This window comes from Streptomyces sp. NPDC060031, assembly GCF_042736805.1.
GTDB lineage: Bacteria > Actinomycetota > Actinomycetes > Streptomycetales > Streptomycetaceae > Streptomyces.
Map to the genome: position 1 here is coordinate 55,251 of NZ_JBHWVM010000016.1, position 48,147 is coordinate 103,397.

At 72.8% G+C, this 48,147-nt stretch carries 44 protein-coding genes (1 of these 44 cut by a window edge); 17 read left to right on the forward strand and 27 right to left on the reverse strand.

Features of this window, described 5'->3' with window-relative positions:
* Both ACFWB8_RS10060 and ACFWB8_RS10065 read right to left on the reverse strand, forming a co-directional pair.
* Positions 1-337 carry the 5' end (the start) of an amidohydrolase gene (locus ACFWB8_RS10060; RefSeq protein ID WP_385224114.1) on the reverse strand. It extends 1,319 nt beyond the left edge of the window, so the window shows 337 of its 1,656 coding nt (coding positions 1-337); the start codon lies at positions 335-337; its stop codon lies beyond the left edge, outside the window.
* 41 nt (positions 338-378) lie between these two features.
* On the reverse strand, positions 379-1,785 hold the full coding sequence (locus ACFWB8_RS10065; RefSeq protein ID WP_385224116.1) for a purine-cytosine permease family protein: 1,407 nt from the start codon (positions 1,783-1,785) through the stop codon (positions 379-381).
* A 138-nt stretch (positions 1,786-1,923) separates the two neighbouring features.
* Here ACFWB8_RS10065 and ACFWB8_RS10070 point away from each other — a divergent pair, with 138 nt between their 5' ends.
* The 9 genes from ACFWB8_RS10070 to ACFWB8_RS10110 all read left to right on the forward strand — a co-directional run bounded on the left by ACFWB8_RS10070 (position 1,924) and on the right by ACFWB8_RS10110 (position 14,093).
* Complete coding sequence (locus ACFWB8_RS10070; protein ID WP_385224118.1) at positions 1,924-2,526, forward strand: TetR/AcrR family transcriptional regulator; 603 nt, start codon at positions 1,924-1,926, stop codon at positions 2,524-2,526.
* A gap of 318 nt (positions 2,527-2,844) precedes the next feature.
* The gene (locus ACFWB8_RS10075) at positions 2,845-3,111 is read left to right on the forward strand and encodes a hypothetical protein (RefSeq protein WP_385224120.1); all 267 of its coding nucleotides are present in this window, start codon (positions 2,845-2,847) and stop codon (positions 3,109-3,111) included.
* Between the two features lie 146 nt (positions 3,112-3,257).
* Positions 3,258-4,160, forward strand: a complete 903-nt coding sequence (locus ACFWB8_RS10080; protein WP_385224122.1) for an alpha/beta fold hydrolase — start codon at positions 3,258-3,260, stop codon at positions 4,158-4,160.
* Positions 4,161-4,385: 225 nt separating this feature from the next.
* Complete coding sequence (fxsA, locus tag ACFWB8_RS10085) at positions 4,386-4,550, forward strand: FxSxx-COOH cyclophane-containing RiPP peptide (protein WP_385224124.1); 165 nt, start codon at positions 4,386-4,388, stop codon at positions 4,548-4,550.
* 29 nt (positions 4,551-4,579) lie between these two features.
* The gene (fxsBH, locus tag ACFWB8_RS10090; RefSeq protein ID WP_385224126.1) at positions 4,580-6,844 is read left to right on the forward strand and encodes a radical SAM/SPASM protein FxsBH, inactivated beta-hydroxylase extension form; all 2,265 of its coding nucleotides are present in this window, start codon (positions 4,580-4,582) and stop codon (positions 6,842-6,844) included.
* A 119-nt stretch (positions 6,845-6,963) separates the two neighbouring features.
* Positions 6,964-7,698: an aminoglycoside N(3)-acetyltransferase gene (locus ACFWB8_RS10095; RefSeq protein WP_385224128.1), complete on the forward strand. Its 735-nt coding sequence runs from the start codon at positions 6,964-6,966 to the stop codon at positions 7,696-7,698.
* A 43-nt stretch (positions 7,699-7,741) separates the two neighbouring features.
* Positions 7,742-9,118 carry a TIR-like protein FxsC gene (locus ACFWB8_RS10100; RefSeq protein WP_385224204.1) on the forward strand — a complete coding sequence of 459 codons (1,377 nt, stop codon included), beginning with the start codon at positions 7,742-7,744 and terminating at the stop codon, positions 9,116-9,118.
* Positions 9,102-13,094: an FxSxx-COOH system tetratricopeptide repeat protein gene (fxsT, locus tag ACFWB8_RS10105; protein ID WP_385224130.1), complete on the forward strand. Its 3,993-nt coding sequence runs from the start codon at positions 9,102-9,104 to the stop codon at positions 13,092-13,094. Before ACFWB8_RS10100 ends, fxsT begins: the two co-directional genes overlap by 17 nt.
* A gap of 102 nt (positions 13,095-13,196) precedes the next feature.
* Entirely contained in the window at positions 13,197-14,093 is an 897-nt protein-coding gene (locus ACFWB8_RS10110) for a DUF4231 domain-containing protein (RefSeq protein WP_385224132.1), read from the forward strand.
* 30 nt (positions 14,094-14,123) lie between these two features.
* On the opposite strand, the gene ACFWB8_RS10115 is transcribed toward ACFWB8_RS10110, so the two are convergent.
* The 4 genes from ACFWB8_RS10115 to ACFWB8_RS10130 all read right to left on the reverse strand — a co-directional run bounded on the left by ACFWB8_RS10115 (position 14,124) and on the right by ACFWB8_RS10130 (position 17,946).
* On the reverse strand, positions 14,124-14,603 hold the full coding sequence (locus ACFWB8_RS10115; RefSeq protein ID WP_385224134.1) for a hypothetical protein: 480 nt from the start codon (positions 14,601-14,603) through the stop codon (positions 14,124-14,126).
* 102 nt (positions 14,604-14,705) lie between these two features.
* Positions 14,706-15,551: a S1 family peptidase gene (locus ACFWB8_RS10120; protein WP_385224206.1), complete on the reverse strand. Its 846-nt coding sequence runs from the start codon at positions 15,549-15,551 to the stop codon at positions 14,706-14,708.
* Positions 15,552-15,746: 195 nt separating this feature from the next.
* Positions 15,747-16,598 (reverse strand): DUF1684 domain-containing protein, encoded by an 852-nt coding sequence (locus ACFWB8_RS10125; RefSeq protein WP_385224136.1) that lies wholly within the window; start codon positions 16,596-16,598, stop codon positions 15,747-15,749.
* A 79-nt stretch (positions 16,599-16,677) separates the two neighbouring features.
* Complete coding sequence (locus ACFWB8_RS10130; RefSeq protein ID WP_385224208.1) at positions 16,678-17,946, reverse strand: DUF5685 family protein; 1,269 nt, start codon at positions 17,944-17,946, stop codon at positions 16,678-16,680.
* 283 nt (positions 17,947-18,229) lie between these two features.
* On the opposite strand from ACFWB8_RS10130, the gene ACFWB8_RS10135 reads away from it, so the two are divergent.
* A complete protein-coding gene (locus tag ACFWB8_RS10135) occupies positions 18,230-18,682 on the forward strand; it encodes a cell division protein SepF (protein ID WP_385224138.1) in 453 nt (150 codons plus the stop codon).
* Between the two features lie 37 nt (positions 18,683-18,719).
* Here the strand turns inward: ACFWB8_RS10135 and ACFWB8_RS10140 are convergent, their stop codons facing one another.
* The gene (locus tag ACFWB8_RS10140; protein ID WP_385224140.1) at positions 18,720-19,889 is read right to left on the reverse strand and encodes an acyl-CoA dehydrogenase family protein; all 1,170 of its coding nucleotides are present in this window, start codon (positions 19,887-19,889) and stop codon (positions 18,720-18,722) included.
* Positions 19,890-20,021: 132 nt separating this feature from the next.
* Positions 20,022-21,650: an MFS transporter gene (locus ACFWB8_RS10145; RefSeq protein WP_385224142.1), complete on the reverse strand. Its 1,629-nt coding sequence runs from the start codon at positions 21,648-21,650 to the stop codon at positions 20,022-20,024.
* 302 nt (positions 21,651-21,952) lie between these two features.
* Between ACFWB8_RS10145 and ACFWB8_RS10150 the strand changes: the two genes are divergently transcribed.
* The gene (locus ACFWB8_RS10150; protein WP_385224144.1) at positions 21,953-23,062 is read left to right on the forward strand and encodes a hypothetical protein; all 1,110 of its coding nucleotides are present in this window, start codon (positions 21,953-21,955) and stop codon (positions 23,060-23,062) included.
* 196 nt (positions 23,063-23,258) lie between these two features.
* Positions 23,259-24,317: a phosphatase PAP2 family protein gene (locus tag ACFWB8_RS10155; RefSeq protein WP_385224146.1), complete on the forward strand. Its 1,059-nt coding sequence runs from the start codon at positions 23,259-23,261 to the stop codon at positions 24,315-24,317.
* A 281-nt stretch (positions 24,318-24,598) separates the two neighbouring features.
* Here ACFWB8_RS10155 and ACFWB8_RS10160 read toward each other — a convergent pair whose 3' ends face one another.
* Both ACFWB8_RS10160 and ACFWB8_RS10165 read right to left on the reverse strand, forming a co-directional pair.
* Positions 24,599-25,579 carry a helix-turn-helix transcriptional regulator gene (locus ACFWB8_RS10160; protein WP_385224148.1) on the reverse strand — a complete coding sequence of 327 codons (981 nt, stop codon included), beginning with the start codon at positions 25,577-25,579 and terminating at the stop codon, positions 24,599-24,601.
* A gap of 113 nt (positions 25,580-25,692) precedes the next feature.
* Positions 25,693-26,349, reverse strand: coding sequence for a transglycosylase family protein (locus ACFWB8_RS10165; RefSeq protein WP_385224150.1), 657 nt, complete (start codon positions 26,347-26,349; stop codon positions 25,693-25,695).
* 296 nt (positions 26,350-26,645) lie between these two features.
* Here ACFWB8_RS10165 and ACFWB8_RS10170 point away from each other — a divergent pair, with 296 nt between their 5' ends.
* Positions 26,646-27,452 carry a hypothetical protein gene (locus tag ACFWB8_RS10170; RefSeq protein WP_385224152.1) on the forward strand — a complete coding sequence of 269 codons (807 nt, stop codon included), beginning with the start codon at positions 26,646-26,648 and terminating at the stop codon, positions 27,450-27,452.
* Positions 27,453-27,661: 209 nt separating this feature from the next.
* Entirely contained in the window at positions 27,662-28,006 is a 345-nt protein-coding gene (locus ACFWB8_RS10175) for a hypothetical protein (RefSeq protein WP_385224154.1), read from the forward strand.
* A gap of 28 nt (positions 28,007-28,034) precedes the next feature.
* Here the strand turns inward: ACFWB8_RS10175 and der are convergent, their stop codons facing one another.
* From der to ACFWB8_RS10200, 5 genes are all read right to left on the reverse strand, one after another.
* Entirely contained in the window at positions 28,035-29,492 is a 1,458-nt protein-coding gene (gene der / locus ACFWB8_RS10180) for a ribosome biogenesis GTPase Der (protein ID WP_385224156.1), read from the reverse strand.
* Between the two features lie 76 nt (positions 29,493-29,568).
* A complete protein-coding gene (locus ACFWB8_RS10185; protein WP_385224210.1) occupies positions 29,569-30,156 on the reverse strand; it encodes a lysophospholipid acyltransferase family protein in 588 nt (195 codons plus the stop codon).
* 56 nt (positions 30,157-30,212) lie between these two features.
* Positions 30,213-30,911: a (d)CMP kinase gene (gene cmk / locus ACFWB8_RS10190; RefSeq protein WP_385224158.1), complete on the reverse strand. Its 699-nt coding sequence runs from the start codon at positions 30,909-30,911 to the stop codon at positions 30,213-30,215.
* A 168-nt stretch (positions 30,912-31,079) separates the two neighbouring features.
* Entirely contained in the window at positions 31,080-32,168 is a 1,089-nt protein-coding gene (locus tag ACFWB8_RS10195) for a prephenate dehydrogenase (RefSeq protein WP_385224160.1), read from the reverse strand.
* Positions 32,169-32,311: 143 nt separating this feature from the next.
* Positions 32,312-32,773 carry a YidB family protein gene (locus ACFWB8_RS10200; protein ID WP_385224162.1) on the reverse strand — a complete coding sequence of 154 codons (462 nt, stop codon included), beginning with the start codon at positions 32,771-32,773 and terminating at the stop codon, positions 32,312-32,314.
* Positions 32,774-32,913: 140 nt separating this feature from the next.
* Here ACFWB8_RS10200 and ACFWB8_RS10205 point away from each other — a divergent pair, with 140 nt between their 5' ends.
* The 3 genes from ACFWB8_RS10205 (at position 32,914) to ACFWB8_RS10215 (ending at position 34,614) form a co-directional block, all read left to right on the forward strand.
* The gene (locus tag ACFWB8_RS10205; protein WP_385224164.1) at positions 32,914-33,258 is read left to right on the forward strand and encodes a DUF952 domain-containing protein; all 345 of its coding nucleotides are present in this window, start codon (positions 32,914-32,916) and stop codon (positions 33,256-33,258) included.
* An 83-nt stretch (positions 33,259-33,341) separates the two neighbouring features.
* Positions 33,342-33,833 (forward strand): Rieske (2Fe-2S) protein, encoded by a 492-nt coding sequence (locus ACFWB8_RS10210; protein WP_385224166.1) that lies wholly within the window; start codon positions 33,342-33,344, stop codon positions 33,831-33,833.
* A gap of 139 nt (positions 33,834-33,972) precedes the next feature.
* Positions 33,973-34,614: a DNA polymerase beta superfamily protein gene (locus tag ACFWB8_RS10215; RefSeq protein ID WP_385224212.1), complete on the forward strand. Its 642-nt coding sequence runs from the start codon at positions 33,973-33,975 to the stop codon at positions 34,612-34,614.
* Here the strand turns inward: ACFWB8_RS10215 and ACFWB8_RS10220 are convergent.
* From ACFWB8_RS10220 to ACFWB8_RS10275, 12 genes are all read right to left on the reverse strand, one after another.
* Positions 34,611-35,366 carry a DNA polymerase beta superfamily protein gene (locus ACFWB8_RS10220; protein WP_385224168.1) on the reverse strand — a complete coding sequence of 252 codons (756 nt, stop codon included), beginning with the start codon at positions 35,364-35,366 and terminating at the stop codon, positions 34,611-34,613. The two genes, ACFWB8_RS10215 and ACFWB8_RS10220, sit on opposite strands and share 4 nt — an antisense overlap.
* A gap of 3 nt (positions 35,367-35,369) precedes the next feature.
* The gene (locus tag ACFWB8_RS10225; protein WP_385224170.1) at positions 35,370-36,389 is read right to left on the reverse strand and encodes an ADP-ribosylglycohydrolase family protein; all 1,020 of its coding nucleotides are present in this window, start codon (positions 36,387-36,389) and stop codon (positions 35,370-35,372) included.
* 2 nt (positions 36,390-36,391) lie between these two features.
* Positions 36,392-37,117 (reverse strand): NUDIX domain-containing protein, encoded by a 726-nt coding sequence (locus ACFWB8_RS10230; protein WP_385224172.1) that lies wholly within the window; start codon positions 37,115-37,117, stop codon positions 36,392-36,394.
* Complete coding sequence (locus ACFWB8_RS10235) at positions 37,114-38,211, reverse strand: AAA family ATPase (protein WP_385224174.1); 1,098 nt, start codon at positions 38,209-38,211, stop codon at positions 37,114-37,116. Before ACFWB8_RS10235 ends, ACFWB8_RS10230 begins: the two co-directional genes overlap by 4 nt.
* Positions 38,208-38,816, reverse strand: coding sequence for a nicotinamide riboside transporter PnuC (pnuC, locus tag ACFWB8_RS10240; RefSeq protein WP_385224176.1), 609 nt, complete (start codon positions 38,814-38,816; stop codon positions 38,208-38,210). Before pnuC ends, ACFWB8_RS10235 begins: the two co-directional genes overlap by 4 nt.
* A 126-nt stretch (positions 38,817-38,942) precedes the next feature.
* Positions 38,943-40,373 carry a pseudouridine synthase gene (locus ACFWB8_RS10245; RefSeq protein ID WP_385224178.1) on the reverse strand — a complete coding sequence of 477 codons (1,431 nt, stop codon included), beginning with the start codon at positions 40,371-40,373 and terminating at the stop codon, positions 38,943-38,945.
* Entirely contained in the window at positions 40,373-41,002 is a 630-nt protein-coding gene (gene scpB, locus ACFWB8_RS10250; RefSeq protein ID WP_385224180.1) for an SMC-Scp complex subunit ScpB, read from the reverse strand. The genes ACFWB8_RS10245 and scpB overlap by 1 nt, the downstream gene beginning before the upstream one ends.
* Positions 40,999-42,243 (reverse strand): segregation/condensation protein A, encoded by a 1,245-nt coding sequence (locus tag ACFWB8_RS10255; protein ID WP_385224182.1) that lies wholly within the window; start codon positions 42,241-42,243, stop codon positions 40,999-41,001. The genes scpB and ACFWB8_RS10255 overlap by 4 nt, the downstream gene beginning before the upstream one ends.
* 498 nt (positions 42,244-42,741) lie before the next feature.
* Complete coding sequence (locus ACFWB8_RS10260; RefSeq protein WP_385224184.1) at positions 42,742-43,239, reverse strand: hypothetical protein; 498 nt, start codon at positions 43,237-43,239, stop codon at positions 42,742-42,744.
* A complete protein-coding gene (locus tag ACFWB8_RS10265) occupies positions 43,224-44,384 on the reverse strand; it encodes a ParA family protein (RefSeq protein WP_385224186.1) in 1,161 nt (386 codons plus the stop codon). Before ACFWB8_RS10265 ends, ACFWB8_RS10260 begins: the two co-directional genes overlap by 16 nt.
* Before the next feature lie 326 nt (positions 44,385-44,710).
* Positions 44,711-45,826, reverse strand: a complete 1,116-nt coding sequence (gene ald / locus ACFWB8_RS10270; protein WP_385224188.1) for an alanine dehydrogenase — start codon at positions 45,824-45,826, stop codon at positions 44,711-44,713.
* A gap of 152 nt (positions 45,827-45,978) precedes the next feature.
* Positions 45,979-47,943 (reverse strand): AAA family ATPase, encoded by a 1,965-nt coding sequence (locus ACFWB8_RS10275; protein WP_385224190.1) that lies wholly within the window; start codon positions 47,941-47,943, stop codon positions 45,979-45,981.
* Positions 47,944-48,147 lie beyond the last annotated feature (204 nt).

Sequence of the window (48,147 nt, forward strand, 5' to 3'; positions counted from 1 at the left end):
CGATCCACTCGGCGTCGGGGTTGGCCTGCCGCCAGGCCAGGATCCGCTCGTGGATGCCCTCCAGGGTGCGCACCCCGGCGAGCTGTACGCAGGCGTCGTCGGAGCCGAGCCGGACGTGGTTGTGCGCGTCGATGAAGCCGGGCAGGACCAGCTTGCCGCCCGCGTCGATCCGCTCGGTGTCCGGTCCGGCCCAGGCGGCGGCCTCGGCGTCCGGGCCGAGCCAGACGATCGTTCCGTCGTGGACGGCGAGGGCCTCGGCCTCGGGCAGGTGCGGGTCCACGGTGTGGATCCGGGCTCCGGTGAGCAGCAGGTCGGCGGGGAAGGGGCGGCGTGCCATGTGAGGGTGCTCCATTGCGGCGGGGGAGGTGGTCGGGTCGGTCAGGCGGCGGGGGCAGCGGCGGCGGGGGTGTACGAGGGGACCCGGCCGCGGGTGAGCGCCCAGTAGGCGAGGCCGGAGACGACGGAGCCGAGCAGGGTGAGGTCGGCGCCGCCGAGCGGGGCCACCAGCGGCCCGGTCCACAGCTCGGAGTCGCAGGTCAGGGCGGCGAAGGCCAGGCCGGCGAGCAGGGCGGCCATCCCGGCCGGGTGGTAGCCGGCGCGGTACCAGTAGGCGCCCGCGCTCCCGGCGTGCAGCGCGTCGGAGTCGTAGCGGCAGCGGCGCAGCAGCATGTCGGCGAGGAAGACCCCGCCCCAGGGCGCGAACACGATGATCAGGAGGGAGAGGAAGGAGAGCAGGGAGGTGGTGAAGTCGGTGAGGAAGAGCGCGGCGAGCGAGCCGACCGCGGTGACGGCGGCGCTGATCACGATGGCCCGGGCGCGGCTCCACGGGATGCCGAGGACCTGGAGGTTCAGGCTGGAGGAGTAGAGCGTGATGATCGAGTTGGTGACCGAGCCGCCGAGCACGAGGGCCAGGAACAGCGGCTGGAACCAGCCGGGCAGCAGGCTCTCGGCCCCCGCGACCGCGTCGGTCATGTCGGTCTGGGTGGCGGCGGCGACGCCCGCGACGCCCAGGGCCACGGAGGAGACGAAGCCGCCGAGGGCGCCCATCCAGGTGATCGACTTCAGGGAGGTGGTCCGGGGCAGGTAACGGGTGTAGTCGGCGGGCATCGGCAGGTACGAGAACGGCCCGGCGAGCATGACGACGAAGGCCAGGCTCCAGCCGGACAGCCCGGGGGCGGCGGCGGGGGCGGAGGTGTCGGCGCCGGGCAGGACGAAGACGAGCAGCGCGCCGAAGCCGACGGCGAGGACGTAGGCCATCCAGCGCTCGGCGAACTGCACGGTGGCGTGACCCCACATGGCGACGGCGAAGGTGAGCGCGAGGGTGATGCCGAGCGCGAGGCCCCGCGCCAGGTGGCCGCTCCCCAGGCCGACCTCGGCGAAGAAGACCTCCAGTGCGAGCGTCCCGACCACGGTGTTGACGATGGTGTAGCCGATGCTCACCACCCAGTTGAGGACGCCGGCCGGGAAGTTGCCGCGGACGCCGAAGGCGGCGCGGGAGATGACCAGGGTGGCGGTGCCGGTGCGGATGCCGCTGAGCCCGGCGGCGCTGACGGCGAAGAACGACAGCCCGCTGATCACGACGACGGCGGTGGCCTGCAGGAAGGAGAGCCCGAACGCCACGGCCAGGGCGCCGTTGATCACGTAGGTGAAGGTGAGGTTGGAGCCGAACCAGAGCCAGAAGAGGTCCTTGGCGCCGCCGTGGCGTTCCGCGTCGGGGATGGGGTCGATGCCGTGGGTCTCGACCCGGAACACCTCGTCCACGTCGGCTGTCTCCTGCTGTCCCATGACGGACCCCTGACCTTGAGCGATCTTGAATGACGTTCTAAGTTCTTGAATGGCATTCAAGATGCGGGCTGGACCGGGACCCCGTCAAGACCCTGTCCGGGATAAGGTCGGGCCACGAAGATCCGGAGGGCGGGAGCGGTGGCGGGAGCAACACGGCGGCGCGACGGGCGGATCGCCCAGGAGCGGATGCTGGAGGAGGCCATGGCGGCCATCGCCGAGAACGGGCTCGCGGCGCTCACCATGTCCGCGCTGGCCGAGCGCCTCGGCACCAGCGGCGGCCACATCCTGTACTACTTCGGCAGCAAGGACCGGCTCCTGCTGGAGGCCCTGCGCTGGAGCGAGGAACTGCTCACCGGCGAGCGCCGGGCCCTGCTCGGCCGCAGGGTGACGGCCGCCCGCAAGCTCGACCAGTTCCTGGAGCTCTACCTCCCCGAGGGGCCGCGCGACCCGCGCTGGACCCTGTGGATCGAGCTGTGGGCCCGTACGGCCTCCAACGAACCGCTGAAGGCGGCCCAGGAGGAGATCGACGAGAGCTGGCAGCGGGACCTGGAGGCGCTGCTGGCCAAGGGCGTGGACCAGGCCCGCTTCGCCCCCATGGACGTCCCCGCCCGGGCCTCGGAACTGCTCGCGCTGCTGGACGGGCTGAGCACCCGGGTGGTGCTGGGCCAGCGCGGCGCGGACCGCACCCGGGCCCTGGTCCAGGCCCGCTCGGCGGCGGCGCTCCTCGTTCCGCACGCGTAGCCCACGCGCCTTTTCGCGCTCCTTCTTCCGGAGGGGGACCTACGCGGCCGGCGCGCCCTCGGCGTTGCCGCAGTACGCCCGGAGCATCAGCTGCTTCATGTCGTCGGTCATCGGCATCCGCGGGTTGGCGGGGGCGCACTGGTCGGCGCGAGCGCGGCGTAGGCGCGGCGTAGGACTCGACGCCCTCGGCCGGGGTGGCGGCCGGCAGGCCCCGCATCTTCGCGATCTCCTGGAAGCACTCCGGCGCCCGGTAGACCTCGGCCTTCGGCCACGCGCGTCGGCGCGGCCGTGGGCGACGTGGAAGGTGTTGCCCAGGGTGTGCGCAACGCCGACGGGTTCGGCGATCCCGGTGATGCCGTCCTCGACGGCGAGCCCGGCCGGCTCGCCGTGGCGGCCCAGGGCCGCCAGCGAGGCCTTCTTGACGATGTGGTAGAGGAACTCCTTCCTATCGAACTCGACCCCAACCGTTTTCCCGATGGCTCAATTCGACACCCAAAAGCGGAATCCGCCGTGCCGAAAAAGCCCTTTTCCGGCAGGCCGAAGGGCCGTTCCCGACCGTTCGCACGTTCCGGATCACGCACCTGACCTGCATGGACACCAAAGAACCAAGGACCCGCGCGCATGTGTGAAACCTTTCACAAGAATTGTTGACGAAGTGCGCCCTACCGCACTCCTCCCTCAGCGAGCACAATCAGCCTGACGAGTCGCGTCAACCGTGAGGGAGGGAGCGCGTGCGCAGTCAGGTGCGCGTCGCGGACGGACGGAATCTGACGGTGGAGCGCTGGGGCGACCCGGACGGCAAACCGGTATTCCTGCTCCACGGCATGCCCGGCAGCAGGCTGGGCCCGGCCCCCCGGGGCATGGTGCTCTACCAGCGGCGGATGCAGCTCATCGCCTACGACCGACCCGGCTACGGCGGCTCCGACCGCCACCCGGGCCGCAGCGTGACCGACGTGGCCCAGGAGGTGGCGGCCATCGCCGACTCCCTCGGGCTGGACACCTTCGCCGTGGCGGGCCGCTCCGGCGGCGCCCCCGGCGCCTTGGCCTGCGCGGCCCTGCTCCCGGAGCGCGTCACCCGTACGGCGGCCCTGGTCCCCCTCGCCCCCCGGGACGCCAAGGACCTGGACTGGTTCGCCGGAATGGCCGCATCGAACGTACGGGAGTACACCACCGCCTCCGACGACCCCGAGGAGTTGGAGGCCCGGCTGATCCCGCGCGCCGCCGGCATCGCGCGGGACCCCCGTCGGCTGCTGGACGAGCTGCGCCGCGAGCTGACCGACAGCGACCGCATGATCGTCGCGGACTCGGGCCTGCGGGAGATGCTGCTGCGCAACTACCGCGAGGGGGTGCGCGCCTCCGCGTACGGCTGGATCGACGACATCCTCGCCTTCAGCCGCCCCTGGGGCTTCGACCCCGCCGACATCCGCTGCCCGGTGCTGATCTGGCACGGGGAGCTGGACGTGTTCTCCCCCGTGGGCCACTCGCGCTGGCTGGCCCGCCGCATCCCCGGGGCGACCGCGACCATCGACCCGGCCGCCGCGCACTTCGCGGCGCTGCGCGCGCTGCCCGCCGTACTGACGTGGCTGCTCAGGGAGCTGCCCGCCCCACCCATGGGTGAACAGCAGCCCGCTTAGGAGGCGTTCGGAACCGGGCCGGAACAGGAAAAGGATCTTGCGCTGCGGCAAACGGCGCAATGCGACATGGCGAGAAATCCGTCACGCTTTCCATAGAACGCTTGACCATGCGTCATGTCTCGGTTGCCAATGGAGTGTGGCCGAGTAAAGTCCACGCTTGACACCAGCATGTCGCTGGTGTCAATCCCCATGCCCATTCCACATGGCTTCCCCGAGGACGGTGTCGTGAACACTTCCGCAACCCCCCCGACCAGCACGGTCAAGGACCGCCGCGTCCCGCTCGCCCAGATCGACGTCCGCAGCGCGTCCGCGGCCTCGGCTCTCGACCGCGTGCTGCCGACGGAATCCGCTCGTCGCGTTCAGGCACCGATCTTCAACTCTGCGCTCTGACAGAGAAGTACGCGCTCTAGACTGGTGGAATGACCGGCCTGATCGCATTTCGCGAGATCGTCCTGAAAGTTCACAGCAGATGCGATCTTGCTTGTGATCATTGCTATGTCTACGAACACGCAGATCAGAGCTGGCGAGCCCGGCCGAAGGTGATCTCCCCCGAGGCGATTTCCCAGACCGCGTCGCGGCTCGCCGAACATGCCCGTGACCATGAACTCCCCTCCGTCACGGTGATTCTTCACGGAGGGGAACCCCTGTTGGCGGGCACCGCCCGGCTCCGGCTCGTGTGCGAGGCCCTCACCCGGGAAATCTCCGGGACCACCGCCCTCGACCTGCGGATCCACACCAACGGGCTCCAGCTCAGCCCCCGGTACCTCGACCTCTTCGACGAGTTCGGCGTCCGGGTGGGCATCTCCCTCGACGGGGACCGCGCCGCCAACGACCGGCACCGCCGCTTCGCGGACGGGCGCACCAGCCACCCCCTGGTCCTGGCCGCCGTCGACCTGCTGCGCTCCGAGCCGTACCGCCACCTCTACCAGGGTCTGCTCTGCACCGTGGACGTGGCCAACGACCCGATCGCCGTCCTGGACGCCCTCGTCGAACTCGACCCCCCGCGGGTGGACTTCCTGCTCCCGCACGCCACCTGGCAGACCCCACCGGTCCGCCCCGACGGCGCCCCCGACGCCTACGCGCGCTGGCTGCTGCGGATCTTCGACCACTGGGAGCGCCGCGAGCGCCCGGTCCCCGTACGGCTCTTCGAGTCCCTGCTCTCCACCCTGAGCGGCGGGCCCAGCCTCACCGAGTCCCTCGGCCTCGCGCCCACCGATCTCGTCGTCGTCGAGACCGACGGGACGCTGGAGCAGGTGGACTCCCTCAAGAGCGCTTTCGAGGGAGCCGCGGCCACCGGATACAACGTCTTCGACCACGCGTTCGACGAGGTCGCGGCCCACCCCGGGGTGCGCGCCCGGCAGCTGGGCCTGGCGGGCGTCAGCGACGAGTGCCGCCGCTGCCCCGTCGTACGTTCGTGCGGGGGCGGGCTCTACACGCACCGCTACAAGGCCGACGGCGGCACGGGGGCGGGCTTCGACAACCCGTCCGTCTACTGCACCGACCTGCGTGAACTCGTCGACGGCGTCGAGGGGCGTACGTCGGCCCGCGCGACCGCGCCGGAGCTGTCCGACCCCGCCGCCCTCGCCCGCTCCCAGGAGGAGCTGACCCGGGTCCTGCTCGCCCGGCTGAACGCCGACCGGACGGGTGATCCCGACTGGGCGCGGGCCTGGGAGCTGCTCGGGGCGGTGGAGGAGGCCGGCCAGACGGGCACGGACGCGCTGGACGCCGTACTGGACCACCCGTTCACCCGTACCTGGGTGCTGGCGGCCCTGGACCGGCCCGGCGAGGGCCCGCGCGACGCCGCGGAGGCGGCCCGCCGGCTCACGGCGCTGGCCGCGGCCGCCGTGCTGCGCGGCGGGCTGGACCTGCCGGCCGAGGTGGCCTACCGGGACGGCGAGGTCTACCTGCCGACGCTCGGGCTGCTGCGCCTGGGCGAGCCCGGTACGCAGGGGCGGGCCGCGCTGCGCGCCACGGACGAGGGGTACGCCGTACGGGACGGCCGCGCCGAGCACCGCTTCGGCCCGGCGGCGGGGGACGCGCGCTGGCTGCCCGTACGGACCTGGTCGCCCGGGCCGGACGCGGCGCCGGTGGCGCTGGAGGACCTCGACCCGTACCGCAACTGCTTCGCCCGCCCCCCGAGGCTGCGCCTGGGCACCGGGGAGGCCGAGGAGTGGCGGCTGCGGCTGTCCGGGGCCTGGACGCTGCTGCACTCCACGGTGCCCGGGTTCGCCCGGGCGGCGGCCGCCGGGCTGACCACGCTGACCCCGCTCGCGGGCGGGCCGCGGGCCGGCGGCTGGGGCGAGGCCGGGCGGCACGGGCCGGGCGCGCTCGGGGTGCCGTACGCGGCGGGGGTGCGGGAGACCGCGCTCGCGCTGCTCACCGGGCGCAGGCGGGCGCGGCTGCGGGCCCTGACCGAGGTGGCCGACCTGTACGCGCTGGACGGGGAGTGGCAGCACCCCTCGCCGTGGCGGGAGCGCCCGGTCCCGGTGTCCCGGCTGCTGGCCGACGTACACGAGCGGGTGGCGGTGGAGGCGTACCGGCGGGCGACGGCGTCCCCGGAGCCGGGGGGCGCGGACCGCATCCACCGGGCCCTGGACCGGCTGTCGGAGGCGGCCGAGCTGACGAGCACCGGCAAGCGGCTGGTGGCGGAGCTGCGCTGGGAGCTGAAGGCGGTCGACGCGTGAGCGGCCCGGGCGGCGACGGCCCCCCAGCCGCGGCGGCCCCACCCGCCCAGCCCCCACCCGCACAGCCCGGGATGCTCTCCCTCGCCGTCGGGTTGCGCCTGCTCGGCGTACGCCCGGGCATGCGCGTGCTCGCCCATGCCTCCCTCGGCGGCACCGGGCTGCGCGCCGAGGCGCTGCGGGACGCGCTGCTCGGCCTCGTCGGGCCGCGCGGGACCCTGGTGGTCCCGGCGTTCACCCCGGCGAACTCGCGTACGTCCACCGCCCACCAGAAGCGGATCGCGGGCCTCGACGAGGCGCAGGTGGCGGCCTTCCGTGACCGGATGCCCGCCTTCGACCGGGAGCGCACCCCGAGCGAGGGCATGGGCGCGCTGGCCGAGGCCGTGCGTACCGCTCCGGGCGCGGCGCGCAGTGCGCACCCGCAGACGTCCTTCGCCGCGCTCGGCAAGGACGCGGACGCGTTGTGCGCAGGTCATCGCCTCGAAAGCCATCTGGGTGAGGAGACACCCCTGGGAAAGATGTGCTGGGAGGGCGGGCAGGTGCTCATGATCAATGTGGGCTTTTCGGTCTGCACCGCTTTCCATCTCGCGGAGTATCGAATTCCGAAGCCCCCCTTGCGCATGTACGAGTGTGTGGTGAAGGTGAACCTTCCGGGAGGGCAGCCCGGGCGGCAGGGGGAAAGGTGGACCGCGTACGAGGACGTCGCGCTGGATGACAGCGATTTCGCCGAGATCGGCATGTCGTTCCCGGAATCCCGGGTGCGCAGGGGGCGGGTGGGAGGGGTACCGGCCATGCTCTTCTCGGTCCCGGATGCCGTCGATCACGCGCGTGAGTGGATGACCGAAAACAGACGCTGATTGACTGAACGATGAGGGGATGTAGCGAAGCAGCTCCGGAATGATGTTTCTTCGCTCGCATCTTCGGGACGGGGGGCGTGTGCCCGCATCAGTGCAGCCGTACTTTTTTCTCAGTTATGCGCATACACCGAGATTCGGGGCCGGGGGGCCCGATCCCGACATGTGGGTGGAGCGCCTGTTCCGTGATCTCTGCAGCCATGTCATGGCGCTGACGGATCTGCCCGCCGGATCCGATGCCGGGTTCATGGACCGGGAGATACGCAGCGGCGAGGGCTGGTCGGAACGGCTCGGGGCGGCGCTCGCCACCTGCCGCGTCTTCGTCCCCCTGTTCTCGCCGCGGTACTTCGCCAGTGAGATGTGCGGGAAGGAGTGGTACGCCTTCGCGCAGCGCGCCATCCAGCACGGCGCCGTCAGCAACCGGCCGGCCGAGGCCATCGTGCCCGCCCTGTGGGTTCCGGTACCTCCGTCCCAACTCCCCGGCCCGGCGGAGCGGTTGCAGTTCAACCACAACACCTTCGGCGAGCGCTACGTCACCGACGGGCTGTACGGTCTGATCAAGCTGCGCGGCTACGCGGAGCAGTACGAACGCGCCGTGTACGAACTCGCCAAACGGATCGTCCGGGTCGCCGAGACCGTCCGGCTCGACCCCGTCCGCCCGGTGGACTACCGGGTGGTGCCGAGCGCCTTCGGCACCCCGAGCAGCGCCGCCCGCACCCTGCACGTCACCGTGGCGGCCGCCTCCCGGCACGACCTGCCGGAGGGCCGCAGCCCCGAGTACTACGGGGACAGCGCGCTGGAGTGGAATCCGTACCATCCGGTGGCCCAGCGGCCCATCGCCTACGTGGCGGAGGACCTGGTCCGCAGCCTCAACTACCAGACCACCATGGGCTCCTTCGACGACGAGGCCGGTCACTTCGACAGCAAGCAGCCGCCGACCCGGCCGGAGATCCTGATCGTCGACCGGTGGGCCGTGGAGGACGAGCAGCGCCGCCAGCGGCTGGCCGCCTTCGACCAGGCCCCCCGCCCGTGGATCAACGTGGTCGTGCCGTGGAACCGCTACGACCACCAGAGCCGGGCGAAGGAGAGCGAGTTGGCCGACCGGCTGGAGGACACCATGCCCGTCAAGATGAGCCAGGGCCGGGCCGCCTGCCGGGCCGCCGCCAACGGCGTGGCCAACATGGAGACGCTCGGACAGATCCTGCCGCAGGTGGTCGAGGCGGCCGCCCAGCAGTTCCTGAGACACGCCCAGGTGTATCCGCCGACCGGCACCGCCACCGAACGACGGCGGCTGCTCGGCCCGATGGGAATGAACGAGCCGCCCGACCGGCCGGCCGCCCCCTTCCCGCCCGGCGCATCCAACGATGGACACAGTGAAAGCAACGACAACGACCGGGGGGACGCGGATGACAGCGAGTCGTGACAGCCGGGAAAGCCGTGACGGACGCATCGTCACCTTCTACTCGTACAAGGGCGGCACGGGCCGCACCATGGCGCTGGCCAACACCGCCTGGATCCTCGCCGCCAACGGCAAGCGGGTCCTCGCCTTGGACTGGGACCTGGAGGCCCCGGGCCTGCACCGCTTCTTCCACCCGTTCCTGGACCCCTCCACCCTCGGGGCCACGACCGGGGTCATCGACCTGATCAGCGAGTACGCCTGGGCGGCGACCAGTCCGGTGCAGCGCGCCGACGACTGGCACAAGGACTACGCGCGGATACAGCCGCACGCCGTCTCGCTCACCCCCGAGACCCTCGGCTGGGAGTTCCCCGCCGGCGGCACCCTCGACTTCGTCTCGGCGGGCAAGCAGAACCGCGAGTACTCGGCGACCGTGTCCACCTTCGACTGGGACAACTTCTACGACCGGCTCGGCGGCGGGCTCTTCTTCGACGCCTTACGGGCGGACATGAAGCAGAACTACGACTACGTCCTGATCGACAGCCGCACGGGGCTCTCCGACATCGCGGACATCTGCACCGTCCACCTCCCGGACGTCCTGGTCGACTGTTTCACCCTCTCCGACCAGTCCATCGACGGCGCCGCCTCCGTCGCCCGGCAGATCGACGAGCGCTTCAACGACCGCGGCATCAAGATCTACCCGGTCCCGATGCGCATCGACGAGGGCGAGAAGGAGAAGGCCGACGCGGGCCGCGCCCTGGCCCGCATCAAGTTCGACCGCTTCCCCAACGGCCTCATCGGGGACGACCTCACCTCCTACTGGGGCGCGGTGGAGATCCCGTACCGGCCCTACTACGCCTACGAGGAGACCCTGGCCACCTTCGGCGACGAGGCCGGGCTCACCAACTCCCTGCTCTCCGCCTTCGAACGGCTCACGGCCGTGGTCACCGAGGGCGACGTCACCTCCATGCCCGCGATCGGCGAGGAGGTCCGCCTGCGGATCCGGGACGCCTTCACCCGGCGCCGCCCGGCGCTGCCCGCCGACCTGTTCCTCTCCTACGTCGCCGAGAACCGCATGTGGGCCGACTGGATCGAGTCGGTGCTCACCCGGGCCGGCTTCCGGGTCGTCCCCAAGGACGTCTCCGCCGAACGGGTACCGGCCGCGCTCGGCGCCGGGGACACCCTGGGCGGCGGGACGGGCATCAGCATCGACACCGCCGCCCGGACCGTGGTGCTGCTCTCCAGCGCCTACCTCAAGTCCGCCCGGGCCGTGGACGTGTGGGAGCGTGCGGCCGCCGAGGACCCGACCGGCGGGCGGCGCCAGCTGGTGCCGCTGCGGGTGGGCGACGTACGCCTGTCCACGCCCTACATCGACCGCAACCCGGTGGACCTGTTCCGGCTCGACGAGGTGCACGCCACCACCGCCCTGCTGCGCGCGGTGGAGCGGCCCATGGCGCTCCCGGACAGCGTCGCCAGCACCTCGCAGCCCGGCCCCCGGTTCCCCGGGACGGTCCCGAAGATCTGGAACGCGCCGCCGCGCAATCCCGGGTTCACCGGGCGCTCCATCGTGCTGGAGCGGATGCGCGACCAGCTCGGCGGCGGCATGGCCGTGGTGCTGCCGCAGCCGCAGACCCTGTACGGGCTCGGCGGCGTGGGCAAGACCCAGGTGGCGCTGGAGTACGTGCACCGGTTCATGGCCGACTACGACCTGGTGTGGTGGATCTCCTCGGAGCAGACCGACGACGTGGTGGCCGCCCTCGCGGAGCTGGCCGTACGCCTCGGCGCGCAGACCGGCGAGGACATGTCGGCCGCCTCCCAGGAGGCGATCGACCTGCTGCGGCGCGGGGTGCCCTCCTCGCGCTGGCTGCTGGTCTTCGACAACGCCGACGATCCCGAGACGCTCAAGCGGTTCTTCCCGCCGGGCGGCCCGGGGCACGTGCTCGTGACCTCCCGCAACCAGTCCTGGTCCCAGTACGGGGACGCGCTGCCGGTCGACGTGTTCCTGCGCGAGGAGTCCATCGAACACCTCCAGCGCCGGGCCCCCGGACTCAGCAAGGACGACGCCGAGCAGGTGGCCGTCGCGGTGGGCGACCTGCCCCTCGCGGTCGAGCAGGCCGGCGCCTGGATCGCGGAGACCGCGACGCCGGTGTCCGCGTACATCGAGCAACTGGCCCAGCAGGCCGCCCGGGTGCTGGCGCTGAACCAGCCGCCCGGATACCCGGAGCCGGTGGCCGCCACCTGGAACGTGTCCATAGAGCGGCTCCAGTCCCGCTCGCCCGCTGCCGTGCGGCTGCTGCAGCTGTGCGCCTTCTTCGCACCCGAGCCGATCTCCGCGAACCTCCTCTACAGCAAGGAGATGATCGACGCGCTCAAGCCGTACGACTCCTCGCTCCAGGAGAAGCTGGTGCTCGGCCGCGTGATCCGGGAGATCGGCCGGTTCGCCCTGGCCAAGGTCGACCAGGTCAGCAACAGCATCCAGGTGCACCGCCTCGTGCAGGCGGTGATCCGGGCGCAGCTGTCCGAGGAGGAGCAGCGCGAGGCCCGGCACGCGGTGCACCGGATCCTCGCGGGCGCCCGGCCGGACGACGACGAGCCGATAGACAACCCGGAGACCTGGCCGCGGTTCAACACCATCTGGCCGCACCTGACGCCTTCCGAGGCGCGGTTCTGCAAGGAGCCGGAGACCCGCCGGCTCCTGATCGACCGCGTCCGGTACCTGTGGAAGCGCGGTGACTTCAAGGCCGCCTACCAGCTGGGCGAGGAGCTGCGCGAGACCTGGCGGGAGACCCTGGGCGGCGACGACCTCCAGTACCTCTACCTGCGCTTCCACCTCTCCAACATCCTGCGTTCGCAGGGCCGGTTCGTGGAGGCGATGGAGCTGGACGAGGGCACGCTGGAGCGGCAGCGGGACGCGCTGGGCCCCTCGCACCCGCACACGTACATGACCACCAGCGGCCTGGCGATGGACCTGGGCGCCCTCGGCCGGTACGGCGAGGCGATGGAGCTGGCCACGGCCGCGCACGAGGGCTTCGGGCAGATCTTCCACGAGGCGCACCCGCGCACCCTGGCCGCCGCGAACAACCTGGCGCTGAACCTGCGCATGGTCGGGCAGTACGCGCGGGCCAGGGAGATCGACCAGGAGGTCTTCGACCGGCGCACCGAGGTACTGGGAACGGACCACCCGTACACCCTTTCCTCGGCACAGAACCTGGCGCGCGACCTGCGCGAGGTCGGCCGGTACGACGACTCGGTGCAACTGCTGAGCCGGACGTACGAGATCTACAAGCGGACGCTGGGCCGGGCCTTCCCGGGCACCCTGTCGGCGGCGAAGAACCTGGCGGTGTCGCTGCGCCGGGCGGGCGTCACGGAGGACGCGCTGCGGCTGACGACGGCGACCCGCAACCGCTACCGGGCGAAGTACACCTCGGTCAACCCGGACGTGCTGGCCTGCGAACTGAACCTGGCGGCGGACCTGTTCGCGACCGGGGACCCGGGCGGGGCGCGGGACCTGGCGCAGGAGGTGGTGGACGAGTACATGAAGGTGCCGGGCGAGCGGCACCCGTACACCCTGGCCGCGGTCAACAACCTCGCGGTCTTCCACTGGGGCACGGGCGCGGCGGAGACGGCGGAGCCGATGCTGCGCCAGACCATCCGCTACATGCGCGAGGTGCTGGGCGACAACCACCCGCACACGGTCTTCGCGCACCTCAACCTGGCCAACGCCCGGGCCGACCTGGGTGATCCGGAGGGCGCCCTGGAGCTGGAGCGCCTCGCCGTGATGCGGCTGCGCGAGGCGCTGGGGGCGCACCACCCGGAGACCCTGGCGAGCGCCTCCAACATGGCGGTCAGCCTGGACTCGATGGGCCGCAAGGAGGAGGCGACCCGGGTACGGGCCGAGGCCGTCGCCGAACTGTCGCGGCTGCTCGGCGAGGACCACGGCCTGACCCGCTACGCGCGCGACGAGCGACGGGTCCACCGCGACCTGGAGCCCCTCGCCGTGTGATCCCGACCGGCGGGCGCCGGGGAACGCACCAGGTCCCCGGCCGCCCGCCACCATGACGGCAGACTGCCCGACAGCAGACTGGGGGGCGCTGTGACCGACAGCATGACCTTTCGAAACGAGGACCTGCCCGTCCTCTTCCACCACACCGACCAGGCGGCGATCTCCCGGCAGCGGGAGTCCACCCAGGCCACGCGCGCCCAGCTGATGCTGCTCGTCGCGGCCGCGGCGGCCGCCGCCCTGCCCTCGGGGCCCAAGCTGGGGTCCATGTACCTGTTCGGGCTGCTGAGCGTGCTCGCGTACGCCGGGGTGCTGGCCGTGGGCATACGGGCGACCCGGCGCCGGGCCCGCCCGCAGTGGCAGCTCAACCGCAGCGCGGCGGAGTTCATCAAGTCCCTGGCCTGGCGGTACGCCGTGCACGGGGCGCCGTTCGGCAGCGATGTGGCCGGGGCGGAGGGGGCGTACCGCGCCCGGCTGGAGGCGGGTCTGGACGAGCTGAAGAAGATGGGCTGGGAGGATCCGCGCGGCTCCGGGACGGTGCCGGAGGGCGGGGAGATCACCGGGGCGATGCACCGGCTGCGCGGGCTGAACTACCAGGTGCGGCGGGAGACTTACGTCCGGGACCGGCTGATCGAGCAGCGCAACTGGTACCAGCGCAAGACGGAGGTGTCGCGGCGGGCGACCGCCCTGTGGTCGTGGACGATCGTGCTCCTGACCTGTCTGGCCCTGCTGTTCGCGCTGATCGGGGCCTTCGGTTCGGGACCGGCGCCGAAGCTGACGGGACTGCTGAGCGCGGCGGCGGCGGCCGGGATCGCGTGGAACGAGGTGCGGCGCCACCATCCGCTGATCGAGGCGCACACCCTGATCGAGCAGGACCTGGCGGCGATGATGGTCGTGATGCAGACGACCATCACCGAGTCCCAGTGGCCCTCGTCGGTGTACGAGACCGAGCGGTACGTGTCCCCGCAGCACACGGACTGGCTGGCCAGACACAGCAGTTGAGGCCCCGGCCGGTCGGGGCGGGGGCGCGGCTCAGTCCCGGGTCACGCCCTCGCGCCAGATCACGGTGACGGGTTTGCCGAGCCGGCGTGCGTAGGCGACGATCTCGGCGGTTCCGCCGTGCCCGCGGGCGGGCTGTCCGTCCCAGACGGCGACGAGCCGGTCACAGGAGTCGGCGATGTAGGTGCCGGCGGCGTAGTAGGCCTCGTCGGTGGAGCGCTCGAAGGCCATCCGGACCTCTTGGGTGGCCCGGCGCTTGAGCCCGAGGTAGCCGGCGAGCGCCCCGGCGCCCTCGAAGGCGTCCTCGTAGTCCCCGCTGGGGATCACCACGGTGAGGTCCGCGCCGCATTCCAGGGCAATGGCGGCGAACAGCTGGTCCGCTCCCTCCGCGAGGCTGGAGAGCGCCTCCAACGGCCTTTCTTGGCCCTCCAGTACGGCCCGCAGGCCTGCTTCCACATGGCCGAGCGCCTCGTCGGGAATCGATCGGTGCCCGGTCACGCCGATACGTTTCATGCGAAAACCTGCTCCCCCCGCAGACACGGACGCCCTGGACATCCTCCCAGAAGGCGGGAGGACGTCCAGGGGTGCAGCGGGGGCGCAGCGCCCGGGACAGGTCTAGTACACGCTGACTCCGTACGCGCTGAGCGCTTCGACGACGGGCTGGAAGAAGGTGGTCCCGCCCGAAGAGCAGTTGCCGCTGCCCCCGGAGGTGAGGCCCACAGCGCGGGTGCCGGAGTAGAGCGGGCCGCCGCTGTCGCCGGGCTCGGCGCAGACGTTGGTCCGGATCATGCCGTAGACGACGTCGCCGCCGCCGTAGTTGACGGTGGCGTTGAGGCCGGTCACAGAGCCGCCGTGGATGCCGGTAGTGGAGCCGCGGCGGGTCACGGACATGCCGTTGGTGGCGTTGACGGCGCTGGTGATGTCCTGGCTGCCGACGGTGCCTGGAGGCACGGGCGAGTTGCTGGCGTACTTGATCAGGCCGTAGTCGTTGGTCGGGAAGCTGGATCCGACGGTGGTGCCGATGGTGCTGGTGTGGGAGGAGTTGGTCCACCAGGTGCCCGCACCGTCGGTGCAGTGGCCGGCGGTGAGGACGTAGTAGGTGCTGCCGCTGCGGACGTTGAAGCCGAGCGAACAGCGCCAGCTCGACGCGTAGATGGCGTCGCCGCCGGAGAGCAGTTTGGTGAGCTTGCCCGGGGTGCGCTCGATGCGCAGGGCCCCGGCGTCCGCTCCGGCCTCGCGGCGGATTCTCGCGATGTCGGTGGCGGAGACGGTGGAATCGGCGGTGACCACCAGGGTTCCGGTGGCCGGGTCGGTGTGCCAGGCGGTGCCCGCGACGTCGGCGCGCAGGACCGACGCCCCGGCCGAGGCGAGGCGGGCGGCGCTGAAGCCCGTGTCCTTGACGTCGCTGCCCGCGTCGGCCTGCGCCGCCGTGGGGATGGCCAGGGCGGCCACGGCGGCCATGCCGGTGGCCACCGCGAAGAGCCTGGTATGGATGATGCGGTTGATCCTCACGTCTCGTCCTCCCGGAGGGGATCGGGGGCCCGGCGGTCGTGGGGGTGCCGTGACCCGTGGGGGGCGGCCGGGGCACGGCGGGCGCATGGCCGTTCGTCGTGCTCCTGACAAGCCCCGAGAGGTGCTGTCGGGAGTGTCCTGTCGTCAGATACCGGTCGCAAGGGCGGCTTTCAGCCGACGCTCGCCCGCGGCGACTTCGAACGGCAGGGTGTTCCCCGGCGGCGGGAACGGACAGATGAAGTGATCCGCGAAGGCGCAGGGCGGCAGCTGGACCCGGTTGAGGTCCACGACGATCGGGGCTCCCCCTGACTCCGTCCCGGGTGACCCCCAGGCCGGCACACCGGGCCTGAGGAAGCGGAAGCGATAGCTGGAGCGGCCGCCCGTGGCATCGCCGATGACCGCCCAGAGGCTGCCGTCGTCCTCGTCCACGGCCACCTGGAGCCGGTGCGTCGCCCCGTCGAAATCGAAGCTCAGCTCGCCGCCGAGACCGAGCCCGCGGGCCCGCCCGTCGGCGTTCTCCACCTGGACGGTCCGGTCCTGCGCGTACGGCTGGAAGCGCCCCGGCAGGACGAAGGCCGGATCGTACGGGGTCGCCTCGATGCCCGCGAAGGCGGCGCGGGCCCCGGAGGCGGGGTCGAAGACGCGCACCGCCCACTCCCCCTCCCGCCGGATCACGACGAGCCGTACGTCCCCGGCCGCGATGCGGGAGTGCGAGGGCGGGCTCCCGTCCGCGGCGAGCACGACGTCACCGGTGAAGGGCTCGCCGTCCAGACTGATGCCGTCCTCGGCGGCCGCGGCCAGGGTCACTCCCGCCCCGGTGGTGCGCCAGCGCCCCGGAACGGCCGGAATTCGACCTTCCGGGTAGTCGGCGAGCCAGTGGGTGCCGATCAGCGCGAGGGGGCCGTAGGGGGCGGACACGGCGGCCACCCGGTGTTCGTGCCACTGTTTCCACGCCACGTCGGGATCGGGGTCGATGTCATGTGCGTCAGCGCTCATGCCGCTCAGCCCTTCCCCCGCAGGCTGGCACGGGAACCTCCCGGTACGCCGTCCGGGCCTGCGGCCTTCTGACCGATGCTCAGCAGTCGCAGGGACAGCAGCAGTCGCACCCGTCACAGCCGCAGTCGCAGTTCCCGCAGCCGGGGTCGCAGTCGCAGGCGTCACACCACGGATCGCGCTTCTTGCGGGACCACGGACCCTCGTGGTCGCTACAGCACAGCTGGCAGGTGCAGAACAGCCCGAGGGCCACCGCGCAGCCCGCGAGCAGCCCGCGGCGCGGCTTCTGCGGGGGTATCCCGCCGCCACCGCCACCACCGCCGCCCGGCCCCATGGGCGGCGGCGGCATCCCGGGCCCGCCGGGGGCGTACGGATTGCCGGTGCCGTACGGATCGGCGGTCCCGTACGCAGGGCCCGCGCCCGGGGCCCCGTATCCCTGCGGCGGCGGCCCGAAGCCCCCCGCCGAGGCGGAGCCGTCGTGGCGGTGCGCGCAGCCGCTCGTCCCGAAGGCCCGGTCCACGGAGGTGCGCAGCTCGTGCACCAGCAGCCGGTGGGCGAGCCCGGCGTCCGCGAACTCCACCTCGCGCAGCGCGAGCCGGATCCCCTCCAGGGCGTCGTCGCAGAGCCGCCGGGCCTCGGTGAGCGGGGTACCGGTGGCGGTCAGCGGGTTCCAGGCTCCGGCCGCGCGGTCCGCGGCCTGGTCCTCGACCGCGTCCAGCAGGTGCGCGAGGCGCCCGAAGTACCGGCCCGCCTCGGCGAGCGCGGGCGCGTTGCCTGGCCGTCCGGCGAGGGTCGCGGTATGCGCGAAGGCGGCGGCCGTCGCGGTCTCGGTGGGCTCGGTGACCACGAGCACCGGAGTCCCCGGGCCGGCCAGGATCTCGATGCCCGGCTGCCGGTCCACGGCGTCGACGAGCACGGCCGTGTCGAAGCCGAGCGAGGCCCCGGTGCGGGCGCCCGCGCGGTCCCAGCCCCGGGCCACCCGACGGGCGGCGGCGGCGATCGGGGCGCGGGCCAACAGCCCGTCCCGGTCGGCCACGTGGTCGCGCACCTTCGCGGAGGCCAGCACGAGCGAGACGGCGGCCGCGAGCCGCGCCCCCTCGCCGTTCGCCACCGCGGCGGTGCGCATGCCGCGCAGGGGACAGGGGCCCGCGGTGCGGCGGGCGCCGGGTGCGGGGCCGGACTGAGCCTCCGTCAGAACAGAGACGAGCAAACCGTCGTAGTTCGTGACGATCCGGGCGAACTGCCCGTGGTCCCCTCTAAGTGCCAGGCACAGCCCGCACAGATGGGCCATCCACTCCGACTTGAACCGCTCCCCCAGCCGGTGCGTGCAAGGTCTGACGATGCCGAACAATCCGCTTCCCCCGTGTGTCATACGCGTACCCGACGCGCATCGTATCGAGCCGCGTCCTTCACCCGTACGTCCCCGTCGGTCACCCGCACGGCAGCAGTGGTCGTATTTTCACTCAGTCAGCAGTGGTACCGGCCGGGATCCTTGACGGTGCAACGGATGTTCTGCACCAGTACCGTCACGAAAAGCCTGCGCGGCGACTATCCACTTGGCGCGTTGTCAGCATCATGGACGACCATAGGGGCAGCGGAGAGAAGACAACTGACCGCGGTGAGAGGAGGCGTCCATGGGTTCGGTGCGCAAGGCGAGTGCCTGGCTGGGTCTCGTGGAAGACAGCGACGACGAGCGTTACTACGACGACGACTACGCGGAGGCCGGCCAGGGTGGCTCGGTGTCCGGCCCGGGCGACCAGTGGGTCACCGACCCGCGCGTCAAGGTGGCGTCGGAGTCGGCCGTCGGGCAGGGCCGTCGGATCGCGACGGTCACCCCGGACGGCTTCCGTGACGCGCGGGGCATCGGCGAGCTGTTCCGCGAGGGCGTCCCGGTGATCGTGAACCTGTCGTCCATGGACCCGGGCGACGCGAAGCGCGTCGTCGACTTCGCGGCCGGACTGACCTTCGGGCTGCGCGGTTCGATCGAGCGGGTGGCGACCAGGGTCTTCCTGCTGACCCCGGCCGACACCCAGATCGTGAGCGGCGAGCCCGGCGGCCGCTCGCGCGACTTCTTCAACCAGAGCTGAGCAGGGCTCTCACGGGCTCCCTCCGGTCCTCCCGGGCCTAACGGAAGGCGTCGAGCCCGGTGAGCGCCTTGCCCAGCACCAACTGGTGCATCTCGACGGTGCCCTCGTAGGTGAGGACCGACTCCAGGTTGGTGGCGTGGCGCATGACGGGGTATTCCAGCGAGATCCCGTTGGCGCCGAGGATGGTCCGCGCGGTGCGGCAGATGTCGATGGCCTCGCGGACGTTGTTGAGCTTGCCGAAACTGATCTGCTCCGGCCGCAAGGTGCCCGCGTCCATCCGCCGGCCCAGGTGGTGGGCGAGCAGGATGCCCTTGTGGAGCTCCAGCGCCATGTCCGCGAGCTTGGCCTGGGTGAGCTGGAAGCCGCCGATGGGCCTGCCGAACTGCTCGCGCGTCTTCGCGTAGCCGAGCGCGGCCTCGAAGCTGGCGCGCGCCGCGCCCATGGAACCCCAGATGATCCCGTACCGCGCGTGGCTGAGGCAGCCGAGCGGTCCCTTGAGCCCGGTGACGCCCGGGAGCACGGCGTCGGCCGGCAGGCGTACGTCGTCCATCACGAGCTCGCTGGTGACGCTGGCCCGCAGCGACCACTTGTGCTTGATCTCCGGAGCCGAGAAACCGGCGGTGCCGGTCGGGACGGCGAAGCCGCGGATCCCCTCGTCGGTCTGCGCCCACACGACGGCGACGGAGGCCACCGACCCGTTGGTGATCCACATCTTGCGCCCGTTCAGCACCCAGTCGGTGCCGTCGCGCTTGGCGTGGGTCCGCATCGCGGCGGGGTCCGATCCGACATCGGGCTCGGTGAGCCCGAAGCAGCCGATCAGCTCACCGGCCGCCATGCCGGGCAGCCAGCGCTGCTTCTGTTCCTCGGAGCCGTACTTCCAGATCGCGTACATCGCGAGGGATCCCTGGACGGAGACGAGGGAGCGGATCCCGGAGTCGGCGGCCTCCAGCTCCAGGCAGGCCAGGCCGTACTGCACGGCGCTGGCGCCGGCGCAGCCGTACCCGGTGAGGGACATCCCGAGCGCCCCGATCGCCCCGAGCTCCCGGGCCAGCTCCCGGATCCCGGGCAGCTCGCCGCTCTCGTACCACTCGGCGATGTGCGGCAGCACGCGGTCGGCGGCCCAGTCGCGGACGGTGTCGCGTACGGCGAGGTCCTCGGGGCTGAGGAGCTCGTCGAGCCCGAGCGGATCGGTGGGAACGAAGGACACGGGGGCCTCCCGGCGGGCCTGGACGAAACCTAGCGCTGCAAGTTTGGCCCTACCCCCGCCGCTGGTCCACCCCGGCCTGCCGTTCGCCGCGGCGGCCGGGTCAGCCGACGGCAGGGTCAGCCGACCGCCGGGTCAGCCGACGGCCGGGGCGCGCTCGGACGTGGCCTGCGCCGGGAGGCGGACCGGCTCGGCCCCGGCCGGGTCGGAGCACTCCATGACGCGCGGAAGCTTCAGCGCCATCACCGCCCCGGCGAGCAGCAGTCCCGCACTCACCACCAACGTCACGTGCAGCCCTTGCACGAACGAGTGCCGCGCCGCCTCGTACAGCGACTCCCCCGCCGGCCCGCCCAGCCGCGCGGCGATCTGGTAGGCCTCGCCCAGGGAGTTCGCCGCCCGCGCCGAGTCCGCCGCCGAGACCCCCGGCACCCGCGCCAGCCCCGGCGCGTAGGCCGCGTTCATCACGCTGCCGAGCAGCGCGATGCCCATGCCCGCGCCCAGCTGGTACGAGGTCTCGCCGATCGAGGCCGCGCCCCCGGCCGTATCCGCCGGAGCTTCGCTCAGCATCGACTCGTACGCCCCGAACAGGGTGGTCTGCAGGCCGAAGCCGAGCAGGATGAAGCCCACCGTCAGCAGCACGGGCCGGTCCTGCTGCCCCATGAAGGTGAGCAGGAGCACGGCTGCGGCGGTCAGCAGGAAGCCCAGCGACACCATCGTCCGCGGCCCGATCCGCGCGAGCGTGTACGACCCGGTGGCCCCCGCGGCCATGGCGGCGAAGGTGAGCGGCAGCAGCCGCAGCCCGGTCTCCAGGGGGCTGAGGTGCAGCACCAGCTGGAGGTACTGGACGGCGATCAGCTCCAGGCCGACCAGCGCCAGCATGGCGAGCACGATGCAGCCGACGGACGTCGTGAAGGCGGCGCGGGAGAACATCCGCATGTCGATCAGCGGATGTTGCCGCCGCTTCTGCCGCCGGACGAAAAGGATCACCAGGGCCGCCCCGAGCACCAGCGGAACCAGCGCCTCGGGGTCGGCCAACTGCCGCTCCGCGCCGAGCCGCTTCACCCCGAGGACCGCGCCGAGCACACCGGCGGCGGCCATGAGCGCGCCGAGTACGTCCCACGGCCCGTCGCACGAGCCCTTGGACTCGGGCAGCAGCCAGCGGCCGAGCGGCAGGATCAGCGCCATCAGCGGGATGTTGATGAGGAAGACCGAGCCCCACCAGAAGTGCTGGACCAGGAAGCCGCCGAGAACCGGACCGCCGGCCGCGCCGATGGCGGCGACGGCGGTCCAGATGCCGATGGCGAGGGCCCGCTCGCGCCGGTCGGGAAAGACCTGGCGCAGGATCGAGAGGGTGGCGGGCATGATCATCGCGCCGCCGACCCCGAGCAGGGCGCGGGCGGCGATCAACACCTGGGCGTTGTCGGCGAGGGCCGCCATCGCGGAGGCGGCGCCGAAGAGCCCGTAGCCGAGGAGGAGGATCCGGCGGCGGCCGACGCGGTCGCCGAGGGTGCCGAAGAGGATCAGGAGGGCGGCGCACACCAGCGGGTAGGCGTCGACGATCCACAGGAGCTCGATCGAGCCAGGACGCAGGTCCTCGGTGACGGAGGGGACGGCGACGTGGAGGATCGTCGCGTCGAGCGCGACGAGCACCAGGCTGACGCACAGGACGGCCAGCACGGCCCAGCGGCTGGCCCCGCCGGAGATGGCGCCGAGTCGCTGCCAGGGGGAAGGGTTCCTGTCGCCGGCCACGTTCGTCCCCGACATGCATGTACCTCCCAGGTGATCCCTCGCACTCGGCGGACCAGCGTCTTGTGGGGCCACGGTGGGGTTCTGTGTGCGGTGTGGCGTCCTACGGGGTCCGGCGTCGACACGCGAGTGAAGAGTCAGCGTACGCGAGTTCGGCTGTCCCACACGTGGTCAAGCTCTCATCCCGGCACCGGCCGCCGTGTGGTGTGCGCCACTCCCGCCACCTCGTCTCCCCGCCCGCTCTCCCCCGCGTACACGCACGCTCACGCCCAGTGGTTCTCGGCCACTCGCGGGCTCCCGCGCCCTCGATAATCGTGCCCGTGAAAGATCTTGGATTTCGTCGGGCCGCGCCCGCCCTGGCCGTCTTCGCGGCGGTCCGGCTGCTCGGGCTGGCCGTGCTCGGCGTGTGGGGGGCGGCCGCCGGCAGCAGCCCGCACACACTGCTCTCGGCGCGCTGGGACTCGCTCTGGTACGCCCGGACCGCCGCCGAGGGGTACGGGTACGAGGTGGTCCTCCCGAACGGGGACGTCCACTCCAACCTCGCCTTCTTCCCGCTGCTCCCCTGGCTGGAGCGGCTGGTGTCGGCGGCGAGCGGACTGTCGTACGGCTCCGCGGGCCTCGTGGTGTCGGCGCTCGCCGGGCTCGCCGCGGCCTGGGGGATCTTCGCGGTCGCCGACCTCCTCCACGGCCAGCGGGCCGGGGTCTTCGCCGTCGCGGTCTGGGCCGCGCTGCCCGTCGCCGTCGTGCAGTCCATGGCGTACAGCGAGTCGCTCTTCACCGCCCTCGCGGCCTGGTCCCTGTACGGGATGCTGCGCGGGCGGTGGATCACCGCGGGCCTCCTCGCGGCCGGGGCGGGGCTGACCCGCCCGGTCGGGGCCGCGGTCGTCGCGGCGCTGTGGGTGGCCGCCGTACTGGCCTGGCGGCGCGGGGAGCGGTCCTGGCGGGCGGCGGCCGGGGCCCTGTTGGCCCCGACGGGAGCGGCGGCGTACGTGCTGTGGGTCGGCGCGCGCACCGGCGGCGGGCTGCTGGGGTACCTGGACGTGCAGGGCGGCTGGGGCAACGGCTTCGACGGCGGCTGGGCCTTCGCCCGGTTCATCGGGGCGAGGCTCGCCTCCTCCGCCTTCCTCGCCGGGGTCGGGCTGATCGCGGGCGTGGCCCTGGTGCTGTGGCTGTACGGCCTGTGCGTGCGCGGGCGCCAGCCGGCGCCGCTCCTCGTCTATTGCGGGATCGTGGTGGCGCTGGCGCTGTGCGCGTCCGGGTACTTCGGCTCCAAACCCCGGCTGCTCCTGCCCGCCTTCCCGCTGCTGCTGCCGGCGGCGGTGGCGCTGGCCCGGTGGCGGACGGGCCGGGCGGCCGCCGTGCTGGGCGCGGCCGCCCTCGCCTCGGCGGCCTACGGGGCGTTCTGGCTGAACGGCTCGGGCCCGCCGTAACCGCAGTGATTGACCTGCGTCGATAAAGCCGGGTTAAGTGTCTGGAAAATTGGCCGGGGCATTGGATCGGGCGACTCCAACTAATGCCCGAACACCCGGAATTAAGTACCGCGTGAGACCCACTCCACATCACATGGTCATCACAAAGCCCGCGATTCGACCGGGCCGACCATCGGCGCGCGGTAACGTCGATTGAGTGCGTACCGACCAAATCCTGACCCGTCTGGAGCGGGTGTTCGCCCGGCTCGACCGGGAACCAGAGCGACCGGCTCATCTGCAGACACCGCGGATGAGCCGGCACCGCGTCGTGCTCCTCGGGTCAACCCTGGCCTTCTACATCGCGATCGTCGTGGCCGTGTTGACCACGTCCTGGCTCGTCCGCCTGGACTGGCAGGTCATGTTCTTCCGGCCCTACGAGCAGTGGCCCCAGCTGCACGCCTTCCTCGACTACCTCGTCGTCCTGGGCCAGCGCGGACCCACCGCGGTCATGGTCGCGGCCTGGCTCGGGTGGCGCTCCTGGCGGCAGCACACGCTGCGCCCGCTGATCACCCTCGGCGTGGCCCTGCTGCTCCTCAACATCACCGTCGGCGCCGTCAAGCTCGGCCTCGGCCGGCTCGGCCCGCACTACGCCACGCAGATCGGCTCCGCGGAGCTCTTCGCGGGCGGCGATATATTTCCTTCCGGCCACACCGCCAACGCCGTCGTGACCTGGGGAATCCTGGCCTACCTGGCCTCCACCGTGGTCACCCGGCGCGTGCTGTCCGTGGTCTCCGCGGTGGTCTCGCTCAGCGTCGGCGCCACCACCGTCTACCTCGGCACCCACTGGGTCAGCGACGTCCTGCTCGGCTGGTCGGCCGGCCTGCTGATCCTGCTCGCCCTGCCCTGGTGCGAGCCGCTCATCGCCGCGGTCGAGGCCTACGTCTTCGGCCTGCGCGAGCAGCTGCGCCGCCGGATGGAGGCCGGGCGGGTGCCCGCGCCGCTCACCGGCGTACTCGTGCCGCTGCTCTCCGCGGGCGGGAAGTGGCAGTTCCGGGGCCCGGTCGAGACCGCGGAGCCGGCGGCCCGGCCGGCCGCGGCCGCCGCCCTGCCCGCCGGGCACTCCCCGACTCCCCGGCCCGCCGCGCACATCCCGTCCCGGCCGCACCTGATCCGCTCCGAGCGCACCCCGGTCACGCCGGCCGGCAGCCGGCGCCCGGTCCACGCCGAGCGGGCCGCGGCCCGCGGCACCTCCGCCCGCCCGGTAGCCGGGGGCTGAGCGGGGACGGTACGCACGAAGCAGGTACGCACGCGCGACTTTCGGCGGGCCCGGTCATCGACCGGGCCCGCCGTTGTCGTTCATATGGCCGCAACGTCAGCCGTACGCCCGGAGGTTCGTCCGTCCCGGGTCACGCTTGTGTCACGGATTGTCGACAGTTTTTTGACAGCCGAGTTCGGGCGAATCCATTTCTTTCCGCCGCGCGACACGCCCGGGGGAAAATCGTCTTCGGAATTTACTTCCAGGGTCTTGGAATTACACTCGAGACCCACTCGGGTTCCTTACATCTCCTTCACGGAACGAGGCTCCAAGGCCCGTCCGAGGAGATCCCTCGCAGCCCTGATACGGTCCGTCAGCTCAACCGGTTCGACGACTTCGAACTCACAGCCGATCAGCATGATGTGAATCACCAGAACGTCGAGGTTCACCGCCCCGGTCCGCAGGATGCAGCTCTCCTCGTCGACCGGTTCCAGTGCTCCGTCGCTCGGCCCGATGATCTGCGCGGCCTCCCGCGCCGACACCCTCAGCCGTACGACGGCCCGCGCCGCGTACACGCGCTGGGCGATGCCCTCGGAGACGTACGCGGCCAGGTCCTCGGCCGGCGGCGGGCGCGGGGTGAACCGCGGGCCGTGCGGTGGCCGCGGCTCGATCCGGTCGGCCCGGAAGGTCCGCCAGGCCTCCCGGTCGAGGTCCCAGGCGACGAGGTACCAGCGGCGCTCGGTGCACACCAGCCGGTGCGGCTCGACGGTACGGCGGCTGACCGCGCCCCCGTGGTCCCGGTACCCGAAGCGCAGCCGCTCGCTGTCGCGGCAGACGGTGGCGAGCTCGGTCAGCACGGCGGGTTCGACGGCGGAGCCCGCCGCGCCGCGCAGCATCGGCACGGTGAACCGGTTGAGCGCGGAGACCCTGCCGCGCAGCCGGGACGGCAGCACCTGCTCCAGCTTGGCGAGGGCCCGTACGGAGGCCTCGCCGATGCCCTCGACGCCGTTGCCCGCGGCCGTACGCAGGCCCACGGCCACGGCGACGGCCTCGTCATCGTCGAGCAGCAGCGGCGGCAGCTCGGCCCCGGCCCCGAGCTGGTACCCGCCGCCGGTACCGGGGCTCGCGTTCACGGGGTACCCGAGCTCGCGGAGCCGGTCCACGTCGCGCCGCACGGTCCGCGGTGTCACGCCGAGGCGGTCGGCGAGAGCGGCGCCGCTCCACTCGCGGTGGGCCTGCAACAGGGACAACAGGCGCAGCAGTCGCGCGGAGGTCTCGAGCATGCGAACAGTCTGCCGCCCGGCCGAAGCCCCGGGGCCACCCCCGGACCCCGCGCCTCGAACGCCGGCGGGGCCGAGATGGCCCTGCGGGCCGTCCAGTTCGCCAAGAGGCGGCATCAGCCAGGATCCGGCCCCGTCGGCGTTCGAGGCGCGGGAGCCGGGGCGACGGGCCCCGCGGGCACCGGCACCGGCACCGACGGGGGCGCCGGCGGCGGGGCCGGGGGGAGGGTCAGGAGGGTGCCGGCCCGGAGGGCTTCGGGGCGGGGGCCGACCACGGTCCGGTTCGCCTCGTACAAGGCCCGCCAGCCCCCCGCCACCCGATGCCTCCGCGCGACCTCGACCAGCGTGTCCCCGCGCCGCACCACGTGCATCCGCCCCGCCAGCCCGTACCGCTTCGCGCACACCGGCCACGCCTCCCACCCCTGCGTGCCGAGCAGACCCTCCGCCACCCGGATCTGCTGCTCCCGGCTCGCCAGATCCGCCCGCGCCGCATACGCGAGCCCCCCGTGCTCCTCCCACGTCGGCTGCCAGAACTGCAGCCCCCCGTAGAAGCCGTTGCCGGTGTTCACCGCCCACCGCCCACCGCTCTCGCAGTCGGCGACACAGTCCCACGGCCACTCCCCGCCCGGCCCGCAGTCCCCCGTGCGCGGCACGCGCACCCCCGGGGAGCCGGGAGCCGGCGGCGGCGGTGCGGCCGCCGCCGCCGCCCCCGGCCCGAGGACGAACAGCACCGCGGCGACGGCGACGGCAGCCGGGATCCCGAGGTTGCGCATCGCGTCACGCTACGCAGCGCCCCCGGCCGCCCCGCCCCGCCACACCGCCCGCTCCCGCGGCCCACCCGCCCGGCCCACCCCACCGCCCACCACAAAACGAACAGCTCCGGCCACCAACTGCACACAATCAAAAAACAGTTGGCGAGAAAACAAAGCCCCGGTCTCACCGTTCACCCCTGCGGGTGTCCGGTTCGATTCCGTTCCCTCAAACGGCGTGACCCCGGCCGCCGCTCCCCCGTTGAGCCCGGCGAGTCGGGAACCCCCCGGCCCCGCACGCCTAGTCCGAGGAGCCACCCGTGCCGCGCATGCTCGACGTCAGTGATGAGGTACGTGCCGAGATCGGCGACGAAGAGGCCGAACGGCTGCTCGTCGGCGACGGGTCCCCGGGCAGTTACGACTGCACCTCCTGCCGCACCCCCGGCGACTCCGAGCGCGAGCAGACCAGCACCGTGCTGTTCGTCGGCGACGAGACCGCCGTCCTCGCCTTCGCCCACGCCGGGTGCATCCCCTCGCAGGTCGTCTCCGTCTCCGAGGAGCAGCTCCAGGGCGCCGTCCGCTCCATCACCGGGTACACCCCGGGCTCCGGCGCCGACGACGGCGTACCGCAGTCCGTCCCCGGCGGCCAGGCCGTCCTCGGCATCACCAGCGGACTGATCCTGATCGGCGGCGACCTGCACCCCGCCCTGGTCGTCGAGCCCACCGCGGCCATCGCCCGCCCCGGCACCACCGGCCCCGGCGACGACTTCCTCCCGCTCCTCATCGAGCAGGGCTTCATCCCGGTCACCGACACCGGCGAGCTGCCCTCCCCGCTGAACGGCTGGTCGGTCCTGCTCGCCGCGGGCCAGCTGCACGCCGTGCTGCAGCCCGGCGCCGACGGCGCCGGCCAGGTCGCCTGGTGGCAGGCGCACCAGGCGCTGTCGGTCACCGACGGCTGGCGGGCCGCGGTCAACAAGACCCAGCGCGTCCTGATCTACGCCGCCCCCGTCGGCTCCATCGGCCAGCAGCCCCGCGAGGACCTGCTCCGCGACGCCCTGGACAAGGCCGCGGCCGACGGCAAGCTGGTGGCCGCCTCGATGCCCCTGGCGGGCACCGCGGGCGCCTGAGTCCTTCCCGCCCCGCAAACGGCCGTCCGCCCCCTGCGAAGGGGGCCGGGCGGCGTGCGCCGGGGGTGTGCGGTCCGTCCCGCACACCCCCGGCGATCTGCGTTTTCCGCCCGGTCACCCCGCATCCGCAGGGGTTCGGGTTCGTTGGCTGATACGTGCATTCATACGACGTCTCCCGCGCCCCGTCCCATCCGAGCACCGTCCCCCCGATGCGCCACGCACGGGACCGGGACAGCACCCCGGCCGCCTCGCACACCCCGATCTACGACACGCTGTACTCGGAGTACCTGCGCTCCTTCCGGACCCTGCCGGGCGACCGCACGGGCGAGGAGGACCTCGGGTTCACGGCGTTCTCGTACGGCGGCCAGGCCGGCGGCTCGTACGGCAGCGGCTGGAACGGTTCCGCATGGCAGCAGGTGGACCCCTGGCAGTCCGCCTACGCCCCGCAGCCGCAGCCCGCGTACTCGTACGCACACGCCGGCGGGCGGCAGCACCAGACCGGGATGCAGCACATCCCGGCGGCCCTGCCGCCCGCTCCGCGCCGGGGCTACTGACCCCGGCGCCCGGTGGCGCCTGCCGCCGCTACTTCTTCTTGTGCTGAGCGCCGCGCTTCTCGCGCACCCGCACCGAGATGTGGATCGGGGTGCCGTCGAAGCCGAACTCCTCGCGCAGGCGGCGCTCGACGAAGCGCCGGTAGCCGTGCTCCAGGAAGCCGGAGGCGAAGAGGACGAACCGCGGCGGCTTGGTGCCCGCCTGGGTGCCGAACAGGATGCGCGGCTGCTTGCCACCGCGGACCGGGTGCGGGTGGGCGGCGACGATCTCACCGAGGAAGGCGTTCAGCCGACCGGTGGGGACGCGCGTCTCCCAGCCCGCGAGGGCCGTCTCGATGGCCGGGACCAGCTTCTCCATGTGGCGGCCGGTGAGCGCCGAGACGTTCACCCGGGGCGCCCAGGAGACCTGCTGCATCTCGGTCTCGATCTCGCGCTCGAGGTAGTAGCGGCGCTCCTCGTCGAGCTCGTCCCACTTGTTGTACGCGATCACGATGGCACGGCCGGACTCGACGGCCATGGTGATGATGCGCTGGTCCTGGACGCTGATGTTCTCGGTCGCGTCGATCAGGATGACCGCGACCTCCGCCTTCTCGACGGCGGCGGCCGTGCGCAGCGAGGCGTAGTAGTCGGCGCCCTGCTGGAGGTGGACCTTCTTGCGGATGCCGGCGGTGTCGACGAACTTCCAGGTGATGCCGCCGAGCTCGATCATCTCGTCGACCGGGTCGCGGGTGGTGCCGGCCATCTCGTTGACGACGACCCGCTCCTCCTTCGCGACCTTGTTCAGCAGCGAGGACTTGCCGACGTTCGGGCGCCCGATGAGGGCGATGCGGCGCGGGCCACCGATGGGGGTGCCGAAGGTCTGCGCGGGGGCCTCCGGCAGGGCCTCCAGGACGGCGTCCAGCATGTCGCCGGTGCCGCGGCCGTGCAGGGAGGAGACCGGGTGCGGCAGGCCGAGGCCCAGCGACCACAGCGAGGCCGCGTCGGACTCGCCGCTCTGGCCGTCGACCTTGTTGGCGCACAGCACGACGGGCTTGCCGGCCCGGCGCAGCAGCTTGACGACGGCCTCGTCCGTGTCGGTGGCGCCGACCTTGGCGTCCACGACGAAGACGACCGCGTCGGCGGTCTCGATGGCGTACTCGGCCTGGGCGGCGACGGAGGCGTCGATGCCGAGGACGTCCTGCTCCCAGCCGCCGGTGTCGACGACCTTGAAGCGGCGCCCGGCCCACTCGGCCTCGTAGGTGACGCGGTCGCGGGTGACGCCCGGCTTGTCCTCGACGACGGCCTCGCGGCGGCCGATGATGCGGTTCACCAGGGTCGACTTGCCGACGTTCGGGCGGCCGACGACGGCGAGCACGGGAAGCGGGCCGTGGCCTGCCTCCTCGATCGCGCCCTCGATGTCCTCGACGTCGAAGCCTTCCTCCGCGGCGAGCTCCATGAACTCCGCGTACTCGGCGTCGCCAAGTGCTCCGTGGTCGTGCTGGTCGTTCATGAAGTCCGTTCCTCGTCGTTCGTGGTGATCGGTGGCACCCGCGCAGCGCGGTTCCACTACTAGGGTCAAGTCTCGCTCAGCGCCCGGTGAGGCGCTTGGCGTCGGCCAGGTGGGCGGTCAGCCGGTCCTGGATGCGTACGGTGGCCTGGTCCAGCGCGGTACGGGTGCGGCGGCCACTGCCGTCCCCGGCGTCGAAGGCGTCGCCGAAGACGACGTCCACCCGGCTCTTCAGCGGCGGCAGCGCCTTGACCAGCCGGCCGCGGCGCTCGGTGCTGCCGAGGACGGCGACGGGCACGATCGGCGCGCAGCCGCGGACCGCGAAGTACGCGAGGCCCGCGCGCAGCGAGGCGAAGTCGCCCTCGCCCCGGGTGCCCTCGGGGAAGATGCCCAGGGCTCCACCATTGTCGAGCACGCCGAGGGCGCGGCCTATCGCGCCGCGGTCGGCGCCGCTGCGGTCGACCTTCACCTGCCCGATCCCTTCGAGGAAGGGGCCGAGGGGGCCGACGAACGCTTCCTTCTTGATCAGGAAGTGCAGCGGCCGGGGGGCGGTGCCCATGAGCATGGGGCCGTCGATGTTGTGCGAGTGGTTCACGGCCAGGATGACGGGGCCGGAGGCGGGCACCTTCCAGGCCCCCAGCACACGCGGCTTCCACAGCCCGTACATGAGCCCGATGCCGATCCGCCGGCCGACCGCCGCACCCTTGAGGGAGGGCGTATCGCTCACTTGCGGCCCGCCCGCTTCTCTTCGACGAGGGTGACCACGCACTCGATCACCTGGTCGAGCGTGAGCTCGGTGGTGTCCACCTCGACGGCGTCGTCCGCCTTGGCCAGCGGGGAGGTCTTGCGCCCGGAGTCGGCGGCGTCCCGCTTGATCAGCGCCTCCCTGGTGGCCGCGAGGTCCGCGGCCTCCTTGCCGCGCAGCTCTCCGCTGCGGCGCACGGCGCGGGCCTCGGGGGAGGCGGTCAGGAAGATCTTGAGGTCGGCGTCGGGCAGCACGGTGGTGCCGATGTCCCGGCCCTCGACGACCATCCCGCCGACGGCCGCGGCGGCGATGGAGCGCTGGAGCTCGGTGATGCGGGTGCGGACCTCGGGGACGGCGCTGACCGCGCTGACCTTGGAGGTGACCTCCTGGGTCCGGATCGGGCCCGCGGCGTCCTCGCCGTCGACGGTGATGGTGGGGGCGGCCGGATCGGTGCCGGACACGATGGCCGGCTTGCCCGCGGCCACCGCGATGGCGTGCGGGTCGTCGGTGTCGACGCCGTTGGTGATCATCCACCAGGTGATGGCCCGGTACTGGGCGCCGGTGTCCAGGTAGCGCAGCCCGAGCTTGGCGGCCACGGCCTTGGAGGTGCTGGACTTGCCCGTGCCGGAGGGACCGTCGATGGCGACGATCACGGCGGACGGAGCTGCGGTTTCCACGGTGCGGGCACCTTCCTGGTTGCGCGTACGTGTCCGGGCGCGCCAAAGCGCCCCTCTCCAAGGTTACCGGGCCCCGGCGCTCCCCGGCCCCGCCCCGTTCGGCCCAGCCCCGGCGGCCCGCCCCCGGCCGCCCGCGGGTGCCTGCGAACGGGGGTCGGGCGGGCCCGGCTACTGCTGGCGCAGCGCCCAGCCCCGCTCGCGCAGCTCGGCCTCCAGGGCAGCCACCGCACGCGGCTCGACCATGAGCTGGACCAGGCCGGCCTGCTGTCCGGTCGCGTGTTCGATCCGCACGTCCTCGATGTTGACGCCGGCCCGGCCCGCGTCGGCGAAGATCCGTGCCAGCTCGCCCGGCTTGTCGCTGATGAGGACGGCGACCGTCTCGTACACGGTGGGCGCGGCCCCGTGCTTGCCCGGTACCCGGACACGGCCCGCGTTGCCGCGTCGCAGCACGTCCTCGATGCCGGCGGCGCCGCCGCGGCGCTTGTCCTCGTCGGCCGACTGCAGGCCCCGTAGCGCTTCGACGGTCTCTTCCAGGTCCGCCGCGATCCCGGAGAGTACGTCCGCCACCGGTCCCGGGTTCGCCGACAGGATCTCGACCCACATCCGGGGATCGGACGCCGCGATCCGCGTGACGTCCCGGATCCCCTGCCCGCACAGCCTCACGGCCGTCTCGTCGGCGTCCTCCAGCCGCGCGGCGACCATGCTGGAGACGAGCTGCGGGGTGTGCGAGACCAGGGCGACCGCCCGGTCGTGCGCGTCGGCGTCCATCACGACGGGGACGGCCCGGCAGAGGGAGACCAGCTCCAGCGCCAGGTTCAGCACCTCGTGGTCGGTGTCCCGGGTGGGCGTGAGCACCCACGGCCGGCCCTCGAAGAGGTCCGCCGTCGCCGCGAGCGGCCCGGAGCGCTCCTTGCCCGCCATCGGGTGCGTGCCGATGTACGCCGTCACGTCCACGCCGAGCGCGGCCAGCTCGCGGCGCGGGCCGCCCTTGACGCTGGCCACGTCCACGTACGCCCGCGCCAGGCCCCGCCGGATCGCGTCGGCGAGGGTCGCGGCCACGTGGGCCGGCGGTACGGCGATGATCGCGAGGTCGACGGTGCCCTCGTACGCCCCCTCCGTGCCGGCCCCGAGGGCGGCGGCGGTGTGGGCCCGCGCCGGGTCGTGGTCGACCAGGTGCACGGTGATCCCGCGGCCGGACAGGGCGAGCGCCGCGGAGGTGCCGATCAGTCCGGTTCCGATGACGACGGCGGTTCTCACGGGGTGCTCCAGGGGTGCGTGACGGCGGGGCCTGCCTCAGGGTAGCCAGCCCGCACGGCACGGGGCCCGGCGGCCCGTCGGGTGGGACGGTGCGGCCGGGCCCTCGCGAAGCGGCTGCCTGAGCGGTGGAGCCGCTGGAACCGCTAGAGCCGCTGCTGCTTGATGATGTCCTCGAGCGAACCGCTGGGCATCGATCCGTCGGGGGTCAGCTTGTCCACCGCCTGCGGGAGGGCCTGCGCGATCTGGTCGGCGGCCTTCTCCGGGGTGACCCCCGCCTGATCGGCGACCTTCTGCAGGGTGTCGGACGGCAGCGCGTCGGCGATCTGGGCCCCGCTGACCGGCTGGTTCTCGCCCGTACCGACCCACGACTTGGCCTGGTCGGCCAAGCCCGACTTGGTCAGCATCTCCAGCAGCCCGCCGAGCGGGTTGCTCCCGCCGCCACCTGCCGCCCGGGCGCCGCCCGCACCGCCGCCGCCCAGCAGGGCGCCGAGGAGCGAGCCGAGGACATTGCCGCCGCCACCGCCACCGGAGCCGCTTTGGCCGCTACCGGAGCCACCGCCGCCGAGGAGACCGCCCAGAAGGGAGCCGAGGTCGTTACCCGCCATCGCCATGCCTTTCGAAGAGGGACCGGGCCGCACGGCAGGCGGCGTACCCGGCTTCGGAACACGGACAATGTCACCCGGACCGGACAGTGCCGCCACTTGGCGCAGGGCCGCCCGGCGGCCGCTGCGGTAGAACGATGGGCATGATCTTCCACCTCGTACCGCTCGCCGACTGGACCGCCGAGCCCGAGCTCCCGTACGCCCCGCCCTCGCTCGCCGCCGAGGGCTTCGTGCACTGTTCGGCGGACCGGCCGACGGCGCTGGCCATCGCCGTCACGCACTACGCAGCCGTGCCGGGCACCCTGCTGGCCGTGGAGCTCGACGAGCGCGCCCTGACCTCCGAGGTCCGCCGGGAGGGTGAATCCGGGGACCGCTACCCGCACGTGCACGGGCCGTTGAACCGGGACGCGGTGTTGCGCGTGTGGGAGGTGGTACGAACTCCGGGGAGCCCCGCGGAACTGGTCCCGTGGCGGCGGCCCGCCACATGAAACCGTGTGGCGGGCTTCACCTGGAGCCCCGGCACACGCCAGGATGCTCATCGCCATCCCGGCACCCCGAGCGAGGAGCCCCCGTGACCGAGCAGAGCCGTACGAACAACCCCACGCCCACCGCCCGGCGCACGGTACTGGCGGTGAGCGCCGCGGCCCTGGCGGGCGGCGCGCTCACCGCGTGCGGCGGCGGGGACGAGAAGGAGCCGAAGCAGGAGAGCGGCAACGCGGCCACCCCGCAGACGTCCGGGCCTGCGGCGTCCGAGTCGGCGCCGGGGACGGCGGCCAAGGCCCTGCTGAAGTCCTCGGAGGTGCCCGTCGGCGGGGGCACGATCCTCAAGGACGAGAAGCTGGTGGTCACCCAGCCGACGGCCGGGTCCTTCCGCTGCTTCACGGCGGTGTGCACGCACCAGGGCTGCCTCGTGAACAAGGTGGAGGCCGGCACCATCGACTGCCCTTGCCACGGCAGCAAGTTCCAGGTCGCGGACGGTGCGGTGGCCCACGGCCCGGCCACCCGCCCGCTGGCCGAGAAGAAGATCACGGTCGCTCCGGACGGCGCCATTTCGCTCGCGTAGCGGCGCGGCGTCCGCCTACCCTCCCGGAATGGACGAACAGACGCCCGAGACCCCCGAGACCCCTGGGGCCCCCGGGGCCCCGCCGGTCCCCGACACGGACCTCGCTCTGGTGCGGGACCACACGGTCTACGCGTGTGTCATGGGGTCGCGGGCGTTCGGACTGGCGACGGAGGCGAGCGACACCGACCGGCGCGGTGTCTACCTCGCCCCGACGCCGCTGTTCTGGCGCTTCGAGAAGCCGCCGACGCACGTGGAGGGGCCGCGCGAGGAGGAGTTCTCCTGGGAGCTGGAACGCTTCTGCGAACTCGCCCTGCGCGCCAACCCGAACATCCTGGAGTGCCTGCACTCCCCCCTGGTCGAGCGCCTCTCCCCCGTCGGGGAGGAACTCCTCTCCCTCCGCGAGGCGTTCCTCTCCCGCCGGACCCACACCACCTTCACCCGCTACGCGAGCTCCCAGCACGCCAAACTCGTCGCGGACGTCCGCGTCCACGGCGCCCCCCGCTGGAAGCACGCCATGCACCTGCTGCGCCTGCTCCTGTCCTGCCGCGACCTGCTGCGCACGGGCCGCCTCACCATCGACGCCGGCGCCCACCGCGACCGCCTGCTGGCGGTCAAGCGCGGCGAGCTCGCCTGGTCCGAGGTCGACGCCTGGATGACCCGTCTCACCACGCAGGCCGACGCCGCCCTGACCACCACCCCGCTCCCCGCCGCACCGGACCGCCCGCGCGTGGAGGACTTCCTCCTCCGCACCCGCCGCGCCTCGGCCGCGGGCCGCGCCTAGCCCGCGGCGCGGCTGCGGACGACGAAGTCGTCGAGCGCGTCGTACGCCGACCCGTACTCGGGCAGCGCCGAGCCGCCTTGGGCCGCGTCCAGCACCCCGTGCAGCGCCTCGAAGTCCTGCCGCACCCGCGCCGCGTCGACGCCGGCGGCCGGCCCGTGCTCGGCCGCCACCTTCGCCTCGATCAGCCCCGCCAGGTACCCCGGAGCCTCCGGCACCGCGTCCACGAGGCTCGGCAGGTGCGCCTGCACCTCGCCCGCGCGCATGAGGTGGATCCCGGTGAGCAGCGCCCTGAACGCGTAGAGCAGCGGCTTCAGTTCCGCCGTCTTCCCGAAGAGCCGCCACTGGGTGTTCGCGAAGCCCCGGTAGTGGTGCGCGTGGTGGGAGGTCAGCACGCCCGGCGCCAGTGCCACCAGCTCCTGGTGGGCCGGGGTCGTGTGGACCACGAGCGGGGACAGCAGCTGCTCCAGGACGTAGCCGTTGCGGTTCAGCATGAGCCGCACGAATTTGCGCAGGTCGTGCGTGACGAGGTCCATCTCGGTGCCGTCGTGGTCCCACATGCGGCTGCGGGTCTCCTGCGGGTCGCGCAGGCCCAGCAGGGCCGCCGCCGGGAGCAGGTGGGCTCCGCGGAGGTCGACGTCGGAGTCCCGGGACGGGAATCCGTACAGGTGGGCGCCCGACACCGTCGCGAACAGCAGCGGATCGGGCTGGTCCGCCACGATGGGGGTCAGGTCGAGGCTCAGGGCGTTCAGCACGGCTCACGCGTCCCAGAGCGCGCCGAAGGCGAGGAGTTCGTCGCGGTACTCGATGCGGTCCTGCCAGTCGCGCGGCCAGGCGGCCGCGCCGAGGTGGGCGCCGGCGAAGGCGCCGGCCAGGCAGGCGAGGGAGTCGGAGTCGCCGCGGGTGCAGGCGGCCCGGCGCAGGGCGAGGAGCGGCTCCTGCGGGAAGAGGAGGAAGCACTGCAGGGCGGTGGCCAGGGCCTCCTCGGCGATCCAGCCGTCTCCGGTCGTCAGGCAGGGGTCGGTCTCCGGCGAGGGGTTGCGCAGGGCCGCCGTCAGCCGGTCCAGGACGCCCAGGCACTCGTCCCAGCCGCGTGCGATGAAGGATTCCGGCGAGGCGTCGGACGCGGTCCGCATCCACAGGTCGCCGAGCCAGCGCTCGTGGTAGCGGGTGCGGTTCTCCAGGGCGTACGAGCGCAACTGCCCGACCAGGCCCGTCACCTCGGCCCCCGCCGCCAGCAGGTGCACCGCCCGCGCCGTGAGGTCGGAGGCGGCGAGCGCCGTCGGGTGGCCGTGCGTGAGGGCCGACTGGAGCTGGGCCGCGCCGGCCCGCTCCTCCTGCGTCCAGCCGGGCACCAGCCCGACCGGCACCACCCGCATGTTCGCCCCGCAGCCCTTCGAGCCGATCTGGCTGGCGTCGCGCCAGTCCCGCTCGGGCAGGTTCAGCAGGCTGCAGGCCTTCAGGCAGGTGTTGCCCGGGGCCCGGTTGTTCTCCGGGGAGTGGTACCAGTCGACGAACTCCTCCCGGACCGGCCGGGTGAGGCGCAGCGGGCCGACCGGGCCCCGCCCGGCGGCCGTGCGCATCCCGCGGGCCAGGGCCAGCGTCATCTGGGTGTCGTCGGTGACTATCGCCGGGCGCGGCAGCTTCATCTCGCGCCACGGGCCGGTCTTCGCCAGGATCGACGGTACGTCGTTGAACTCCGTCGGGAAGCCGAGTGCGTCCCCCAGCGCCAGCCCGATCATGGCGCCCGTCGCCGCTCGCTTGGTGGTCGTGGTCATGGTCAGTGTCCTTCCGAGGGGCGGAGCAGGGGCGGGTGGAGCGCGTTCGCGGGCCCGGGCCGGTACAGCGCGGCCGGTTTGCCGCGGCCGCCGGTGAGGCGGGCGGCGCCGGGCACGGCCTCGACGAAGCCGGGCGTGGCCAGGACCTTGCGCCGGAAGTTGGGCCGGTCCAGGGCGGTGTCCCAGATGGTCTCGTAGACGCTTTGGAGTTCCCCGAGGGTGAACTCGGGCGGGCAGAAGGCGGTGGCCAGGCAGGTGTACTCCAGCTTCGCCCCCACCCGTTCCCGGGCGTCGGCCAGGATCGAGGCGTGGTCGAAGGCCAGGGCGCCGGCCTCCCCCACGGGCGTCCAGCGGGCCTGGGCCGCGTCCCCGCCGCCGGCGGCCGCCGGGTCCGGCATGTCGGGGACCAGCGCGGTGAAGGCCACCGAGACCACCCGCATCCGGGGGTCCCGGTCCGGATCGCTGTAGGTGCGCAGCTGTTCCAGGTGCAGGGCGGTGACGACGGCCGGCGCCAGGCCGGTCTCCTCGGCCAGTTCCCGGCGCGCCGCGGTCTCCGCGGACTCCCTGGGCAGGATGAAGCCGCCTGGCAGCGCCCACGCGCCGGCGTACGGCTCCTGCCCGCGCCGGATCAGCAGTACGTGCAGGGCGCCGCCCCGCACGGTGAAGACGGCCAGGTCCACGGTCACGGCGAACGGCTCGAAGGCGGACGGGTCGTAAGGGACACTCACGGCCGGCTCTCCGCCCGTACGTTCTCCGGCAGCGGGTCGGCGAAGTGCCAGCCCTCGGCCAGCAGCGCGTCGACGGCGGCCACGGCCGCCGCCAGCCTGGTATCCCGGTCCCCCGCGACGACCGTGAAACGTCTCCCGGTCCTTTCGAGTTCCTCCCGGAAGCGCCGCGTCATCCACGGCCGCAGCTGCGGTCCGTCCCGCAGCCCGTCGTCCTCGAAGGGCACGTCGGCGTGGTCCGTCAGCACGTACAGGTCCCGCCGGGTCCGCGCCGCGATCTCCTCGACCTCCGCGTTGCGGCCGCCCATGTACCGCTCGTGCCAGATACCGGTCGCGAAGGAGTCCGTGTCGCAGAGCAGCACCGGCGATCCCAGCCGGGCCGCCCGCTCCTCCTGCTCGTCCTGGCGCCGCGCGATCAGCGGGAACTCCGCCGAGGCGAACGACACGTCCGCCCAGGAGGCAGCCGGGTCCGCCGTGCGGGCGGCCGCCAGCTTCTCCTCGCTGTACTGGCGCCCGTACTCCGCGACCCACCCGGTCTTCGCCCACACCCCGCCGCGCCGGCGGTAGTGCCCGGCCAGGTCCCGGGAGAGCGTCGTCGTCCCGGTCGACTCGGCGCCGAGTACGACGACCCGCCGGGTCAGGGCGGCCCGTACCGCCGGTCCGAGGTACTCCCAGGACCCGGCCGGGTCCCGGCGTACGGCCGTGCCGGACACCGGGAACATCGTGCGCCGCGGGTCCACGCAGACCTCCTCGGCGCCGAACCGCCGCGCGAGCTCGGTCCCGTACGCCTCCGAGGTGAAGACGGCGTGCACCCGCCGGCCCACCGCGCCCCGGAAGATCGCCATGTGGGCCTCCCAGACCGCCGGGTCCTGCAGGTCGACCGGGATGTCGTCCACCGCGCCGACCACGTGCGCCCCGGGGTGCTCCTCGCGCATCCAGGCGACCCGGTCGGCGAGCGGCACCGATTCCACGGAGGCCGCGCACACCAGCACGGTGAGCCGCTCGCACTGGTCCTGGGCGGTGCGCACCAGGTGGTGGTGGCCGGCGTGCGGCGGGTAGAACTTGCCGAGGACCAGGCCGTGGCCGTAACGCTTCATGCCGTCGCCTCCAGGGCCGTACGGGCGCCGCGCGCCGGGAGCGCCCGGCGCCAGCCGAGGAGCCCGACGACGCACAGGGCGAGGAAGGCCACGTAGAGCAGGGACGTCAGGTAGAGCCCCTTGTAGACGTACAGCGGGATATAGACGAGGTCGGCGGCGATCCACAGCCACCAGGACTCGACGAGCTTGCGGCACTGCCCGTACGTGGCCATGAGCGACAGGCCCGTGGTCAGCGCGTCCCAGAACGGGACGGTGGAGTCGGTGACGCTGCCGAGCAGCAGCGTCAGGCCCGGTACCCCCACCGCCCCCGCCGTGGCCAGCCAGGCCCATTCGGGCGCCGTGGTGCGACGCACCGGCAGGGCTTCGGGCGTTCCTGGTCCACCCCCGTGGGTCCAGGACCACCAGCCGTACGCGGCGAGGGCGATGAAGACGATCTGCAGCCCCGCGTCGGCGTAGAGACCGGCCCGGGCGAAGAGCACGATGAAGAAGACGTTGTTCGCGATGCCGATCGGCCAGTTGGCGATGTGCTGCCGGGCGACCAGCCAGACGCACAGGGCCCCTGTGGCGAATCCGAGGATCTCGGTCCAGCTCGTTTGCCACCCCATGACGGCCCCCCACTCCCTTTAATAGTCATGTTGACTATAAACAGAGTCCCGGGGTCGGCACAAGCAAAAAACCCGCGGCGCCGGAAGGCGCCGCGGGTTCTTCTTCGTGCGGGGGAGGGGGGAGGCTTACAGACCGACCTCGCGCATCAGCATGCCGACCTCGGTGTTGGTCAGGCGGCGCAGCCAGCCGGACTTCTGGTCGCCCAGCTCGATCGGCCCGAAGGATGTCCGTACGAGCTTCTCGACCGGGAAGCCGGCCTCCGCCATCATGCGGCGGACGATGTGCTTGCGACCCTCGTGGAGGGTCACCTCGACCAGGTAGTTCTTGCCGACCTGGTCGACGACGCGGAAGTGGTCGGCGCGGGCGTACCCGTCCTCCAGCTCGATGCCGTCCTTGAGCCGCTTGCCGATCTCGCGCGGCAGCGGGCCGGTGATGGCGGCGACGTAGGTCTTCTTCACGCCGTACTTCGGGTGCGTGAGGCGGTGGGCCAGCTCACCGTGGTTGGTGAGCAGGATGATGCCCTCGGTCTCGGTGTCGAGCCGGCCGACGTGGAAGAGACGCGTCTCGCGGTTGGTGACGTAGTCGCCCAGGCACTGGCGGCCGTCCGGGTCCTCCATGGTGGAGACGACGCCGGCCGGCTTGTTCAGTGCGAAGAACAGGTACGACTGGGTGGCGACGGTCAGGCCGTCCACCTTGATCTCGTCCTTCGGCAGGACGCGCTTGCCCTGCTCCAGCACGATCTCGCCGTTGACCTCGACGCGGGCCTGCTCGATGAGCTCCTCGCAGGCGCGGCGCGAGCCCATGCCGGCGCGGGCGAGCACCTTCTGCAGACGCTCCCCCTCCTCCTCGGCACCCGGGAAGGTCTTCGGGGTCTTGATCACGGGCTTGTCGGCGTACCGGTCGCGCACGCGCTCCTCGATGCGCGCGTCCAGTTCGCGCGGGCGGGCCTGGCCGCTGCGGCTGCCGGGACCGCTGCGCGGGCCGCCGGCCCCGCCGATGCCGGGGGTCTTGGAGGTCTTGGGGCCGCCCTTGGCACCACCGCGCGCGGCTGCGCCACGGGCACCGGAGCCGCCCCGGCCGGCGTCGGCCGCGCCGCGGGCACCGCCGCCGCCCGCCTTGGCGCCACCGCGGCCGTTGCGCTCGCCCTCGGGGCCCACGTCGTAGCGGCGCTCCTCGGGGCGCGGGTTGCGGGGGCGCTGGGGTGCCTGGTCGCGGTCGCGCGAGTCGGAGCCGCCCTGGTAGCCGCCGCCGGAGCCGCCACCCTGGTAGCCGCCGCCGGAGCCACCGCCGCGGTAGCCGCCTCCGCCGGAGGAGCTGCCACCGCGGGAACCGCCCCCGCCGGAGGAGCTGCCACTGCGGTAGCCGCCCCCACCGGAGGAGCTGCCGCCGCGGGAGCCCCCGCCGGAGGAACTGCCGCCGCGGGAGCTACCGCCGCCCGAGCCGCCGCCGCGGTAGCCACCGCCGCCGGAGGAGCTGCCGCCGCGGGCGTTACCACGCCCGCCGCCACCGCCGCCGCTGCTGTTCCTGTTGCCGCCGCCGTTGCCGTTGCTTCGCATCAAAGTTCCGTCGTCTTGTCGTCTTCATCGGTGTCCGGTGCGTCCGGATCGAACGACGGAACACCCTCTTGGCTCTCGGCCTCGATCGCGTCCGCCTCGGGGAGGAAGGGCGCGAGCTCCGGGAGCTCATCCAGGCCGCGTAGGCCCATCCGCTCCAGAAAGTAGTTCGTCGTCCTGTACAGGATCGCACCTGTTTCGGGTTCCGTCCCCGCCTCCTCCACCAGACCGCGCTGCAGGAGGGTCCGCATGACCCCGTCACAGTTGACTCCGCGGACCGCCGAAACGCGCGAGCGGCTGACCGGCTGGCGGTACGCGACCACGGCCATCGTCTCCAGCGCGGCCTGCGTCAGCCGGGCCTGCTGACCGTCCAGTACGAAGCGCTCGACGGCCGCGGAGTACTCCGCGCGGGTGTAGAAGCGCCACCCGCCGGCGACGAGCCGCAGCTCGAAGCCGCGGCCCTGCACGGCGTAGTCGTCCGCGAGCTCGCGCAGCGCGTACGCCACCTCGCGCGGGGTCCGCTCCAGCACCTTGGCGAGGTGCGCCTCGGTCGCGGGCTCGTCCACGACCATGAGGACGGCCTCCAGGGCGGGCTTCAGCGCGAGGGCCGCCACGGCGCTCTCCGTCGTCATTCCTTGACCTCCACGATCCGGTCGAACTCGTCGGTCACCGTCGGCATCCCGTCGCCGTCCCCGCCGCACCAGCGCACGGTGAGCGTCTGGAGGGCGTCCTCCTGGTCGAGGACCACGGCCTTCTCCCGGTAGAGCTCGAGGAGGGCCAGGAAGCGGGCGACGACGGTGAGGGTGTCGCCGGCGTCCTCGATGAGCTCCTGGAAGGTCGCCTCGCCGCGCGCCTTGAGGACCGCGACGACCAGTCCGGCCTGCTCCCGCACGCTGACCAGGGGTGCGTGGATGTGGTCGACGTAGACCTGCGGTTTCGCCCGGGGCTGCATGGCCTTCACGGCGAGCCGGGCGAAGCCTTCGGCTCCGATGCCGATGACCACCTCGGGCAGCAGCTCGGCGTGGTGCGGCTCCAGCCCGACGGTCCGGGGGTAGCGCTTGCCCTCGGCCTCGGCGCGGGCCTCGAAGATCTCGGCGACCTGCTTGTACGCCCGGTACTGGAGCAGCCGCGCGAAGAGCAGGTCCCGCGCCTCCAGCAGGGCGAGGTCGGCCTCGTCCTCGACCTCGGCGGCGGGCAGCAGCCGGGCTGCCTTCAGATCGAGCAGGGTGGCGGCGACGACGAGGAACTCGGTCGTCTGATCCAGATCCCAGTCGGGCCCCATGGCCCGGATGTGCGCCATGAACTCGTCGGTGACCTTGGACAGCGCGACCTCGGTGACGTCGAGCTTGTGCCGCGAGATCAACTGCAACAGCAGATCGAACGGCCCCTCGAAATTCGCCAACCGCAACCGAAACCGCCCGTCACTCCCCGCCGGCTCGGAGACCGGCCGCCCGTCGGGGGCCGGCCCGGGCCGGTGCTCCCCGTTCGGACCCGGAACAGGCCCTGGCAGCGGCCCCTCGCGGCCCGGGGCAGGGCCCGGCAGCCCCTCCGGGCCCGGTACGGCGCCCGGCAGCGCCTCGGGGTCCGCCAGAGCCCCGGAACCCGCGGGATCCCCTCCCGGGGCCCGCACGGCCCGCTCACCGGCCTCCTGGCCCCCGGGCTCGCGGCGTGCCGGGCCCTCCGCGGCTCGCGCTGCGGGCTCGGCAGGGCTCGGCGGGGCCTCCCCGGCAGCCACCGCGGGTGCGGGGGGCTCCCCCCCGGTTCGGGAAGGTGCGGGATCGGGGAGAGCCTCCTCCCCGCCCGGTACGGGCGCGGACGGGCCACGGCCCAGCAGGCGACGGGGCGGGCGGCCGGATTCGGCGGGAGAGGGCATCACGGTCCAGGGTGGTGCGGAAAGAGCGGCTGACCGGCCCAAGGCTGCCACGCGCAGCCGCACGGGAGGCAGGACAGGGCCGGGAAACCTCCCGCACCCCAGCCGACCCGAACGGCAGCCCCCCGGCCGCAGCGCGGGAGCAGCGGCCGGGGGACCCGCGCAGCCGGACGGCGGGCCACCACGAGGGCAGTGCAGTGACAGCGGACCAGCCGGGCGGAAGCGCCGACCCCGGCCGAACCACAGGTCAGCCGGTCACCCGGAAGGCGGGATCAGCACCCGCGGAAGCCGCGCTGCCGCACGGCGGCACCCACGGTGGCCGCAGCCCCAGCCGCCAGCCGGCCCGCAGGGCAGTCGCGCGGCGCGCGGCCCGCGGCGCAGTCCAACGGGGCGGGGTGGCGGCCACGCACCGGGCAGCGGCTCAGCGGCCGCGCACCGGGCGGGCAGCAGGCCAGCAGCCGCGCACCGGCCCGCCCGCGCACCCCGGTCGCGGGCAGCGGCTCAGCGGCCGCGCAGGCGGCGGACCAGGATGCTCGCGTCGCCGCGGGATTCCAGGTCCGCCAGGACCACCGCCACCGCCTCGCGGACGATGCGGCCGCGGTCCACCGCGAGGCCGTGCTCGCCCCGCAGCACCAGCCGCGCGTGCTCCAGGTCCATGAGCTCCTCCGCGGAGACGTAGACCGTGATCTTCTCGTCGTGCCGCTCGCGCCCGCTCGGCCGCCGGTTCGCCCCGCGGCCCTGCCCCTTCCCCCGCCGAGCGCCGGCGGAAGGGGCACCGGAACCTTCCTGCGGCCGCCGCTGCGCGCCGACCGAGCCCTCCGTACCGGCCTCAGCCTCCCGACTGCGGCCCTCCCCCGCCGTGCCCTGCGCCGACGCCGCCGCGTGCTCCGCGGCGGGCGACTCGTCCGTACCGCGCCGCGGCGAGGGCGCCTGGAGCGCCATCCCCCCGGTCGTACGGAAGAGTTCGTCGGCTCCGGGCAGACTCACTCGGCGGGACACCGGGCGAGCACCTCCCTGGCCAGCTGGCGATAGGCGGCGGCACCGACGGAGTTGGACGCGTACGTGGTGATCGGCTCACCGGCGACCGTGGTCTCCGGGAAGCGCACCGTACGGCCGATGACCGTGTGGTAGACGTGGTCGTCGAAGGCTTCGACGACGCGCGCCAGCACCTCACGGCTGTGCACCGTACGGGAGTCGTACATCGTGGCGAGGATGCCGTCGAGCTCCAGCTCCGGGTTGAGCCGCTCCTGCACCTTCTCGATGGTCTCGGTCAGCAGCGCCACACCACGCAGTGCGAAGAACTCGCACTCGAGCGGGACGATGACCTTGTGAGCCGCCGTCAGGGCGTTCACGGTCAGCAGACCGAGCGAGGGCTGACAGTCGATCACGATGTAGTCGTAGTCGGCCAAAAGGGGCTTGAGGGCCCGCTGGAGGGTCGACTCGCGCGCGACCTCGCTGACCAACTGCACTTCGGCAGCGGACAGGTCGATGTTGCTCGGCAGCAGGTCCATGTTCGGAACCGCGGTCTTGAGCAGCACCTCGTCGGCCGACATGCCCCGCTCCATGAGCAGGTTGTAGACCGTCAGGTCGAGTTCCATCGGATTGACGCCGAGACCCACGGACAGCGCGCCCTGCGGGTCGAAGTCGACGAGCAGCACGCGGCGCCCGTACTCGGCGAGCGCGGCACCCAGGTTGATGGTCGACGTGGTCTTGCCCACGCCGCCCTTCTGGTTGCACATCGCGATGATCGTCGCCGGACCGTGGTCGGTCAGCGGACCCGGGATCGGGAAGTACGGCAGCGGCCGTCCGGTCGGGCCGATCCGCTCCCGGCGCTGGCGGGCAGCGTCGGGGGCGAGAGTGGCCGCGTACTCGGGGTCGGGCTCGTACTCCGCGTCCGGGTCGTAGAAGTGCCCCTCGGGCACATTGTCATAGTCGGCGAAACCAGTGGGCTTTTCGCCGCTCCGGTCGCCGGCCCTGGAGTTCACGTCTAGGCCGTCCATGCTCTTTTGGGGCGTCGTCATGTGCTGGTGGTTTGCGAAGGTGCGGACTGCGACGGAGCCGACAGCTTCGAGACCGGCAGGGCCTTGGCCCCGCGCAGCCGTCTCTGCTCGACCACCCCCAGGAGCAAATGTCGACTCATTCACAAGTCGTCTTACCTCCTCGGACGTGACCAGGACACTTATCGATAGGTCAGCGTGGCACCATGCCGACGGTTGGCGACTCTATGGCGTGTCACCGCTCAGCGGCAACACAATCCGTCGGACCCGGCACGATGTGTCGGCAACCGAACACCTCTCTGTCAAGGGCGTCCGAGCTGTCGCCGCGAAGTTTCGCGGGTGTGCGAAAGGGTTAAAGGGTTACGTTCGAGGCGAGTTGAACCGCCGTTCGGAGCCCCTCCCAAACGCGTCCGGCCGGACCTTGCGGGCAAGGTCCGGCCGGATACGTGAGATTGACGTCAGTCGTTGACGCCTTAGCCGAGAAGCGTGCTCAGCTCGAGGGTCTCGAGGCCGTGGGCCTCGGCGACCGGACCGTAAACGACCTGGCCGTCATGGGTGTTGAGGCCCAGCGCGAGCGCGGGGTCACGACGCAGCGCCTCGGCCCAGCCGAGGTTCGCGAGCTGCACGATGTAGGGCAGCGTGGCGTTGGTGAGCGCGTAGGTGGAGGTGTTCGGCACCGCGCCCGGCATGTTGGCGACGCAGTAGAAGACCGAGTTGTGGACCTGGAAGGTCGGCTCGGCGTGAGTGGTCGGACGGGAGTCCTCGAAGCAGCCGCCCTGGTCGATCGCAATGTCGACAAGGACACTTCCGGGCTTCATCTTGGCGACGAGCTCGTTGGTGACCAGCTTCGGGGCCTTCGCACCCGGGATCAGCACCGCGCCGATGACGAGGTCGGCCTCGACGACGGCCTTCTCCAGCTCGTAGGCGTTGGAGACGATCGTCTTGATCTTCGTGCCGAAGATCTTGTCCGCCTCGCGGAGCTTGTTGATGTCGCGGTCCAGCAGGGTCACGTGGAAGCCCATGCCGATGGCGATCTGCGCGGCGTTCCAGCCGGAGACGCCGCCGCCGATGACGACGCACTCGCCGGCGTGGGTGCCGGGGACACCGCCCGGGAGGACGCCACGGCCGCCGGCCGAGCGCATCAGGTGGTAGGCGCCGACCTGCGGGGCCAGCCGGCCCGCGACCTCGGACATCGGGGCGAGCAGCGGCAGCGCGCGGTTCGCGAGCTCGACCGTCTCGTAGGCGATGGCGGTGGTGCCGGACTCCAGCAGGGCGTCCGTGCACTCGCGGGAGGCCGCCAGGTGCAGGTAGGTGAAGAGCGTCTGGTCCTTGCGGAGGCGGTGGTACTCCTCCGCGATGGGCTCCTTGACCTTCAGCAGCAGGTCCGCGGTCGCCCAGACCTCGTCGGCGGTGGCGAGGATCTCGGCGCCGGCGGAGACGTACTCCGCGTCCGTGATCGAGGAGCCGACACCGGCGTTCTGCTCGATGAAGACCTGGTGGCCGCCCCGGACCAGCTCATGCACGCCGGCGGGCGTGATGGCGACCCGGAACTCGTTGTTCTTGACCTCGCGGGGGATGCCGACCTTCATCGTCGATCACGGTCCTTGGCTCAGGGGAAATTACGGCGTACTTCCATACATACCCGCCCACAAGAACGCGCAACGGGATGCACCACGGGATGCCGCGGTGAACCCAGTCTAATGAAGGATGAGTCGCTGTCTAGCCTTGCAAACGAATAATCTTAGTCGGAAGCACTGCGGATTTCGCAGGCTGCGGGGTCATCTCCCAGCAATCTGTCGGCCGCGGACCGGTGCAGCCTCGCCGCCGCCGGGTCGCCGAGCCTGTCCAGCGTGTCGGCCAGGCGCACCTGCAGCGCGGCCTGAAGCCGCAGATCGCCGGCCCGGCGCGCGAGCTCCACCGCCTCCCGGCAGGTGTGCAGCGATTCCTCGGGCCGCCCGGCGTACTCCTGAACGCGCGCCATCTCGCTCAACGCCTTTGCCTGGCCCGGGACATCGGCCAGCTTCCGGTACCCCGCTGCGGCCGCCCGCCAACTGCGCAGCGCGTCCCCGTACCGGCCCGCGTAGGTGTGTACGTTCCCGAGCCGTCCGTACAGTCGCGCCTCGTCCGCGCGCTCCCCCCTGGCGAGGGCCTGGGAGAGGGCCCGGCCGAACCAGTCGCAGGCCCGGTGCCAGTCCGCCAGCTCCTGGTACGCGCCGCCTACGGATTCCATCGCGCGGCCCGTCGCGTACGGGTCTTTTGCCGCCCTTCCCGCGTCCAGCGCGGCCCGGTACCGTTCGAGGGCCTCCTGGGTCCGGCCCGTCTCGGCGTCCAGATCGGCCAGGTTCAGCAGTGCGGCGGCCTGCTCGCGGTGGAGGTTGCGCCGCTCGGCGACGTCCAGGACCAGCCGGTGCAGCCCGTACAGCTCGGGGGCGGCCTCGGCGGTCCCGCGGTGCTGCGCCAGCGCCCGTACCAGGGCCGCGACGATCCGGCGGGCCAGGGTGTCCAGCCCGCCGTCGGCCACGGCGAGCGCGGCGGCCGCCGAGAGGGCGGGCAGCCGGGTGTCCAGCCAGGTGGCGGCGGCCCGCCGGTCGGCGAAGCGCAGGGCGCGCGGCAGGCCGTCCAGGCGCTCCCGCATGAGGTCCTCGTCCTCCTCGGCCATGGCCCGGCAGGAGGTCAGCAGCCGTACGGTGCGCTCCAGCATCCGGGCCCGCGCCAGCTGCACCTCGGCGGGGCGCTCCTTGGCCTCCAGCAGGGCCTGGAGCAGGGGTGCGAGGCAGCCGGGCAGCAGGAACAGCCCGTCGTGGCCGTGCCGCAGGAGGCCCAGCGCGGCGAAGTCCTCCAGCGTGGACTGCGCGGCGGCCACCGAGCAGCCGGCGAGGGCGGAGGCGGTGTGCGAGTCGACGATCCCCGCCGGGGCCAGGGGCAGCAACCGAAGGGTGCGCTGGGCGGGCTGCGGAAGGGACTCGTAGACGAAGCGGAAGCCGCGGGCGAGGGGGCCGCTGGCGGCGGGGGGCATCTCGTGGATCTGCTTGGCCACGTCGGCGACGGAGGCCTTGGGGTGCGCGGCGAGCCAGCCGCCGACCAGGCTGAGCACGGCGGGCAGGCCCCCGCACTCCTCGGCGAGGGCCTCGGCGGCGCGGGGGTCGGCGGTGACGCGGATGTCGCCGATGCGCTGGACGAGCATCTGCACCCCGGCGGGCGTGTCCAGCCCGCCGAGGGTGCACGGGCGGACATCCGGAATCCCGGTGAGGGGGCCCTCGGCGGTCACGACGACGAGGCACTCGGAGGTGTCGGGCAGCAGTGCGTCGACCTGGTGCGGGTCGGCGGCGTCGTCGACCAGGATGATCACGCGGCGCCCGTCGAGGGCGGCGCGCAGGGCGGAGCTTAGCTCGTCCTCCCCGGCTCCGGGCGGGGTCGGCTCGCCGAGCCCCTCCAGCAGGGTGCGGACGGCCCTCTCGGTGGCCACGGTCTCCCCGCCGGGCGTGGTGAGCCGCGTCCGGAGCACGCCGTCGGGGTACTCCCCGGCGACCTCGCGCACGAACGCCTCGGCCAGGGCGGTGCGCCCGGACCCCGGGCGCCCGGCGACCAGCAGCACGCGGGCGCGGGGTGCCTTGGCCTTGCGGCCGGAGAGGGTGTCGAGCCCGGTCCGTGCGATGTCCTCGCGCAGCTCCTTGAGCTCACGCCGCCGCCCGACGAAATCCGTCACGGATCCGCTCCTCTCCCTGCCTTCGGGTTGCGAGCGTAGTTCACGCAGAGCGACGAACCGGGTGGAGCGCGGCGGGCAAATCGCCCGATCGGATCAGCCGATGGTCACACCAGCCCCCCGGCCGCCGCCTCAATCGCCGGCGCGGCCGAAATTGCCCTGCGGGCAATCCAGCCGGTAAGGGGGGCGCCGCCCCCGCAGCGGCGC

What these genes read in the sequence shown, in the direction of transcription:
- ACFWB8_RS10065 (WP_385224116.1), bottom strand. Translation starts at nt 1,785, where the DNA reads ATGGGACAGCAGGAGACAGCCGACGTGGACGAGGTGTTCCGGGTCGAG.
- fxsBH (WP_385224126.1), top strand. Translation starts at nt 4,580, where the DNA reads ATGACCGGCCTGATCGCATTTCGCGAGATCGTCCTGAAAGTTCACAGC.
- ACFWB8_RS10095 (WP_385224128.1), top strand. Translation starts at nt 6,964, where the DNA reads ATGCGCGTGCTCGCCCATGCCTCCCTCGGCGGCACCGGGCTGCGCGCC.
- ACFWB8_RS10100 (WP_385224204.1), top strand. Translation starts at nt 7,742, where the DNA reads ATGTTTCTTCGCTCGCATCTTCGGGACGGGGGGCGTGTGCCCGCATCA.
- fxsT (WP_385224130.1), top strand. Translation starts at nt 9,102, where the DNA reads ATGACAGCGAGTCGTGACAGCCGGGAAAGCCGTGACGGACGCATCGTC.
- ACFWB8_RS10110 (WP_385224132.1), top strand. Translation starts at nt 13,197, where the DNA reads ATGACCTTTCGAAACGAGGACCTGCCCGTCCTCTTCCACCACACCGAC.
- ACFWB8_RS10115 (WP_385224134.1), bottom strand. Translation starts at nt 14,603, where the DNA reads ATGAAACGTATCGGCGTGACCGGGCACCGATCGATTCCCGACGAGGCG.
- ACFWB8_RS10120 (WP_385224206.1), bottom strand. Translation starts at nt 15,551, where the DNA reads ATGGCCGCCGTGGCCGCCCTGGCCATCCCCACGGCGGCGCAGGCCGAC.
- ACFWB8_RS10125 (WP_385224136.1), bottom strand. Translation starts at nt 16,598, where the DNA reads ATGAGCGCTGACGCACATGACATCGACCCCGATCCCGACGTGGCGTGG.
- ACFWB8_RS10135 (WP_385224138.1), top strand. Translation starts at nt 18,230, where the DNA reads ATGGGTTCGGTGCGCAAGGCGAGTGCCTGGCTGGGTCTCGTGGAAGAC.
- ACFWB8_RS10145 (WP_385224142.1), bottom strand. Translation starts at nt 21,650, where the DNA reads ATGTCGGGGACGAACGTGGCCGGCGACAGGAACCCTTCCCCCTGGCAG.
- ACFWB8_RS10160 (WP_385224148.1), bottom strand. Translation starts at nt 25,579, where the DNA reads ATGCTCGAGACCTCCGCGCGACTGCTGCGCCTGTTGTCCCTGTTGCAG.
- ACFWB8_RS10165 (WP_385224150.1), bottom strand. Translation starts at nt 26,349, where the DNA reads ATGCGCAACCTCGGGATCCCGGCTGCCGTCGCCGTCGCCGCGGTGCTG.
- ACFWB8_RS10175 (WP_385224154.1), top strand. Translation starts at nt 27,662, where the DNA reads ATGCGCCACGCACGGGACCGGGACAGCACCCCGGCCGCCTCGCACACC.
- der (WP_385224156.1), bottom strand. Translation starts at nt 29,492, where the DNA reads ATGAACGACCAGCACGACCACGGAGCACTTGGCGACGCCGAGTACGCG.
- ACFWB8_RS10185 (WP_385224210.1), bottom strand. Translation starts at nt 30,156, where the DNA reads ATGTACGGGCTGTGGAAGCCGCGTGTGCTGGGGGCCTGGAAGGTGCCC.
- ACFWB8_RS10200 (WP_385224162.1), bottom strand. Translation starts at nt 32,773, where the DNA reads ATGGCGGGTAACGACCTCGGCTCCCTTCTGGGCGGTCTCCTCGGCGGC.
- ACFWB8_RS10205 (WP_385224164.1), top strand. Translation starts at nt 32,914, where the DNA reads ATGATCTTCCACCTCGTACCGCTCGCCGACTGGACCGCCGAGCCCGAG.
- ACFWB8_RS10215 (WP_385224212.1), top strand. Translation starts at nt 33,973, where the DNA reads ATGGGGTCGCGGGCGTTCGGACTGGCGACGGAGGCGAGCGACACCGAC.
- ACFWB8_RS10225 (WP_385224170.1), bottom strand. Translation starts at nt 36,389, where the DNA reads ATGACCACGACCACCAAGCGAGCGGCGACGGGCGCCATGATCGGGCTG.
- ACFWB8_RS10235 (WP_385224174.1), bottom strand. Translation starts at nt 38,211, where the DNA reads ATGAAGCGTTACGGCCACGGCCTGGTCCTCGGCAAGTTCTACCCGCCG.
- pnuC (WP_385224176.1), bottom strand. Translation starts at nt 38,816, where the DNA reads ATGGGGTGGCAAACGAGCTGGACCGAGATCCTCGGATTCGCCACAGGG.
- ACFWB8_RS10245 (WP_385224178.1), bottom strand. Translation starts at nt 40,373, where the DNA reads ATGCGAAGCAACGGCAACGGCGGCGGCAACAGGAACAGCAGCGGCGGC.
- scpB (WP_385224180.1), bottom strand. Translation starts at nt 41,002, where the DNA reads ATGACGACGGAGAGCGCCGTGGCGGCCCTCGCGCTGAAGCCCGCCCTG.
- ACFWB8_RS10255 (WP_385224182.1), bottom strand. Translation starts at nt 42,243, where the DNA reads ATGCCCTCTCCCGCCGAATCCGGCCGCCCGCCCCGTCGCCTGCTGGGC.
- ald (WP_385224188.1), bottom strand. Translation starts at nt 45,826, where the DNA reads ATGAAGGTCGGCATCCCCCGCGAGGTCAAGAACAACGAGTTCCGGGTC.